This is a genomic window from Levilactobacillus suantsaii (assembly GCF_004115745.1).
Taxonomy (GTDB): Bacteria; Bacillota; Bacilli; order Lactobacillales; family Lactobacillaceae; genus Levilactobacillus; species Levilactobacillus suantsaii.
Window position 1 is genome coordinate 57672 of the sequence record NZ_QXIL01000008.1, and the last position, 41230, is coordinate 98901.

Annotated in this window: 29 protein-coding genes (1 of these 29 running past the window's edge); 20 read left to right on the plus strand and 9 right to left on the minus strand. The window is 50.5% G+C overall.

Going from position 1 to position 41230, the window contains the following annotated elements:
• A protein-coding gene (locus DXH47_RS05875) for a hypothetical protein (protein WP_129032435.1) crosses the window boundary here: on the minus strand, positions 1-314 show its 5' portion. Its footprint begins 115 nt before the window's first position; the window shows 314 of its 429 coding nt (coding positions 1-314); its start codon is at positions 312-314; the stop codon falls past the left edge of the window.
• A 359-nt stretch (positions 315-673) separates the two neighbouring features.
• On the opposite strand from DXH47_RS05875, the gene DXH47_RS05880 reads away from it, so the two are divergent.
• The 8 genes from DXH47_RS05880 (at position 674) to DXH47_RS05915 (ending at position 13453) form a co-directional block, all read left to right on the plus strand.
• Positions 674-1228 carry an SdpI family protein gene (locus tag DXH47_RS05880; RefSeq protein ID WP_170954964.1) on the plus strand — a complete coding sequence of 185 codons (555 nt, stop codon included), beginning with the start codon at positions 674-676 and terminating at the stop codon, positions 1226-1228.
• Between the two features lie 178 nt (positions 1229-1406).
• Complete coding sequence (locus DXH47_RS05885) at positions 1407-1904, plus strand: glutathione peroxidase (RefSeq protein WP_129032437.1); 498 nt, start codon at positions 1407-1409, stop codon at positions 1902-1904.
• 141 nt (positions 1905-2045) lie between these two features.
• Entirely contained in the window at positions 2046-3392 is a 1347-nt protein-coding gene (locus DXH47_RS05890) for an amino acid permease (RefSeq protein WP_129032438.1), read from the plus strand.
• Positions 3393-3856: 464 nt separating this feature from the next.
• A complete protein-coding gene (locus DXH47_RS05895; RefSeq protein ID WP_225423512.1) occupies positions 3857-5227 on the plus strand; it encodes an MFS transporter in 1371 nt (456 codons plus the stop codon).
• Positions 5228-5245: 18 nt separating this feature from the next.
• Positions 5246-7534: an alpha-xylosidase gene (yicI, locus tag DXH47_RS05900; protein ID WP_129032440.1), complete on the plus strand. Its 2289-nt coding sequence runs from the start codon at positions 5246-5248 to the stop codon at positions 7532-7534.
• A 207-nt stretch (positions 7535-7741) separates the two neighbouring features.
• On the plus strand, positions 7742-8692 hold the full coding sequence (locus tag DXH47_RS05905; RefSeq protein WP_129032441.1) for an ABC transporter ATP-binding protein: 951 nt from the start codon (positions 7742-7744) through the stop codon (positions 8690-8692).
• Positions 8685-10205, plus strand: coding sequence for an ABC transporter permease/substrate-binding protein (locus DXH47_RS05910; RefSeq protein ID WP_129032442.1), 1521 nt, complete (start codon positions 8685-8687; stop codon positions 10203-10205). Before DXH47_RS05905 ends, DXH47_RS05910 begins: the two co-directional genes overlap by 8 nt.
• Positions 10206-10624: 419 nt before the next feature.
• Positions 10625-13453 carry a MucBP domain-containing protein gene (locus tag DXH47_RS05915; protein WP_129032443.1) on the plus strand — a complete coding sequence of 943 codons (2829 nt, stop codon included), beginning with the start codon at positions 10625-10627 and terminating at the stop codon, positions 13451-13453.
• Between the two features lie 119 nt (positions 13454-13572).
• Here DXH47_RS05915 and DXH47_RS05920 read toward each other — a convergent pair whose 3' ends face one another.
• Positions 13573-15348, minus strand: coding sequence for an adenine deaminase C-terminal domain-containing protein (locus tag DXH47_RS05920; protein WP_129032444.1), 1776 nt, complete (start codon positions 15346-15348; stop codon positions 13573-13575).
• 17 nt (positions 15349-15365) lie between these two features.
• The gene (locus DXH47_RS05925) at positions 15366-16715 is read right to left on the minus strand and encodes an NCS2 family permease (protein ID WP_129032445.1); all 1350 of its coding nucleotides are present in this window, start codon (positions 16713-16715) and stop codon (positions 15366-15368) included.
• 167 nt (positions 16716-16882) lie between these two features.
• On the opposite strand from DXH47_RS05925, the gene add reads away from it, so the two are divergent.
• The 4 genes from add to uidA all read left to right on the plus strand — a co-directional run bounded on the left by add (position 16883) and on the right by uidA (position 23282).
• Complete coding sequence (add, locus tag DXH47_RS05930) at positions 16883-17899, plus strand: adenosine deaminase (RefSeq protein WP_129032446.1); 1017 nt, start codon at positions 16883-16885, stop codon at positions 17897-17899.
• A gap of 294 nt (positions 17900-18193) precedes the next feature.
• Positions 18194-19489 (plus strand): MFS transporter, encoded by a 1296-nt coding sequence (locus DXH47_RS05935; protein WP_404820010.1) that lies wholly within the window; start codon positions 18194-18196, stop codon positions 19487-19489.
• Positions 19490-19567: 78 nt separating this feature from the next.
• Positions 19568-21457: a DUF2264 domain-containing protein gene (locus tag DXH47_RS05940; RefSeq protein WP_225423509.1), complete on the plus strand. Its 1890-nt coding sequence runs from the start codon at positions 19568-19570 to the stop codon at positions 21455-21457.
• Between the two features lie 13 nt (positions 21458-21470).
• The gene (uidA, locus tag DXH47_RS05945; protein WP_129032448.1) at positions 21471-23282 is read left to right on the plus strand and encodes a beta-glucuronidase; all 1812 of its coding nucleotides are present in this window, start codon (positions 21471-21473) and stop codon (positions 23280-23282) included.
• Between the two features lie 117 nt (positions 23283-23399).
• Here uidA and DXH47_RS05950 read toward each other — a convergent pair whose 3' ends face one another.
• Entirely contained in the window at positions 23400-24395 is a 996-nt protein-coding gene (locus tag DXH47_RS05950) for a LacI family DNA-binding transcriptional regulator (protein WP_129032449.1), read from the minus strand.
• 137 nt (positions 24396-24532) lie between these two features.
• Here DXH47_RS05950 and DXH47_RS05955 point away from each other — a divergent pair, with 137 nt between their 5' ends.
• The gene (locus DXH47_RS05955; RefSeq protein ID WP_129032450.1) at positions 24533-27064 is read left to right on the plus strand and encodes a glycoside hydrolase family 30 protein; all 2532 of its coding nucleotides are present in this window, start codon (positions 24533-24535) and stop codon (positions 27062-27064) included.
• 65 nt (positions 27065-27129) lie between these two features.
• Here DXH47_RS05955 and DXH47_RS05960 read toward each other — a convergent pair whose 3' ends face one another.
• Positions 27130-28515 (minus strand): DHA2 family efflux MFS transporter permease subunit, encoded by a 1386-nt coding sequence (locus tag DXH47_RS05960; RefSeq protein WP_129032451.1) that lies wholly within the window; start codon positions 28513-28515, stop codon positions 27130-27132.
• 214 nt (positions 28516-28729) lie between these two features.
• On the opposite strand from DXH47_RS05960, the gene DXH47_RS05965 reads away from it, so the two are divergent.
• Positions 28730-30073, plus strand: a complete 1344-nt coding sequence (locus tag DXH47_RS05965) for an APC family permease (RefSeq protein WP_129032452.1) — start codon at positions 28730-28732, stop codon at positions 30071-30073.
• A gap of 66 nt (positions 30074-30139) precedes the next feature.
• On the opposite strand, the gene DXH47_RS05970 is transcribed toward DXH47_RS05965, so the two are convergent.
• Together DXH47_RS05970 and DXH47_RS05975 are read right to left on the minus strand one after the other, a co-directional pair.
• Positions 30140-30538, minus strand: coding sequence for an aggregation-promoting factor C-terminal-like domain-containing protein (locus DXH47_RS05970; RefSeq protein ID WP_129032453.1), 399 nt, complete (start codon positions 30536-30538; stop codon positions 30140-30142).
• Positions 30539-31037: 499 nt separating this feature from the next.
• On the minus strand, positions 31038-31775 hold the full coding sequence (locus DXH47_RS05975; protein WP_455429372.1) for a LysM peptidoglycan-binding domain-containing protein: 738 nt from the start codon (positions 31773-31775) through the stop codon (positions 31038-31040).
• A 595-nt stretch (positions 31776-32370) separates the two neighbouring features.
• Between DXH47_RS05975 and DXH47_RS11655 the strand changes: the two genes are divergently transcribed.
• The 5 genes from DXH47_RS11655 (at position 32371) to DXH47_RS05995 (ending at position 37808) form a co-directional block, all read left to right on the plus strand.
• Positions 32371-32517, plus strand: coding sequence for a hypothetical protein (locus DXH47_RS11655; RefSeq protein WP_170954965.1), 147 nt, complete (start codon positions 32371-32373; stop codon positions 32515-32517).
• Between the two features lie 3 nt (positions 32518-32520).
• A complete protein-coding gene (locus DXH47_RS05980; protein ID WP_129032455.1) occupies positions 32521-34416 on the plus strand; it encodes an MSCRAMM family protein in 1896 nt (631 codons plus the stop codon).
• A gap of 439 nt (positions 34417-34855) precedes the next feature.
• Entirely contained in the window at positions 34856-36076 is a 1221-nt protein-coding gene (locus DXH47_RS05985; RefSeq protein WP_129032456.1) for an NAD(P) transhydrogenase subunit alpha, read from the plus strand.
• A 2-nt stretch (positions 36077-36078) separates the two neighbouring features.
• A complete protein-coding gene (locus DXH47_RS05990) occupies positions 36079-36396 on the plus strand; it encodes an NAD(P) transhydrogenase subunit alpha (RefSeq protein ID WP_129032457.1) in 318 nt (105 codons plus the stop codon).
• On the plus strand, positions 36393-37808 hold the full coding sequence (locus DXH47_RS05995) for an NAD(P)(+) transhydrogenase (Re/Si-specific) subunit beta (RefSeq protein WP_129032458.1): 1416 nt from the start codon (positions 36393-36395) through the stop codon (positions 37806-37808). Before DXH47_RS05990 ends, DXH47_RS05995 begins: the two co-directional genes overlap by 4 nt.
• Positions 37809-37886: 78 nt before the next feature.
• Here DXH47_RS05995 and DXH47_RS06000 read toward each other — a convergent pair whose 3' ends face one another.
• The gene (locus tag DXH47_RS06000; RefSeq protein ID WP_129032459.1) at positions 37887-38570 is read right to left on the minus strand and encodes a DUF4811 domain-containing protein; all 684 of its coding nucleotides are present in this window, start codon (positions 38568-38570) and stop codon (positions 37887-37889) included.
• 263 nt (positions 38571-38833) lie between these two features.
• On the minus strand, positions 38834-39781 hold the full coding sequence (locus DXH47_RS06005) for a DegV family protein (protein ID WP_225423510.1): 948 nt from the start codon (positions 39779-39781) through the stop codon (positions 38834-38836).
• 509 nt (positions 39782-40290) lie between these two features.
• On the opposite strand from DXH47_RS06005, the gene DXH47_RS06010 reads away from it, so the two are divergent.
• The coding region (locus DXH47_RS06010) for an Ig-like domain-containing protein (protein WP_404820011.1) at positions 40291-41230 on the plus strand (940 nt) is incomplete at its 3' end.

Sequence of the window (41230 nt, forward strand, 5' to 3'; positions counted from 1 at the left end):
TGTAGCTTTTTAAACATTGGCATCTTAATTTCACGGCGAATCGTGGGATTCTTCTGAATACCAAAGAATTGGTTCCAAACAATGTGATCCGTTTCCTTCTTGGAGATACGTAACTTCCTTTGTTTATACTTCAAATGGTATTTTTTACGCATCTGGCGAATGGAGTACTTCGAATGATATTTGTGGCCATGATACCTGATGGTCGCGGCCTGAGCAGTCGTTGTTGGCAGGAGATTAATGGCATTACTGTCATTCCATAGCGTACCGGTCAATAAAGAGGTAACGATGACGGCTACGGTAACTGACTTTTTCATGGTTTAGCTCGGCTCCTAATAAGAAGTTTTATGAAATACCAGCCTCAAATAAACAACTAAACGATAAGTAGATAGCTCAATATAAAAGAAACTCTGCTTGTCTGGCTACAGTCTAGCACGCCGGAATCGGGAAGCAAGTAAGAGGTGTTCAACGTTAACACCAGCATATGATTTATCTGGCTTGGATAGGTTTTAAGCGAGTAACAAAATAGACTCATGACTTTGACTTACCCACCCATTAATATGTGCTCCACCCATCCCCGCCAAGTCACCTTACCAATCGCATCCCCGTCCAAGCACGATTCCCGCCATCACTCCCCAAAGGCGGTACGATAGTCACCCAAAGCGAGATGAGAAGCATGTTAATTAACGGAGTGAGCCGCGGGGGACGCTTACTGATTTTGGTCCTCGACAGCCTGTTGTTGATGGGAATCTATTGGTCGCAGTTAGCATATCACCGGCTTTCGATCATCTGGGTGATTGCCGCGATGGTCGCGTATCTGGGGCTCTTGGCGTTGACCTTCTTGGGAGAACGGGTCTTGCTCACCCAACACGTCGCTCAATTGACGGTGGACTTGGGCCTCTTCTTTGGCCTGTACGCGTTACTTCTCCTAAGTTTTCCCCAGGCGTTTCGGACGGGGTTGGGTGGGGGACCGGCGCTGCTGTTCTCCGTCGTTGGTCTGCCGCTCCCTTACGTGCCGCGCAACGGTTGGGTCGGCGTCCGAGTTCCCTGGACCATGACGTCGCCGTTGATCTGGCACAAGACGAATTTGTTGGCGGCGCGCTTCATGGTGCCCTTCGGTGGTGTGCTGCTCCTAGCCAATCTGGTGGGAGCGTCCCTCCTGATGTTAGTGGTGGGTACCGGACTACTGGTCGTGACCGTGGGGGGCTACTCGTATTGGTTGACGCATTAACAGCAGGCCCCGGTCCTAGTTACCGGGGCTTTTTGCGACGATTGGGAGGATTATTTTCCCACCCATGACCACACATTGCCCAGCTTGACCCCACAAATCATTACCGGTTAATCAATCGGAAGTGTATTATAGAGTTGTGAACAATTAAATATTTTATACCAGAAAGGGATGCGACGTCATGGCAACTATCTATGATTTTCAAGAAACCGAAATGAGCGGGCAACCAATCAACTTTGCCGATTACAAGGGCAAGGTGCTCCTCATCGTCAACACGGCCAGCAAATGTGGGTTAGCGCCCCAGCTAACCGGGATTGAGGACCTGTACAAGCGGTATCATGACCAGGGGCTAGAGGTCTTGGGGTTACCGTCGAACCAGTTTCACCAAGAGCTCGACTCCGACGCAGCAACGAACGACTTTTGTCAGATGCACTATGGGGTGACCTTTCCCATGACGCGCAAGGTGCGGGTCAACGGTAACGACGAGGACCCACTCTTTACCTATCTGAAGGCCACTGCGGGGCACGGTCGAATTAAGTGGAATTTTACGAAATTTTTGATTGGGCGCGACGGGCAGTTGATTAGCCGTTATGCCCCAACCACCACGCCGGAGAAGTTCGAAGCGGCCATCGTGGCGGCGTTACGTGCTGAACCATCGACAGCAAAATCCGCACAATAACCGTAAAAAATGATATCATTGGGAACGTTACGTTTCTGATGGTATTTTTTTGTTTGGGGCCGTGCTGATTGGTGGGCCACCGCGCGATGCCGCTCGAAACGTGATGGAACACTTATATCGAAAAAAGAAAGTTGAGGATATATGGAAAATCAGCATCTGGAACGTAAACTAAAACGCCGCCATGTTCAGATGATTGCCCTGGGTGGGGCCATCGGAACGGGACTGTTTCTGGGGTCCGGGACGGCGATTCGCCAAGCGGGGCCTTCAATCTTACTAGCTTACGCTATCGGGGGATTCTTCTGTTACCTGATGATGCGGGCGCTTGGGGAACTTCTGTTATCGAACACGAACCTTCATTCATTTTTGGAATTTATTCAACAATACCTGGGTAAAAAATTTGAGTTTGCGATTGGGTGGACCTACTGGCTGTGCTGGATAAGTTTGGCCATGGCCGATTTGACCGCGAGTGGGATTTACATTCGTTATTGGTTACCGTGGTTGCCCCAGTGGGTGACGCCGTTGATCATCATCGTGTTGTTGCTGGCCTTCAACCTATTATCGGTCAGTGTCTTCGGGGAATTGGAATACTGGTTCTCGATGATCAAGGTGGTCGCCATCGTGGCCCTTATCCTAACCGGATTGGTTCTGCTAGGGTCATCGGCCAATGTCGGCGGCCACGCGGTCACCGTGACCAACCTGGTCAACTACGGTGGCTTCTTCCCCAAGGGGATTGGTGGCTTTCTGATGTCGTTTTCGTTGGTCATCTTTGCGTTTACCGGGATCGAAATGGTTGGCATCACGGCGGGTGAGGCGGAGAACCCCACCACGGAATTGCCGCGCGCCATTAACAGTTTACCGATTCGAATCTCGGTCTTCTACGTCGGCGCCTTGTTCGTTATCATGGCGATTTACCCCTGGAACCAACTGTCGGCGAGTCAGTCGCCGTTCGTGCAAGTCTTTAGCGACGTGGGCATCAAGGCGGCGGCCAGCATCATCAACTTCGTGGTCCTGACCGCGGCGTTATCGGCCTGCAACAGTGCCATCTTCAGTACCAGCCGGACGCTATTCACCTTGGCGCACAACCGCAACGCCCCCAAGTGGATGGGGCAGATCAACCGTTACAGCGTGCCGTCGAATTCACTGATTTTTTCGTCATTGATCTTGCTGATCATCGTGGTGTTGAACTACGTGATTCCCAGCACCGTGTTCACGTTGATTTCCAACGTGGCAACCACCAACTTCATCATCGTGTGGTGTTCGCTCTTGGTTTGCCATCTGATTTACCGGCGGACCACCGACAACCGGCTCAATCCGTTTAAGATGCCGTTGTTCCCGTGGTCGAGTTGGGCCACGTTGGCGTTCTTTTTGGCCGTGACTATCATTTTATGCTTCGACCCAGTTAACCGCTGGGCGGTCATTGGCTCCGTGATTTGGCTGGTTGGCCTGTTAATCGTTGAGTCGTTTATTCGCCGCGAACAGGCGGACTGAAAACATGTAAATCGTTAACCCCTGAAAGGGGGCACCAAGCCTTGTAAACTCGTTAGAGCTTACAAGGCTTTTGTGTTGGCTGGGACGGACCGCACGCGGGGGGAAGTGTTGCAAATGCCCAGGGGATAACATTCTCGGCATGCCGCCGTTTATCGGCCCTTTCAGCAATGGTTTAGATCGGTAAGTAAATTTGCGATTTTACCGAAACATTCGCAAAGAAAGGGCTTCCATAAATGAAAGATGATGCTATACTTACATTTGTAAGCGGTTACGTAAACTTGAACGTGGCCGTTACTTACATAAATTGGTTGTTTCTAACAACAAACCAACTAAGGAAGTGATCATCCCGTTCGTTAAATCATTCAGGTGTTTCTATTTTGAGAAAGAAGGCTAGTATTATGCGTGTTGATGCATCAGGTCCAGAAGACAACGCTAACGCGGAATCTTCGGCGCGACGGAAAAACATGGTTCCGTGGACGGAGCGTTTTAGCTATTCATTATCCGACTTTGCCTGCAACTTGTCCTTTTCGTTAATCAGTACGTACCTTATGTTCTTTTACACCGACGTCTTTGGCATTGGCGCCGCAGCTGTCGGAACGTTGTTTCTGGTCGCCCGAATTGTTGATGCGTTCGATGGTCCTTTCTGGGGGATCATGATTGACCATACCCACACGCGGTGGGGCAAGAGCCGGCCGTATTGGCTCTGGTTCTCCATCCCATTTGCCGTGTTCAGTGTCCTGTGCTTCAGTGCACCGGATATGAGCATGGGCATGAAGATTGTCTGGGCTTACGTCACTTATATTGGGGTCGACATCCTGTATTCAGCGGTGAATATCCCGATTACGTCGATTTTGCCAAGCTTGACCAGTAACCCGCAAGAACGGGTCACCTTGTCAACCATCCGGCAATTCATGGGGACCTTAGGGGCCACCATCATTTCCGCGATTGCGTTGCCGATGGTTGCGTTCTTTGGTAAGGGCAGCACCACCTCGGCTCATGGCTGGTTCATGGTCGCTTTGATCATGGCCGTCATCGCCATGATCATCTTCTTCGTTGTGTTTGCGAACACGAAAGAACGGGTCCAAACGGTGCAATCTAAAAAGAGTATTCCAATCTTAACGTCGCTGAAGGCTTTGAAGAAGAACTGGCCATGGGTGATCGTGATCTTCATCAACTTCATCTACTGGTTAGGGATGCAGACCCGGTCACAAGTAACGGTCTACTTCTTCAAGTACAACATGCATGACGCTACGTTAGCCTCATTCATTTTGAGTTTACAGTTGGTTGCCTTGGCTGCGGTTGTCGTTACGCCGTGGACTTCCAAGAAAATTGGGAAGCGGAACACGATGCTCCTCGGCATGATTTTGGCCATTTTAGGTCAATTAATCTTGTGGGGTGGGTCCAAAGCCTTAAACGTGCCAACCATCACGATTGGGACCATCGTCGGTTACTTAGGAACTGGATTTGTTTCCGGGTTAATCGCCGTGATGTTAGCCGATTCTGTGGACTATGGTGAATGGAAGAACGGTGTCCGGGCCGAAGGAATCGTCACCTCCTTCTCAAGCTTCTCCGCGAAGTTTGGGATGGGCATTGGTGGTGCCGTCACCGGGATCATTCTCTCCGCCGGTGGTTACGTGGCTAACCATGTTCAGACCGCTGAAGCCTTACGGGCCATTGAAATGAACTATGTTTGGGTTCCAATCATTGGTTTCGGGTTATCCGCGATTGCCTTGTTGTTCTACAAGGTCGACAAGATCGAACCAAAGATGTTGGCGGACTTGGACGCAAAGCATGCTCGTGAAAACGCAGCGGCTAAAGATGCTGGAAATAACTAATAGAAAGGATGTTACACAGTGAAGTTTACGAATGGCTATTGGTTAAATCGTGAAGAGTACGATATCAATTCTCCTCAGGAAACGTTTGATGCGCACCAAGACGGCAAGGTCCTCAAGGCTTTTGCCCCTTACAAGCGGATCCATTCTCGAGGCGATGAACTCAACATTGGGGCGACGACGTTAACGTTGACGTCTCCAGTTGAAAACGTTATCGGGGTTAAACTAGAACATTTTGACAGCAACGATCACGGACCAAAATTCAAGATCAACAATACTGACCCGGACGTCGACATCAACGTTGACGACAAAGTGGCCAGTCTCCAAAGCGGCGACTTGAAGGTCGAATTGCCATTACGGACGGCCTTTGACATGAAGTTCACCGCGAACGGCAAGGTCGTCACGGAATCCGAAACCAAGGCGCAAGCCACGATTTGGAACCACGACACCAAGGTCAACTACATGCGCGAACAACTCAACATGGACATTGACGAAAAGATCTATGGGTTAGGTGAACGGTTTGCCAACTTCGTCAAGAACGGCCAAACCATCTACACCTGGAACCAAGATGCCGGGACCGGGAGTGAACAGACCTACAAGAACATCCCATTCTACATGAGTAGTAATGGCTACGGGGTCTTCGTTGACGAACCACAACGGGTGTCCTTCGAAGTCGCTTCCGAAAACGTGGACCGGGTCCAATTCAGTACTGAAGGCCAATCCCTACAGTACTACGTCATCTACGGCCCAACGCCTAAGGAAGTCTTACACCGTTACACCGAGTTAACTGGGGCCATCAAGTTGCCACCAGAATGGTCATTCGGTCTCTGGTTGACCACGTCCTTCACCACTGATTACAGTGAAGAAACAGTGCTGAAGTTTATCGACGGTATGCAAGAACGTCATATTCCGCTAGACGTCTTCCACTTCGACTGCTTCTGGCAAAAGGGCTTCGAATGGTGCAACCTGGCTTGGGACAAGGATGAATTCCCAGATCCAGAGGGCTTGATCAAGAAGATCCACGACCGGGGCGTCAAAGTTTGTGTTTGGCTCAACCCTTACGTGGCGCAAAAGTCACCATTGTTCAAGGAAGCCAAGGATCAAGGCTACCTGGTCAAGCGCCAAAACGGCGACGTTTGGCAATGGGACCTCTGGCAGGCTGGCAACGGGTTCGTTGATTTCACGAACCCGGACGCTGTGAAGTGGTATCAATCTAAGCTGAAGGCCTTGTTAGACATGGGTGTCGATTGCTTCAAGACCGACTTCGGTGAACGGATTCCAGTTGACGACGTGAAGTTCTTTGACGGATCCAACCCACAACAAGAACATAACTACTACACGTTGCAATACAACCGGGCTGTCTTCGAAACCATCCAACAAGAAAAAGGCGAAGACGAAGCCGTTGTCTTTGCGCGTTCCGCTACGGCTGGTTCGCAATCCTACCCGGTTCACTGGGGCGGCGACAACTTATCCAACTACCGTTCCATGCGTGATACGTTGCGTGGTGGCTTGTCCTTCCTGCTCTCTGGCTTTGGGTTCTGGAGCCACGATATCGGTGGGTTCGAAGACGGACCAGATACGCCAACTGCTGACTTGTACAAGCGCTGGACCCAATTTGGGTTACTGTCCTCGCACAGTCGGTACCACGGCAGTGATGTCTACCGGGTTCCGTGGAACTTCGATGACGAAGCCGTTGAGAACACCCGTAAGTATGTCAACTTGAAGCTGTCCTTGATGCCATACCTGTACACAGAAGCGGCTCACGGCGCTGCTTACGGGAACCCATTGATGCGGGCCATGTTCCTTGAATTTGGTCAGGATCCTAATGTTTACGACATTGCGACCCAGTACATGTTTGGGCCGAACATCCTGGTTGCCCCAATCTTCAACGACAAGGGCGATGCACACTTCTACTTACCAGGTGGCAAGTGGACCAGCATCTTAGACGGTAAGGTCTACGATGCCCCTGAAACTGGGGAATGGGTCAACGAGAACTTTGACGAATTAGACTTACCAGTCTTAGTCCGTGAAAATTCCATCATTGTGCGGAACGAAAAGGCGGAACACGCCCAATACGACTACACCAAGGATGTTGACATTCACCTGTATCAAATCGACGAGGGTCAAGTTGAGACCAGCGTCGTTGATAACCGTGGGAAAGATGTCGCAAAGGTTCAAGCAAAACGCAAGGGCAATGAAGTGTCCGTGAAGACGACTGGCTTGAGCGGTGACATTACGGTTTACGTTCACGACGGCACCAACGTGGTCAAAGCCACTTTGGATAACGGCCAAGCGAAGGTTTCACTGTAAGACTTTCCGTTTAAAATAACATTATTGAGCTCCGGTAATCCCTTGTGGGGTTGCCGGGGCTTTTTTGTGGTTGGTCGATGAAACCGCTAAGCGTCTGGCCAGTGAAAACCAGTGAACTGCGGTATCATGGGGAGTGTTAATTGTACTGGGGGATAGTACTCCTGGTAGCCATTTTGGCCGTAATGACTTTATTTTGGGAGGTTAGCTATGATTGAATTTAAACACATCACCAAGACCTACGGCGACACGGACGTCATCAAGGACCTGAATCTGACCATTAATTCGGGTGAACTGTTCGTGCTGGTCGGGCCTAGTGGGAGTGGTAAAACGACGTCGGTCAAGATGATCAACCAATTGATCCAACAGACTTCGGGAGACATCGAAATCGACGGTCAAAACGTGCAGACTACCGATCTGCGTCAATTGCGATTGGGGATGGGGTACGTGCTCCAAAACATCGCGCTATTTCCCAACCTCACGATTCAAGAAAACATCGGTATCCAGCTTGAGGAGCTCAAGGTGCCCAAGGAGAAACGGGTGGCCCGGGCGCGTGACTTATTGACCCAGGTGGGCCTCGACCCGGACAGTTACGCCGGGCGGATGCCCGACGAATTGTCGGGTGGGGAGCAACAACGTATCGGCATCATTCGGGCGCTAGCGACTAACCCCAACATCATTTTGATGGATGAGGCCTTTAGTGCGTTGGACCCGCTGTCCCGCAAGCAACTCCAAGACATCGTGTTAGATCTCCACGCCAAGGCGACGAATAACCTGACCATCGTCTTTGTGACTCACGATATGCGTGAGGCCCTCCGGTTAGGGTCACGCATCGCGGTTTTGCAGGACGGGGTCATCCAGCAGGTCGGCACCCAAGAGGAAATCTTGAACAATCCGGCCAATGCGTTTGTGGCCAACTTCTTTAAGAACGAGCAAGAGACCCAGACAGCGACCGTGGGCAAGGTCATCATTCAGGGCTACGGCCACCGAGTGACCACGACTGACACGCCTAAGATGGCCTTTGAGACGGAGCTGAGCGATGCTGTCCGCACGTTGCGGCAACAACCAGCAATTAGCGTGGCCTATCACGACGCGTGGTATCAGCTTAAGTTGGCAGATGTCCTAGACTTTATCGAGAATAAGGAGGAGGCTCTTGACTGATTTACTTCGCGTTTTACGCACCCAACATCAAGATATTTTAAGTGCTTTGGGCCAACACCTGAGTATTTCGCTGATTTCACTGCTGATTGCGGCGGTCATTGCGATTCCGTTGGCCATTTACTTACGGCGCTACCGGCGAGTGGCCGGGGTGGTCTTGCAGATCACCGGCGTCATGCAAACGATTCCGAGTCTGGCGTTATTGGGATTTTTGATTCCCTTCGTCGGTATCGGGACGTTACCAGCCATTATCGCGTTAGTGGTTTACGCGGTGATGCCGATTTTTCAAAATACTTATACCGGTTTTACCACCATTGACCCCAGCCTGGAGGAAGCGGCTAGCGCCTTTGGATTGTCACGCTTCCACCGGTTGACGCGCATTGAATTGCCGCTGGCGATGCCGTTGATTGTATCCGGATTGCGGATTGCCATGGTCATGATCATTGGGACCGCCACCTTGGCCGCCTTGATTGGGGCCGGGGGATTAGGAACCTACATCCTGTTAGGGATTCAAAATAATGACAATTCCCTGCTACTGATCGGGGCGATTCTTTCCGCCGTATTGGCTTTGATTTTCTCCGCGTTGATTCAGTGGTTGGGTAAGTTGTCGTTTCGTAAAATCATCTACATTTTCGCCGCGATTCTGGTGCTATTTGCCGGCTGGGGCGCGTACGCGGTGATTAGCCGTCCGGCGCCTACGATTACCATCGCTGGGAAACTGGGCAGTGAACCGGAAATCCTGATCAACATGTACAAGGACCTGATTCAACAGGATCATCCGCGACAAAAGGTCGTTTTGAAACGAAACTTCGGGACCACTACCTTCCTGTATAAGGCCCTCAAGGCTGGCCAGATCGATATTTATCCGGAATTCACGGGGACCGTGATGGAGTCTTTGGTCAAGGTCAAAAATTACGGCCATGACCCGCAAAAGATTTATCGGCAGGGCAAGACCCTGTTGAAGCAACAAGATAACCTGGATTACCTGTCCCCGATGCACTATCAAAACGGGTACGCGTTAGTGGTTTCTAAGGCCTTCGCTAAGAAGTACCACCTCAAGACCATCGATGATTTGAAGGCCGTCCAAAATAAGGTCAAGGCTGGCTTTGATTTGGACTTCTACCAGCAAAAGGATGGCTATCCGGGTGTTCGCAAGGCGTACAACCTGAAGTTCGGCAAGGTCAGCTCCATGCAGTCGAGCTTGCGCTATAAGGCGATTGCGTCTGGCGAAGTCAACTTGGTCGACGGCTATACTACCGATCCGCAGATTCAGAAGTACCATTTGGTCGCACTAAAGGATAACCGGAAGTTCTTCCCACCATATCAAGGTGCGCCGTTGGTCCGGAATAAAACCCTGAAGCAGCATCCCGGCCTAAAACGGTCGTTGAACAAGCTGAAGGGGAAAATCACGGACAAGGACATGCAGAAGATGAACTACCAGGTCACCTTCCAGCACCAGAAAGCAGCCACCGTTGCCCGGAATTACCTGATTAAGCACGGACTGTTAGTTAAGTAAGACTACAATCAAATCGATTAGTCTAAGTGGGCTTGCGGGTCTAGACAAATTGTCTAGACCCGTTTTTTTGCGGTTTGAGGCCAGTAAAACCCGCTAAATATTAGTTAGACTAAACCTTAAAGGTGTGGGAAAACTGCGGGGTTTAGGCATTTTTCTTAGCTGTTACTTATCGATAAATTAGGATAAAATGATTAATTCTAGTCAGGGCTTATCAACGATTTAATCCCCAGCATATTGGGATTTTGGTTGAGCATAGAACTTGATTTTATGCAGAATGTTTTTAAGCCAGTTTAGTAGACGGTAATAATTAATTTAGTTATAATGAATTTACGGATATTATAAATGATTAGTTCATATAATAGCTTAACTACTGGGGATAACAGTTTACTTAAGGATGATGCTAGGGGGGCATAAGAATTATGATGAAACCAATGACCACAAAAGAACACTACAAGATGTATAAGAAAGGTAAACTATGGGTCTTTGCAGGAATCTTCACGGTCACGTTGGGCTTGAATGTGGGCGAAAGTCAGACTGCTCACGCGGCAACGACCGATGCAACGACAACCGGGGAAGAGAAAACGACGACTAAAGCCGGCACAGCGTCTAAGACCGTCACGTTAAAGTCAGCTCAGGATAAGGTTACGACTGCCACGACGGCCGATGACCAGACAACCGAGGAAGATAAAACAGGAGAGGCAACACCTGATCAACCGGCTACTGACCAGGACACAACTAACCAACAGAATAGTGATCAAACGACACCCAAAACTGACCAGCAAAATGCTGATCAAGCTGATACCGGTCAGGCCAATAACCAATCAACTACGACGAGTCAGGAATCAAGTGGTCAAACCGAAACAACGTTGCAAGATAATGACCAAGCCACCACTGACCAGCAGACCGCTGGTCAAGCCGCTACCGATCAACCAGCAACGACTCAAACGACACCTGATCAAGTGGCAACTGATTCGACTGAATCCAATCAACAGAACAATCAGACAACCACGACCGACCAACCAGCAACTGACCAGACGACGGCTAGCCAACAGGGGACTGATCAGCCAACGCCGCCGCAATCTACAACGTCCCAACCAGAAAATGAAAGCGCTAACCAGGCTGTCATCGACAAAACGGATGAAGATTCGATGGCCACGACCCAGGAATCAACTCTGCGACAACCAGTCGCTGAGGTCATGTCACTCGGTGATGAGCCGGCAACCCCTACGGTAGCCAGCATTAAGGCGGCCGCGGCCACAGTTAATGCACCAGTCGCGGTGCCAACCGCAGACGAAAGTATCGATGAGTGGATGCCGAATAAAACTTTACAACAATGGGTCTTGTATGCACTTAATAACGCAGGTGTCGGTAAGACCTGGACCAGCGTTGACCAGATTACGAAGGAAGATATGCTGTATCTTACCGGTAAGTTGTCCAGCCAAAGTATGCATGGCACAACGTATATTGATGGAAAATCTTCCTTCTCCTTGGAAGGGTTACAGTACGCCACGAATTTAACGGAATTGGATTTGTTAAATAATGTGAATAGCAATCCATATATGATGCGAGGAGATATTACGGATATTTCACCATTGAGTGCCCTGACTAATTTAACCTGGCTACAATTAGGTGGCAACCGAATTTCTGATATTACTCCTATTGCAGGATTGAAGAAAGTCACTTATTTGGTTCTAGGGATGAATAGTATTGCGGATTTTTCATCGTTGAATCCGGCACAGTATACGGATGGGCTTAGCATTGGCCAACAATTTGTGGAATTAGAGACGGTTTACGTCCCTAAGGTCGATGCCAGTCAGGGTTACTATCCAGAGTACACGACGGTTAACCCGGTAAAAGCACCGCAAGGTATGACCATGAGCGCTAAATATCCAATGGCTGTTGCCTTACCTGTTGTTTCGTTAACTCAATCTGAAGTCGCATCCACTGTAAAAATATTTTGGACTGGAGGCGCGATGGCTCTAAGCCCTGATGGGACTGAAATTACTTATAAGGTTGCGTATAATCAGGAACCATGGTACGCAAAGGATACTGCAGAGTATGGCGTGCCTACTAATTTTGGGTATGACCAGCAGGTTCCAGGTGACTATCTGTATTCCATGGTAGCTAATTTCACAATGTCTGGTTACGGTGATAGCCTTGTTGTGTCATTAGTGACACCATACGTAACGGCCGATGCCGCGCAAAGTATCACGGTCAACTATGTCGATGAGGCGGGCAAGGCTCTACGAGACCCTGATGTCTTGAGCGACGGGTTAATCGGGGAACCTTACACCTTAACGGCCCCAGATATCGACGGCTACACCTTAACGGAAATGCCAGCCAACGCCACCGGGACTTACAGCGACCAACCACAAACGGTAACTTTCGTTTATAAAGAAGCTGTGGGAACCATTACGGTGACCTACCAAGATGACCAGGGCAATCAGCTACTTGAACCGGAGACTTTGACCGGGAAAGTCGGAGAGGCTTATACCGTTCCGGCGAAGACCATTGACGGGTACACACTGACCGAGACCCCAGCGAACGCCACGGGGACTTACACGCAGGATGCCCAAACAGTTGCCTTCGTTTACACCAAAGACACGACGCCGGTGACCCCACCAACGCCGCCGACCCAGACCGTAACGGTCACGGTTCATCACCAAACGGCTGATGGCACGACGGTGGCGCCGGACGTCACTTTGACCGGTGAACAGGGGGATGCTTACACCACTGAACCGGTTGAGATTCCTGGTTACACGCTAGTTACGACGCCGGACAATGATAGCGGGACCTTCGGCGCCAGTGACAGTACGGTGACCTACATTTATGCGAAGGATGTCGAGGAAGGCGAAGGTGGCGACCAAGTCACGCCAGAAACGCCAACACCGGATACCAAGCCAGATAAGACCAAGCCGGGCCCAAACCAGACTAAGCCAACCGGCAAACCAGGCATCGAGGCGGACCAAGCCGTTCGTGGCGGCAGTGCCAACCAGATTACGGGGACTACGCGTCGTGGCACCACCACGCCAACTCAGTTGGGGACCACGACCAATTCGGCAGCCGATAAAGTGAACTTGAAATCAATGCCAACGCAACAGCCAGCAACCCAGACACCGCAGGACCAGGCCAAAGCTGCCACGACCTTACCACAAACGAATGACCAGACCATTTCTGGCTGGTGGGGCGCCGCGTTATTAGCTTTACTGGGCAGTGTTGTCGGTTTCAAACGTAAATTCAAAGAATAATGTCATTATGTCATTTAAAAACGGCCGTCCCCAATGAGGAGGACGGCCGTTTTTGTGTGTTGCGAGAATTAGTCGAGACAACCAATGCAAGGAGGATCGGTCGTCTCCACTTGAAAGCCCTAATCAGCCGGAGTCACGGCTAAGATGGGGTCGAAGTAGGTGAGATGCGTGTAGTCCACGTTACCGCCATCGGTAATGGCAAGGTCCGGGATAGCGGTGATCGGTAAGAAAGACAAGTAGAACAACGGGTCTGGCAGGGTACTCCCCAGGCTTTCCGCCGCAGTCTTCAGCTCGATTTCCTTTTGGGCTAACGCGTCTGGTGTGAGGTCGGTGGTGATGCCAGCGATGGGGAGCTCTAGTAAGGCGAGCACCTGACCGTCGGCGACTACGACCTGGCCGCCGCCACACGCAATCAGGGTGTTGGCGGCTAACGCCATATCGGTCGGGTCAACACCCGCGACCACCAGGTTATTGTCATCCGGAGCCGCCGAGGTGGCGATGGCCCCCCGTTTGAGCGACCACCCAGAAATGAAACCCCGGGCGTGATGGTCGGTCTTACCGTACCGGTCGATGACCGAAACGGCCGCCACATCTTGGTCGGAGTCGGGATGCACGTGGCCACCCTGGATTGGCAACTCAACGTCTAACGCTTTACGGACGAAAGGACCGACGCTGTGAATCGTGCGGACCGTGGCCGTACCGGTAGTCACAGTTACCGGGTAGGCGAAGTCCGCCGCATCTAAAGGCGCGTGGTTGAGCTGGCCCTTTAACGTGGTCGACCGTTTTGGCGGCGTAAAGGTCATCACCGGTTGGCCGGCTTTGGTGACCAGGTGACCTTTACTGATGACGGTCTCGACGTGAAAACTACCGGGGTTATCGACCAGTAAGACGTCGGCGTCCTTACCGGGAGCGATGGAGCCGACCGCGTCATCGACATGGTAAGCTTCCGCGCCGTTTAAACTTGCCATCTGAATGGCAGTCATGGGGGCGACACCGGCTTGAATCGCCAAGCGGACCATGTGATCGAGGTGGCCGTACGCCAGCACGTCGCGAGCATTAACGTCATCGGTACAGAAACTGACGTGGCGGGCAACACCGGACGGCCCCTCGGTCACGGCCCGGATGTTTTCCTTTAAGAATTTGGTGACAGAGGACTCACGAATCACCACCCGTAGGCCTTTGCGTGCTTTTTCCAAGAATTCCTCGTGACTGTAGCTTTCGTGGTCGATGTGGACGCCACTCAGCAAGAAGGCGTTCAAGTCGATGCCCCGAGCCATCGGGGAGCAGCCGAAGATGGGTTTGTGGTACCGTTTGGCCAGTTCCAAGGCCTTCAACGTGTCGGGATCTTGCATTGCAACGGCTTCACGGACGGTCTCCCACACGCCGTAACAGTTGGCTTGTGGCAGGTACTTTTCGTGGTCGGCGGCCGTGACATTATAGGCGATGGTCGACTCCGGAATCGTGTAGGGCGTCTTGTACGGCAACCCCCAGAAGACCTTGAGCGGTAACTTTTCAATTTCGGCAAAAATTTCGCTTAATCCGTCGACGCCCACGACGGAGATGTACTCGTCGAGACCGGACACGATACTGGTGGTGCCGTGGGGTACCGCCAGTTCCGCAAATCGGGTCATGGACAGCTTGCTACATTCAACGTGGATGTGGCCGTCGATCAGTCCGGGGACCAAGTATTTACCAGTTGCGTCCAAGTGTTGCGTTTGCGGACCAACATAGGCGCTGACGTCGTGGTCGACCGCCACGATTTTTTGATGATAAATGGCGACGTCGGCCGGATAAAATTCACCAGTATCGACGTTGGTGAGGGTGCCGTGTTCGATGACCAGGTCCGCGGGTAATTTGGCGGCCCCGGCATCGAGGTATTGCGTGAATTCGGTCATAGAGTTTAACTAACCTCCTAAGATTTCGGCAGAATGTTCAAAATGTAAAGCAGGATGATGAAGACGACCATGAGGCTCCACATCACACCGTTGACTTCGCGGCGCCGACCCGCGGCCGTCATCAGAATCGGGTAGGTCAAGAACCCAAAAGCAATCCCGTACGAGATGTTGTAGGTCAACGGCATGCCGACGACCGTCAGAAAGGCGGGCACGGCGATTTCGAATTTGTCCCATTGGATATTTCTTAGTGCCGAAGCCATCAGAACCCCGACGATGATCAAGGCCGGTGCAGTGACTTGCGTGGTCACGACCGTGAGCAATGGCGAGAACAGTAAACTCAGGATGAACAGGACGCCGGTAACCAGTGCGGTCAACCCGGTCCGACCACCGACTGCGATCCCCGCGGAAGATTCCACGTAAGCGGCGGTTGGGGTGGTCCCCATGACGGACCCGGCCAACATGGAAATGGAGTCAGACATCAAGGCGCGACCGATGCGGGGCATTTTGTTGTTTTTCATGATGCCGGCTTGTTGGGCTAAACCAATCAAGGTGCCGGCCGTATCGAAGAAGGCCACCAGCAGGAAGATGATGACTACCGCCCACATCTGCGGATCCAAAACGGATGGTAGGTGCTTCAGGCTCACGCCAAAGGTCGGGCCCATGCTTGGTGCCATAGAAATCAAGCTGCTAGGCGCTTTGATGAGACCAGTTACTAGCCCTAAGACGGTGGAAGCAACCAGGCCGATGAAGATGGCGCCAGGAACGCGCATTGCCATCAAGATGGCAATCACGAACAACCCGAAAATGGTCAACCAAGTCGTGGGTACTGTGAAGGAACCGATTTCCACGAGTGACGTCTTGCTGGCGACGATGAGGCCCCCACCTTGTAAGCCGACGAAGGCGATGAAGATCCCGATGCCGGCGGCCATGGCGAGTTTTAAATCGCTCGGGATGGCGTCGATGACTAGCTCACGAACTTTAAAGAAAGATAATAGCTTGAAGAGAACTGCGGCGACGAAAACGCCGGCCATGGCCTTTTCCCAAGGGATGCCCATTCCCAGGACCACGGAATATGTAAAGAAGGCGTTGTCCCCGAGACCTGGTGCGACGGCGATGGGGTAGTTGGCGAGAAAGGCCATCAAGAAACAGCCCAGGATGGCGGATAATGCGGTGACCGTGAAGACGGCCCCCTTGTCCATACCAGCGGCCCCAAGAATACTGGGGTTAACGAAGAGAATGTAAGCCATCGAAACAAACGTGGTCAGGCCGGCCAAAACTTCTTGGCGAACTGTGGTGTGTTGTTCCGATAGGTGGAAAGTTTGTTCCAAAAAATTGGTAGTAGCAGTGTTACGACTAACTTTTAACACGGTGTGAAACTCCCTTCTCTCTCAAGATAAGTTTTATTGTGGCATATATTATTTAAATGCGCAAGCCTATAGTTCGTGTTTTATCCATTGACAATGAAATATTATCTGCTAAGCTCAAATAAACGGCGAAAAAGCCGGATGATAAAATTTGTAGGGGGTATTAACATATGTCTACAGAAATTACACCAGCGTTTACTCAGGGATTGCCCAAAGCAGAGCTCCATCTGCATATCGAAGGAACGCTAGAGCCGGCATTGAAATTGAAGTTAGCGCAGCGCAACCACGTTGATTTGGGGCAGACCACCATTGAAGAGGTGCAGAAGTCCTACCAATACAATGATTTGGCGTCGTTTTTAGCGGTGTATTACCCAGCGATGGCCGTGTTGCAACACGAACAAGACTTTTATGATTTAGCTTGGGATTATTTGAAACGGGCCGCGGCCAATCACGTGCGCCACGTGGAAATCTTCTTCGATCCCCAGGCCCATACCAGCCGGGGCATCGCCTTTGAAACCGTGATCAACGGGTTATACCGGGCTACGGTCGATGCTCGGGCACTCAACGTAGATGCCCAGTTAATTTTGTGTTTTCTGCGGGATTTTTCCAAGGAATCGGCGCGGCAAACATTAGCGGAAGCCTTGCCATACAAGGATAAATTTATTGGTATCGGCTTGGATTCCGACGAGCACAATAACCCACCAATGAAGTTTGCCCGCCAGTACGAGGACGCGGCCGCCGCGGGGTTGCACCTGACCGCCCATTGTGACATCGATCAGAAGGATTCCATCGAACATATCCGGCAAGCCTTAGAACAACTTGACGTGGAGCGCTTAGACCATGGCACCAACATTGTCGAGGACCCGGATTTGGTGGCGCTGGTGGCCAAGAAGGGCATTGGGCTGACGTCCTGCCCACTTTCTAATGGTTTTGTGTCTCCGGAAATGAAGGGGAAGGAAGTCCTCGAGTTATTGGCCCAGCACGTGAAAGTCTCTATCCACTCGGACGACCCGGCATATTTTGGTGGCTACATCGGCGATAACTACTACGCGCTTGCCGACCAGTTCAACTTGACTAAGGACCAGGTGGTTCAATTGGCCCGTAATTCATTTGAAACCTCCTGGATCAGTGACCAGCAAAAAGCGGTTTACTTACAGGAACTGGCGGACTACGCGGCTCAAAATTAAACTTAGACAGATAGGTAACGACCAGTGGTCTGCATGTATGACTATTGGTCGTTTTTATCTATAATCAATGGCTAACGGATGAGTAATTGTTTTAGTAAATATTTGAGAAACCAATTTTATTTTACTAAAATAGCTCTTTAACTTTTGGCTGGCACGAGCTATAATACAACTGTAAGCGGTTTCATAATAGCCATTATTTAGTTAAAGTTCTCCTCAGCTTGAGGTTGGACGCGGAAATGCATTAGTCATTTACATATGAACCCTCTTACAAATCTATATACTTAGGAGTGAGCCATGATGTCGAAAGAAGATAAAGGCAATCAGGCAGTGAACTCTAGTGTTGGTCTAGTGACGAACGCTAAAGTCAAAGACGAAGAACAGCCCAAGCTTCCTTGGATGGTTTCTTCGGCCATGTTTTTAGCCCCACTATGCTGGTATGGGCCGATTGGGTCCACGCGAAGCGTTTTGATTCCCCAATTGTTCTCACAATTGGATCCCGTTCATAAAGTTTGGGCGGTCGGAATCTTAGCCACGGTTGCGTCAATTACCGGTGCGGTCGCAAACCTGTTGTTTGGGGCGTTCTCTGATGTTACCCGGACACGTTTTGGGAAGCGGAAGCCATACATTGTTCTGGGGACCGTTGCGATCGCCCTTTCATTGATTGTGATCGCCAACGTCAAGTCGATTATGGCTATCATTTTTATTTGGATTATCGCGGCGGCAGCCGAAAACGCCATCGCGGCGGCAATTTATCCGCAAATCTCTGACCGGGTCGCGCCTAAGTGGCGGGGGACTGTTTCAACATTTTATGGAGTCGGGTTCACCATTGCTCAACAAGGATTTGCCTTGTTAGCGGCTCAATTTTTGGGGAACGTTAAAATGGGGATTTACTTCATGGCTGGTTGCACGGTGGTGTTAGCCGTTATCCATGAATTGCTGATCCAAGAAAAAGGTAACCTGGATGACCCGAAGGTTCCATTCAATAAGGATACTTTGAAGAAATACTTCTTCTTCCCAACCCACGATTCCCGCGACTTTTACTTAGCGTTGACCGGGAAATTCTTCATGGTTGTGGGGTCAACCATTGTTACCACGTTCCTGTTGTTCCTATTTACGGATTATATCGGTCAAGGCACCGCTGCCGCCGGGAAATCTATTTCGATTTTCTCAACCATTATGTTAATTATCGGGGTCATTTTCGCCCTGATTGGAGGACCGTTAGCCGATAAGTTAAAGCGGGTTAAGGCACCAGTTGTAATTGCGACGTTTGCTTTAGGCTTTGCTGCGTTGTTCCCATTATTCGTTCAAAAGCCATGGGCGATGTTTGTTTACGCCGTTATCGCTGCATTTGGGAATGGGCTGTATAACTCCGTCGATGGTGCCTTGAACATGGATGTTTTACCTTCTTCAGACACTGCCGGGAAAGACTTAGGACTGATTAATTTAGCCAATACTTTAGGCCAGATGTTAGGGGCCATGGTAGCGTCCGCTATCGTTGCATCCTTTGGTTATGGTGCAATCTTCATCTTTGCGATTGCTATGGAAGTCGTTGGTGGGATTGCCATCGCGATGATTAAGCGTATTCGATAATTTCCAAGTCCCCGTTAGCCAACTCAAAAATGATGATGGCACGCGGGGCTTTTTGGTCACGAGGACTAGGAGGAATCTATGTTGAAACAGAAACTGTTCAATGAACAAATAAAAGCGAACCCACTCCGGAGTAAAACTGATGTGAAATCAGCGTTACTCGATATTTTACGGCCGGCTATGGCAGTCTTAGCCCAACAAAAACAAAAGGGTCATTTCCGGATGAGTGACAGTGGGGCGGTCTACTTACAAGAAAAGACTGAAATCGAAGGCTTCATGCGGTTGTTGTGGGGCCTTGGTCCGTTCTTTAGCAACGCCGAGAACATTCAAGAATACCCCGATTGGTTTGAACTCGTTACTCAGGGTATCTTAGCCGGAGTTGCTCCCGATTCAGATAGCTACTGGGGAGGCGACCTGGGCGATTACGACCAACTCTTCGTTGAAATGGGTGCCCTGACGGCATTCTTGTACGAGACTAAGCCGAACTTCTGGGACAGCCTGTCTGTGACTCAGCAAAAGCAAATCATCGATTGGATGGATCAGGTCAATGGTAGAGTTGTGCCGAAGACTAACTGGCTTTTCTTCCGGGCAATGGTCAATAAGTTCATCACGGACACGGGTTACGCGGATCATTCGCAATTGGTGGCTGACGATTATGCCATTACCAACACTCACTACTTAGACCATGGTTGGTCGTACGATGGTTACAAGAACCAAATTGACAATTACATTCCGTTCGCGTACCAGTTCTTTACCCTGCTGACCGTAGGATTGACCGACTGGCAAGGCGATGAAGCCACGCTTCTGCGGCAACGAGCCAAGGCGTTCGTACCAAGTTATGCTAACTGGTTTGCGGCAGACGGGGCGGCGTTACCGTATGGACGGAGCCTAGATTATCGGTTTGCCCAAGCGGCTTTTTGGGCCGTAGCGGCGTATGCTCACATTGACTTACCTGAAGGTTATACATTGGGTGACGTCAAGCACCTATTACTTAATAATCTGCGTTGGTGGTTCCAACAGAACATCTTTACAACGGATGGCTTACTGCCAATTGGGTATGCTTACCCGAATATGGTCTTTGCCGAAGGCTATAACGGACCAGCTTCTGCTTACTGGGCCTTAAAGACTTTCATCTTCTACGCACTCCCTGATGATGATCCATTCTGGACCGTCAAGGAAAGTGAAGACTTCAAGTTTGTGCCGTTGAAGAAGCAACCCGAACCACGGATGCTAGTTGCCCACAGTAAACACGGCTTAGAAGTTCAGGCCTTTACCGCGGGGCAACACTCTCACGAACACGCTGAAGGCGCCGCAAAATACGAAAAGTACGTTTATTCCTCAACTTTTGGCTTCAGCACCCCTAAGGAATCAGTTTTGCTCAAACAATGTGCCTTTGACAATACATTAGGTATTTCCGAATCGGAGAATTTCTGGCGGACGGCTTTCAAGTATCAGGACTATCAGATTCATGACGACTACGTTTACTCGGATTGGCAACCATGGTCGGACGTGGAGATTAAAAATTACATTATTCCGGATATGCCATGGTACGTTCGGGTTCACCAAATCAAGACGTCGCGGAAATTACACGTTGCTGAAGGGAGCTTCTCGGCACCGGATAGCGGATCACCTGACGAACAAGTTGTACCGGTTCAAGCCAAGAACGCGGTCTTCTACCAGACGCGGGTCGGGATTACCGGTTTGGTCGGCTTATCAGATGATTTGAAGGTCGAATTGTCCGAACCGGAACCTAACACTAGCATCTACTTCCCGAAAACGAAGATTCCGTTACAAACAGGGATCTTGGAACCTGGAGACTACACGCTGGTATCCTTGTACTTAGGTGACCGGGAGCTCGAAAGCTTGGATGCACAGGGTCACATTCAGATTCCAACGGTGGCATTAGTCGGCAATCAAATTAAGATTACGGCCGCAGGAAAGACTAAGACGGTCACGTTAGCAGAATTTTAGGAGGTCGTGACGTATGGAAAAAGAACTTTTATATCCCGTCATGAATCAATACCGGTTTGATCAAAAACTGGATGGTTTATGGGATTTTCAATTTGATGAGGCGGCTCAAGGGGATGCCCAAGGGTGGCCCGAAAACGGGTTATCAGCGGCAATTCAAATGCCGGTGCCCGCTAGCTTCAACGATTTCTTTACAGATAAAGCATCTCGCGAGTATACCGGAGACTTCTGGTATGCCAAGCGCGTCTTTGTCCTGAGTACGTTGAAGGGCCGGACCATTGCATTACGGTTCGGTGCCGCCACGCACCGGGCAGTCGTGTACGTTAATGGTCAGGAAATTCGCCGGCACGAAGGTGGGTTTCTCCCGTTTACGGCGGATATCACAGCGGAAGTTAAGTTTGACCAGGAGAACCTAGTGGTCGTTAAACTGAACAACGAACTGCATCGGGATGCTTTACCGGCCGGGGATACGACGGTATTGAAAAACGGTAAAAAGATGGCGAAACCCTTCTTTGATTTTTACAATTATTCGGGGTTGAACCGTAGTGTGCACCTACTGGCGTTGCCGCAAGACCGGGTCACGGACTACACCGTAACGACCAGTTTAGTTGGACAAACGGCTCACGTGGCTTATCGAGTTACCACCAGCCAAGCCACGGCTCAAGTCACCGTGACATTGCAAGACGTCGACGGGACCGTTGTGGCCACGGGACATGGTCGCCAAGGTGACTTAGTGGTTGACCAGCCCCATCTGTGGAACGTGCGGGCGGCGTATCTTTATACGCTACATATTCAGTTGACGACGGCTGATCAAGTGGTCGATGAGTACCATGATCAAATTGGGTTGCGGACCGTTAAGATTGAGGGCCACCAGATTCTGGTTAATGGCAAGCCGGTCTACCTGAAGGGGTTTGGCCGTCACGAAGACAGCATTTATGCTGGACGGGCCTTTGACCTGAACGTTGAAAAGCGTGACTTCGAACTGATGAAGTGGATGGGGGCTAATTCTTTCCGGACCTCGCATTACCCATACGATGAAGAGGTCTATCGCTTTGCTGACCGAGAAGGGTTCTTGATCATTGATGAAGTGCCAGCGGTTGGCTTCAAGATGGCCGCAGCTAGCTTCCTGGGTGGCTTGGATCAATCCTTCTTCGATGGAGATTGGACGACAGCCCTTTACCAGAAGCACCTCGATCAAATTACCGATATGATTCACCGGGATAAGAACCATCCTAGTGTCTTGGCATGGAGTCTGTTGAATGAACCTGATACGTCGTCAAAGTCGGCAGTGCCGTACTTTGAAAAGTTGTTCCATGATACTAAAGATTTGGATCCCGACCAGCGGCCGCGGACCTTCACGTTGAACGAAGATGATACGTTTGAGACGTCGTATTGCAAGCAGTTCCCTGACTTCTACTTACTGAACCGGTACCCAGGCTGGTACCATAAGTGGGGTTATGAGATTTCGGACGGTGAAGCAGGCCTGCGCGCTGAACTGGACCAGTGGCAAGCTTCCGATATTGATAAACCCGTGGTCTTCTCCGAATTTGGGGCGGATACTGAACCTGGTTTACACAAATTACCATCGGTTATGTGGAGTGAAGAGTACCAGATTGAACTGTTACAAATGTTCGACCGGGTCTTTGATTCCTACGACTTTATCCGGGGGGAACAACCTTGGAACTTGGCCGATTTCCAAACGGTCGAAGGCAACATGCGGGTCAACGGCAACAAGAAGGGCCTGTTCACACGGGATCGGCAACCGAAAGCGGCGGCTTTCTACCTGCGGCAACGGTGGCATCAGATTCATAATGATTTTAAAAATTAGGATTGGGGCTTAGTTGGAGTTTGTGAAGACTGTGATACGTCCTGGTCATAACTGACTAAACAGGCCCCGTCCCATCAAATGCTGATGAGGCGGGGCCTGTTGTTGAAAGTTTCGGTGTTAGAGGCTACTATCTCGATGAATAATCTGGGTGCTAATGACGACAGATTCCGGAACCTTATGGGGATTTTTGAGTTGTTCGCGGAGTAATTCAAATGCGCGCTCACCCATGATTTCGGTGTGCACATGAGCAGTTGTCAACGCAGGATAAGCGTATTTTGCAATCGCGACATCGTTGAAGCTGACGATGCTGACCCGGTCAGGCACCGTAATCTCACATTCCTTTAAAGCGTTGAGCGCACCGATGGCCATAGAGTCACTTCCGATGATAAAAGCGTGGGGAAGCTGGTCTTGTAATTGGTCGATAGCTTGCAACATGAGCGAGTGACCAGAGTCGGGACCATACGTGCCGGCGTAAAGAAAGTCGGGATTGAAGAGCCCTTCGTGAGTCATTCGGGTACGGTAAGTCGTTGCCCGGGGATCGTAAATGGCTTGGTGTTCGGTCTGGGTTTTTTCCTGACCAGCCAGCAATCCAATATCTTGAATTCCTAATTCCAGAAAATGTGTGATCATCCAGTTGATAGGCGTTAAGAAGTCGCTTTGTACGCTATCGAAGCCGTACAGCAGATAATTTTGACCGATGAATACCAATGGTCGTTTTAAGGCGGCTAACTGGTCAATCTCGGAGGCGTCGTATTTACCTACGGCGATGATTCCGGTGTAACCACTTAGGTCAATGTTTTGCAGGTTGTTAAAGGAAATCGTATCGATAGAAACGCCACTAGTTTGGGCTTTTGTTTCGATACCGTACTGAATCTGGTAGTAGTAGAGGTCGTTGAGCTCTTCTTTATCGGAGTGCCATTGAATGATGGCGACCTTGTCCCCGGATTGTTTAACCTTTTTAGTGCGTTTCTTGTATTGAAGCTTCTCAGCGACCTCGAGGACTTTTCGCCGGGTTGGTTCACTGACGGCTAACGTTTGGTCATAGTTCAGAATTCGTGACACGGTAGACGCAGAAACGCCGGCGTGTTGGGCCACGTCTTTAATGGTTGTCATACAACGCCTCCCCCAATCTAAAAATGAATTAGCGTTCATTTACAGGACGCCTTGTCATCATTATAGCGTATATTTGCAAAAGTTTTAGTAAAATTGTCCGTAATAGTCATAAGATTTACTATGGGAGTGAAACTCAAATGGTCAAGACAACAGAAATTACTATCGATGGGCAGCTGTTGGATACGGCGGCTCAGGACGCCAATACGTTTAAAGGATTTGGCTACCTGAGTTGTAACAATTCGTCGCGGTTGTTGCTGGATTACAAGTGGGAGCATCCTGAGAGTTACCAACAAATCCTCCAAATCTTATTTGGGGGTCCGCACCCACTAATTACGATGATCAAGGTTGAATTGGGTGACGATGCCAATACCTCGTCAGGTACAGAACCCGCAACGAAACGTTCGGCCACGGAACCAGCCAACGTGTTGCGTGGTGCCGGTTATCAGTTAATTGCGGATGCCAAGAAGATAAATCCTAAGTTGAAGACCTGTTTGTTACGGTGGGGAGAACCAGGTTACTTGCGTCCCTTGTGGCAAGCAGTTAAGAGCGCCGACCCGGACCAAAAGGTACCCGTAACGGCCTATGAACCGATGTATCAACTTTATAAACAAACTGTCGTAGCAGCCTACCAACAGTTCGGATACCTCTTTGATTATATTGACCCCGACCGTAACGAGACCAAACATCCGATGTACCGGTGGATTAAATGGTTTAGTGACCGCGTGCAAGGCGACCAGGATTTTCCCCAGGATTTTCCGGTAACCCGCTATCAACGTCTCAAAATCATTGCGGCGGACCAAAATTACGAAACGGATTTTGGGGATGCTATGTTGGCGGATGCTGACCTCTTAGAGCGGGTCGCGGCCGTGGGTTATCACTACAATACAGATGATGGCCCCCAGCATCCGTACACCCAATTGGCAGATCATAAGCACCGTGAAGTGTGGTACAGCGAAGGAATTGCGCCGATGACCTTTGGCCAATATCGAGTTCGAGCTACGTCTGGTGACGGTATTGGCGGCAAGCAAAGTGGGTTGGATGTGGCGAACCGGTTAATTAAGAGCTACGTCAACTCACGACGGAGCCTGTATATCTTTCAACCGGCCGTTTCAGCGTATTATCCTGGCGTCAATTACAGCCATAAAGAATTGATTACGGCGAATCATCCGTGGTCCGGGTACTACGAGGTGGATAATGTGGGACTTCAGATTCTGCGTCATTTCACGGACTTTGCTCATGCCGGTTGGGCGAGTGACCAGGCTTGGCGTTATCTGACCAGTGCTTGTGGTAGTGGCGTTGGTGGTACGGAAAACTTGGACACGCACACGGAATCCCCAAGTTATCTAACTCTGATGGCACCGAGTAAAAAAGATTATTCAATTATTATGGTCAATGACAGTTCAGTTTCCCGCCAGTATCAAGTTACCGTTAAACATTTACCGGGTGCGCCGCAAAGCTTGGGGGTGTGGCAATCCAGTGGACCAACTAGTCCTGCCGAAGCTTACGATACCAACTTAAAAGCCTATCTGGGGCGCTTGACTATTCAGGACGGTCAAGTCACCATAACGATAGCGCCTCACGCAATTTTAACGGCGACAACGCTCGATTTAGCAACGGATTCTACCGTACAATACACGCGGCAAATGGCTACCCAACCTAATGAAGTGTTGATGGCTAATCACGAGAACTTTTACCAGGATGATTTTGCCTATGCGCAACGTTACCAGACAGAACGGGGAGGAACGCCACGGTACACCACGGACCAGGGTGGTGCCTTCGAAGTTCAAGTACAAGCTGGACACGGCGTTTTGCGACAAAAGATTAGTGAACAGGAGCGAGCGTTAGACTGGGAACAGTCGTACGCGCCGAATCTAACGCTGGGGGATGACCGGTGGCACGACTACATGGTCGTAGTCACGATGGCTTTTGACACACAGTTACAGCAAAATTCACCGGATGGCAATTACTTTGGTATCGGTCTTTACCAGCTTACCGATGTTAAGGGGCGGTTGGAAAGTGCGCCGTATGTCTTTAAACTGTCAGTTGATGGCAGTTGTCGGCTCATCATAGAAGATCAGGTTATGGAGTTAGGTAACGTACCCGAATTTGACGCGACCACGGCCCATGTGGTCAGTTTTGGGGTGATTGGTAATCAGTTAACAGCTCAGGTTGACCATCAGGTGATCTTAACAACAGTCGTCACGGATAACCCACATTATAGCGGACGGGTCAAACTGGGGAGCGGCTATTATCACACCATCATCAGCCAAATCAGTGTACGGCGAACTAATTTAGTTGGCGGCGTTCAGTATCAACGGCTGGATGATCTAGATACCCAGATCAATTACCGGGGCAATTGGACCCATCGTTGCGGGTTAGGCAATACCATTTGGAACCGGACACTTTCGACTGGCTCGGCTGGCACGACAACGCAGGTCAGCTTTGATTTTACTGGTACGGGATTTGCCTTGTATGGTCGCCAAGAAACGCTTAGTCACCTTAGTCTGGAAGTTGACGGCCAGGTGCTTAGGCCCGATGTTATTCCCCAGACTGCAACGGATAAAAGTGAAAATATCACGTTGTTTGGACTGACACCCACTACTCATCACGTGGTGGTTACGGTGACGGCAGGCCACTATACATTAGACGCCGTTGGCTGCTATCGTTAATTAAATAGTGCAATCAAAAAACGACTCACGGCAAAGAAACTTTTGTCGTGAGTCGTTTCAGGATTTTAAGACGCCTTAACCGTCCGGGCCAAATCGGGTTGCCGGCGGAGTTGCCGCGCGACAACGAGGGAAGCGATCAACAACAGTAGGCAGACCAAGAAACCGGCCTCGATGCCGTAACGGCCGTCACCAGGCGTGCGGTCGTTGACCACGGCGACCACCGCGATGATAATCGCCGTCCCAAAGGAGGCTGCAACCTGGCGAATCGTGTTGAACGTTGCCACACCATCGGGCACCATATCATAGGGCAACAGGCCCAATGCGTGGGTCTGAATGGGGATCAGCATGGTGACTAACCCCAACTGGCGGACCGCCTGGAAGACGGCCAGGACCCAGGCCGAACTTTCGGTACCGACGAAGGCTTGCATCAGCGTGCCGACACAGTCGATACACAGGCCAGTAAAGACCAATTTCCGGACCGAGATGCGGTCATAAAGCCGGCCACTCAGTCGGGACAGGGTTCCAGTCAACAAGGCGCCAGGCAGGATGACCAGCCCGGAGACCAGGGCGCTACGGTGTTGAATCGTTTGGATCAATAACGGTAACAGAATGGTATTACCATACATGGTGGCGACAATCAGCATGTTGACCACTGTGGCCACCACGAACTGCTGGTGGTTAAAGACGTGCAGGTTGATCAGAGGATCAGTACTGTGTCGTTGGGTGAGGTAAAAAATACCCGTAAAGATAGCGCCGACCACGACCAGACCGCCAACCTGCCAGGACAGAAAGTTGGCCGTAGAGATGTTAGACAAGCCCATCAGGACCGCCCAGAGCCCCAGACTGATGATAATCAACCCGCGTAAGTCAAACTGCGGGGCTTCATTATGGGGAATCTTGGGCAGAATGATGATTGAAGCAATCAAGGTCGCCACGATGAACGGTAGAATGATGATGAACAGGTATCGCCAGGACAAGTAGTCCAGAATGACTCCGGACACGGTGGGCCCGATAATGGGGGAGAAATTGAAGGCTAGTCCAATAATCCCCATGATGGCGCCCTTCTTTTCGGGCTTAGCGTAACGAATCGCCAGCACGTTGACTAAGGGCATCATCATCCCGGCGCCCATAGCTTGAATCATCCGGGCGAAGATGACCAGGATGAACTGGTGGCAGAGTGCGCCGAGCAAGGTACCCAGCAAGAAGATGGTGGTCGCCAATATGTAGAGGTTTCGAAACATGAAGCGTTTGATCAGGTAGGCACTCACCGGAATCATCAAAGCGTTGACCAGCATATAACCGTTGGTCACCCATTGCACCCGGGCTTCCCCGACGTGAAACGCGGTCATTAACTGGGGCAGTCCCGTGTTAATCAAAGTGGAACACAGAATCCCAAAGAAGGTTCCAAAGACCATGACAATTAATGATCGGGAGATCCTTTTATTCGTCATTAAAAAATTATCCTTTCAAAATTATTGTTCGGCAAAAATCATTACAAGGTTCCATTATAGAGGTTTTTCCGTCAAGTGGAGCAGTGAATTTCTCGCGGGGGACTTCTAATTGCGTCGGTCGGACAAGTTCAGTATACTGTAACCTAACCCAGTAAATTTTTGGCTGACTAAAAAGCGGTCTTGTGGGTATGAGAGAAGAAAGAGATGGAGAAATTTGAAAGAGACAACGGTTGGGTTGAACCGATCGCTGGGGCTGTGGTCGGCTCTGGCGCTCGTGATTGGGACCGTCATCGGCTCCGGGATATTTTTCAAGCAGGCTTCGGTCCTGCAGATGACGGGGTCCACAAATTTAGCGTTACTGGCGTGGCTCTTAGGCGGGCTGATCACGCTCGCTGACGGGCTGACGCTGTCTGAAATCGGGGCTCAGATTCCCCATACCGGGGGGCTGTACCAATACATGGCCCACATCTACGGTGAGTTTTGGGGCTTCATGTCTGGTTGGATGCAAGTTATTGTCTATGCGCCATCAATTGTCGGCTCGATTGCCGGGTACTTAGGGCTACTCATGGTCAACTTTTTCGGCATCAGTTCGGTCTGGAAAGCGCCGATTGCAATTCTGACCATCGTGTTGATTGCCATCCTCAACATGTTAGAGAATCGTTACGGTGCGGCGTTTGCGATTGTGACCACGATTTGCAAACTCCTGCCGATTGCCGTGATCGTGTTGTTCGGCTTGTTTTTCGGCCACGAGAGCGCCTTTGGCGAAACGATTACCACGGTTCATCAGAGCATGGGTAACTTTGGGGTCGCCGTGCTGGGGACTATTTTCGCTTATGACGGCTGGATCCTCATCACCAATTTGGGTGGTGAGATCAAGCGGCCGGAAAAGTTGTTGCCGTTGGCGATTATTTTAGGCATTGCCATCATTATCGTCCTGTATCTGGGCGTCACCTACGGCATCTTCCGCTCAATGAGTGCCACGCGCATCAACGAGCTGGGTGAAAACGCCACGGCATACTTTGCCACCAGTGCCTTTGGGGTCTGGGGCGGTCGGCTGATTAATATTGGCATTATGATATCCATCATTGGGGCACTTAATGGAAAAATCATGACTTTTCCGCGGATCTACTACGCGATGGCGGCTAAGCACCAATTGCCGTTTGCCAAGCACCTCAGTCGATTGAGTCCGAAAACGCACACGCCAGTCGTAGCTATCGTGACGTTATTGGTCCTGACGGCGGCGATGATTCTGACCATCGATACGGACCGCTTATCGGAGCTGTGTATCTTCGTGATGTACAGCTTCTACATTGCGGCATTTATCGGTGTGTTCATCCTGCGGCGCCGACACGGGGGCAAGCCTAAAGGATTCCGCACGCCGGGTTATCCCGTGGTGCCCATCTTAGCGATTTTAGGTACGGGCTTCGTGGTCGTCAGCGAATTGTTCTCCGACTTTGCCGGGGCAGCGGTCTCGATGTTGGTGATTGCTTTAGGGATTCCGCTGTACTATTACTTACGCCACAAGTATGGCGATAGCGACGATACCGATGTGATTTAGAGACAATCAAAAAGGCGGTGCCCATTGCGGACACCGCCTTTTTTTGCGCTCAATTAGATTAGGTTTTTAGTACCAGTGGTGATGTTGCCAGAACTTCTTCGCCTTGGTCCAGGTGCCATAACGGCCAGACACGTACTTGTTAGCCGTCTTTTCCTGGTTAGCCGGAGAATAATTTCCGTGCAAGTAAGACTTCAAAAGTTGGTACCGACCGTAACATTTTCCGTTCTTAGCGGTGTAACTATAGCCGGATTCACGGTAGGCAATCCACTTCTTAGCGGCCTTTTGTTTCTTAGACAATGACGCGTTGATCTTCTTGATCTTTTTCTTTTGCTTAGCCGATAATTTAGACGCTTGGGCCGTCACCGTAGCGGGGACTCCCAGACTAGTTGAGACGTCTGAGACCATCCCAAAGGAAAAACTAAATAGTAAAAAGAATGTAGCCAGTTTAAGTTTGAATTTCGACATTTTCGATAACTCCTAATCTATGTGCGTTCCGATTTGTTGCTTAATTACTCGTAGCATAACCGATGAATGTTGCAGTTGTGTTAAGGAGTTATTACCAGGGCGTTAAACTGGTATCACAAACGAAAGCGCATCCGAGCCGTGAAACCAGTGTTTAGGAGGCTTTCCAAGAAAATTAAATCGCTTAATGAATTACCCTAACCGCAATGTACCGGGGGTTACCGTCTCCAGGCAATTAATCGTGAGAAATATTACAAAGTCGCGGGGTTTCCAATAAAATCGAAGACTGTGGGCCCCATAAGTGGCACAACCTTAAGTCAGTGGCGTAACCAACCGGAGAAGGCGGATTGGAGAAAACTAGGGGGTTAACTGGTCACAAACCATAGCAGTTTCACTGAATCCAAACAAAAACCGGGTCCGACTTCTCAAAATTGAGAAATCGGACCCGGTTTAATTTAGAAGAGACCATCATGGTCTAATCCGTTAAAGGTTGAGGTTAGGCTTAGAGAGCCCAAGCACTCATCCCTTGTGCGTTGTACAGGCTAACGGCTGCATCAACTTGTTCGCTGACGGAACCACTAGAGATGTGCATGTTTTGGAACAAGCCGTAAGCACCACTAGAACTGTTCCGAACAGATGGTTGCCAGTTGGATTCACGTTGGATGATAGTGTTCCAAGTAGAAGCAGAAACACCGGTCCGTGAAGACATTTGGCTTAAGACGTAGCTCTTCAAGTTGCTACCAGTGTAGCTTGAGTTGCTGCTAGAGCTGTTGGAACTGTTGGAAGAAGAAGCGTTGGACGTGGATTGCGTCGACGTCGTGTTTGCTTGGTTGCTGTAGTTGTTGCTGCTGTAGTTGCTGGACGTGTTTGCTTGGCTACTGTTGTTAGACGAAGCTTGGTTGCTGTAAGTCGAGGATTGCGTTGACTTAGCAGGCGTCGTGTAAGTGGTTTGCGTCTTAGTCGTTGACGTGCCATCCGTAATCGTTAAGTGTTGACCTGGTAAGATCAAGTGGTTTTGGATGTGGTTAGCCGTTTCAATGGCGTTGATAGTCGTGTTGTACTTTTGGGAGATTGCCCAAACAGAGTCGCCAGACTTAACCGTGTAAGTCGTGGAAGCATCAGCGTTGACAGAGCCGGCGAAGAACAAACCAACGGCCGCTGCGGTTGTTGCGAAAAATGTTGTAACAAATTTATTCAAAATATACACTCCTATTTTTTTAATACTACGTGTGCGTGACATGACTTGATTAATTGTGTTGGCTAACTTAATCAATGACTCAAAGTTTACCGGCTCAGTGTTACCTGACAGTATCACTGACATTAAGAACAGACGGCAAGACGTTGCAGAAAAACACAATTTTGTAATATTTGTCATCTTAATGTTCCCGTTTAAAAAACAAATAAAACGGTTAATCAGATGGGCCAGTAGCTAAACAGGCGTTTTTGAAAATTGTAAAGATTATTAAACTTGTTACCGAAATTTGGGTGTTGGCAATAAAAATCGTGCGAATTTTTACGCCTAATCACGCCAAAAAAGAGAAAAAATAACCGCAAAATTCCCTTGACGCCGAAAAAATTCGCAAAATTCAACTGAAAAAAGCAACTTTTAAGACCGGTTGCCATTAGTTGTGGGTCCTCAGTACTCTAACCAGCGGGTAAAGGAAGCCGTTGGTAAGGGGCGGGTAACTGGAAACTACTATAGTGAAGGTGGTCAAGTTGGGGAGATGTCCCAGGTTAGTCCAGGATGTCATGACGAGACCGTGAGGGTTGCCGACGATAGGGGCACGTGATCCTGTCCGAGGGCGGCACGTCGTCATGAGAGGGGGACGACCAAGATGCGCAGATGGATTTATGCGGTGATTTTAGGACTCAGTGGCCTCTTATTAGGGGCTTTTTTAGCGGGGCCGTTATCAGCTCAAGCCGCGGTCGCAGTGGCAGGACTCCAACCCAGTGAAGCCAATATCACGACCTCGACGGGATAACCGGTGACCAATGGCACGGCCTTTAATAAGTGGGAAAATTACGAAGTGAGTTATCATTGGTCGCTTCCAGACGACGTTTCGATTGCTAACCAGACGACCAGCGTGACGCTTCCGACGGGGTTGGTCGCCGCGGATGACACCACGGTGCCCTTAACGAATCAGACGGGGCAAATCATCGGTCAATTTACAATTAAGGTCGGGGCGACCACGGGAACCTTGAACTTTACGGCGGCCGCTGAAGATGCGGTGGACCGCAAGGGGACCTTGACGCTCTTCACCAAGGGGACCACGGACAACGAAACGACGGATAATAATTGGACTGTCAATAAGATCGGTTGGATCGCCAATAAAGATGATGCGGGCAACCCAACGACTCTCTTATGGAACGTGGCATTTAATGCGGGCAGTGAGAATCTGGGGAGAATCACGATTACGGACGCCTTGGGACCAAATCAGACTTACGTGCCGGGAAGTGTGACGGCAGCGACCGGTGCGTATGACGCTGCGGGGAGCTTCGTGGCCGACGGGGGACATTTGACGCCGACGGTCACGCAAAACGGCCAAACGCTGACTTTTGCCTTTAGTGGGGTCACCACGGCGGTCGACATGACCTATCAAAGTGTGCCGCGGGTGAGTCCGGGGAGTCAGACCTGGACCAATACGGCGAGCGCCAATGGTCAGACCGTCACGGCCAGTATCCCGTTTGGAGGTAACGGTAGTGGCACGGGCACCTATGGCGGCGTGGTTTTGAACAAGACCGGGACTGACGGCGTAGCTTTGCCCGGAGCGGAGTTTGAAGTTTTGCAAAGTGATGGGGCCGTGGTGGAAGCCGGATTGACCACGGATGCTAACGGCCAGATCAGTCTCAAAAAGTTGCACGCTGGTGATTACGTTCTGGTCGAAACCAAGGCGCCCACTGGCTATAGCTTGAAGCCAATTGCCATTCCGTTTACGATCACGGCAGGGGCTACGGCCATCGAGCAGCTCTATGAAAATGATCAGGCCGCAGCCACCCCGCCGGCTGAAACACCCGTCGCGGCGGGGACCGTGGCCTTGACTAAGACAACGAGTACTGGACAAGTCCTGAGCGGAGCCGTTTATGAGTTGCAGAATGCCCTCACGGGGGCGGTCCTGCAAACGGGACTGACCACAGATGCCGCTGGGAAGCTAACGGTCACTGATTTAGCAGCGGGGGATTATACGTTAACGGAAGTCCAAGCACCGGTGGGTTACCACCGCAACCCCACGCCGGTGAGCTTCACCGTACCGGCCACGGCGTCCGGTAGTATTCAAGTCGCGCAACAAGACGTGGCTAACCCACCGGTAAACGGGGGTGCTGGCGTGACGCCGGCGCCAGCGACCCCACCAGAAAACGGTCTAGTAACCAATCCGCCCCTTCCTGGCACTAGTCCAGAAAGCACGCCGCCACAAGTTGAAACGTTGCCGCAACCCCCGGCAACGGGGATGCCGAGTTATCCCGGCATTAGTGATGGGACTGACCAGACCCCGGTGGTCACGGGACCACAAGCCAATCATCCCGGGGAGGCTGGACTTAGTTGGCATCCGGGCATGGGCGGTCTGCCAGGTCAACCTACGCCATCAGGTCATGGTGCCCCCGCTGGGCATTTAGATAATCCTCCGGTAACAGCGCCAGGGGCGACGAATGGGATCGGCGCCAGCCTGCCGGCAAACGGTGTCTCCGCCACGGGGCCCATTGGAAATGATATGGGCAATGGAATAGTCAATGGGTCGTCAACGCCGCCGACCACTAGTTCCACGCCCGTGGCGCTTAAGTTGCCCCAAACAGCTGACCAACCAGAGCGAGACTTAAGCCGCGTAGGCTTGAGCTTACTCTTGGGGAGCTTACTTAGTTGGTGGTGGCGTCGGCGATTTGTTTAAGTGGAAGCTGAGAGTTTGTTTGACGTCCGGGCACAACTACCGAACGCCTTTTTGGTCTGAAATAAAATGACACTATTATATAGAAGAAACGGGTTCAAAATGAAGGGAAAGTTCAGGGATTTTACCCGGGGATGAATGATGTTAGCCATTCACCAGGTGAATAAAAATCAGCTGAGTAAAAAATCGTGCATAGGCGGTTTGATTTGTCGTCCAGAGAGGTGGTTTTGCTTGTTCAGCATGTGAAAATAAGTTGGGGCAACGCGTTTTTCTCGGGAGCTACCGGGAACTTTTTCAGAAAACTTCGGGGTCACCCAAAGGCCGGCGAATGGGGCAAGTCAACCAACAAGACGGCGGGATTTTCGCCGTTAGCCATTGTTTTGCATGAAAAATTGCTTTATAGTGGAATTGTGAAGAATTTACTAAAAGGGAGATGTGTGGTATGGCAATTACCATTTCGGCTTTGAAAGAAGCGCCAGGTGAAAACCGAGTCGCTTTGTCACCGGACGTTGTCGGTAAGCTCGTCAAACAAGACTACCAAGTCTTCATTGAAAAGGGCGCTGGCGACCGTGCGTTCTATCAGGATACCGTGTATACGGATGCTGGGGCCCAGGTGGTTGACCGGAACACTGCAATTGAAAAGGCGTCGCTGATTGCGACGGTTGGTCAGCCCGGGGCAGACGTCGTGGATCACATGCAGGCAGGACAAACGTTATTGGGACTTTTGGCACCGCTTACAGATTTGGAGTTCGTCAAGAAGCTGGCAGCTAAGAAGATCAACGCACTGGCGTTCGAACTCCTCCCGCGGACGGTTTCTCGAGCCCAAACGATGGATGTGTTGAGTTCGCAATCTAGTGTCGCTGGCTATAAGGCGGCGTTGCTGGCCGCGGATCGCTTCAGTCGGTACTTACCGATGATGATTACGGCTGCGGGGACTGCCAAGCCGGCTAAAGTCTTGGTCTTAGGGACCGGGGTTGCCGGACTCCAAGCCATCGGGACCGCCAATCGGTTAGGCGCGATGGTCTCTGGTTATGATATTCGGCCTGCGTCTCGGGGTGAAGTGGAATCCCTGGGGGCTAAGTTCTTGACCACGTCCGTTTCAGCCACCGGTGAAGGCGGTTACGCGCGGGCATTGACTAAGGAAGAAACGGCCAAGCAACAGGCGGAACTGGCTGGATTCATCGCGGAAAATGATGTCATCATCACTACCGCTCAAGTTCCGGGTCGCCGACCACCATTGTTGGTCACCCAAGAGTCCGTAGACCAGGCCAAGGCCGGGACTATCTTTATCGACCTGGCGGCTAGTGCCTTAGGGGGCAACGTCGCCGGGTCTAAGGAAGGCGAGACGGTGACCACCAAGAACGGCGCACAGATCATTGCGGCCGGTGACATGGCCAGTCAGTTACCCGCTTCGGCGTCGGACATGTTCGCCAAGAACGTGCAGGCCGTCATCACCGATATCACCAAAGATGGCGAGTTGACTTTCGACGTGGACGATGAAGTGGTGGGCGAATTATTAGCCACCTACCAAGGTGAATTCATCAGTAGTCGGGTTCGTTCCGCCATGAAGTTACCGGACCGCCACCCCGCTGAACCAGCAGCGGATGAGACGGCGGCGACCACGGATGCCACGGAAGCAACCAAGACTAAAGGAGCTGATTAGTCATGAGTGAAGAGTTATTTACGAATTTAGCTATCTTTGTATTGAGTCTCTTAGTGGGCTTTGAGGTCATGAGTAAGATTCCAGCTACCCTGCAAACGCCAATGATGTCCGGGGCCAACGCGATTCACGGGGTCGTTGTCGTTGGGGCCTTCGTGATTGCGGCGGAAGCTAACAGCGCCGTCTTTTACGTGTTAGCCTTCTTGGGCGCCTTCTTTGCGGCGGTCAACGTTGCCGGCGGTTACACCGTCACCGACCGGATGTTGGGCATGTTTGACCGTAAGCCGGCTGCCAAACCAAAAGGGGAGGCTGATCAGAAATGAGTGCGTTACAAACGGTATCATCATTAATTTACTTAGTTTCCGCGATTTGCTATGTTTTGGGTGTCCACATGATGCGGTCACCGAAGACGGCACGGCGCGGGAACGGGCTTTCCGCAATCGGGATGTTTTTAGCGGTTATTACGATTATTGTCACGATCATTGTGGAAGGCACCATCGATAGTGTTGGCTGGATCGTCTTGATCTTAGGCCTGGCACTAGGAATTCTTTACGGGGTCGTCAAGGCGCGTAAGGTGCCCATGACCGACGTCCCGCAATTAGTCAGTCTCTTTAACGCCGTTGGGGGCGGGGCTGCCGCGGTAATCGGGATTTTCGATTACCTCTTGAAGGGCGACGGGGCGAGCCTGAGTATCGCCTTCTCGTTACCAGTTCTGCTGGACGTGGTCATCGGGGGGATTACCTTCTCCGGATCACTGATTGCGACCGGGAAGTTGTCCGGTCACGTGCCGGGCAAGCCGATTACCTTCCCGGGGGCGCGACTTTTAAACGTTATCGTCGTTTTGGCCATCTTAGTCTCCGCTTGGCTGATGCTGGGCTACGCCACCAACGTTTGGTACGTGGTCTTAGCCTTAGTCATGAGTTTGTGCTTCGGGTTGTTGATGACCTTACCAATTGGTGGGGCCGATATGCCGGTCGTGGTTTCACTGTTGAATGCCTTCACTGGTTTGGCGGTCGCCTTTGCCGGGTTCGTTATCAACAACCAAGTCTTGATCATCGCCGGGGCCTTAGTTGGGGCCGCCGGGACCATCTTGACGCTGCAAATGGCCGATGCCATGAACCGGTCCGTGGCCAATATCTTGGCCGGGGGCTTCGGGACTGGTGATAGCGATTCTGGGAGCGCCGCCGATGCCGTACCGGTTGACGTCAAGGAAACGTCAGCCGATGACATTGGGTTACAATTGGCCTACGCCCAAAACGTCATGATTGTGCCTGGTTACGGGCTCGCTGCGGCGCAAGCCCAACACGAGGTGGCCGAATTGGCCAAGGTCTTGACCGATAAAGGCATCGGCGTGAACTACGCCATTCACCCGGTTGCCGGGCGGATGCCAGGGCACATGAACGTGTTGCTGGCCGACGTGAACGTGCCGTACGATCAAATGAAGCAACTGGATGACGCCAACCCGATGTTTGAAAACACCGACGTGGCGCTGGTCATTGGGGCCAACGATGTCACGAACCCGTTAGCGCGGGAGAGCGGCAACGCCATTTCCGGGATGCCGATTCTAGACGTCGACAAGTCGAAGTCTGTCGTTGTCATCAAGCGGTCGATGAGTACCGGGTATGCCGGGGTTCAAAACCCATTGTTCTCGATGGATAACACGCAGATGTTCTTCTCCGATGCGAAGAAGGGGCTGCAAGAGATTGTAGCGTCGACTAAGCAGTACCTGGAGTAAAACAGTAACTAGTGGATTTTAAAAAGGCGTCACGACTGAGCTTTCGGTCGTGACGCCTTTTAGTTTACCTGATCATCTTTAGTTAGCTTGTTGCTTGGCTAATTTAACCAGGCGTTTGAGTTGTTTTGGTTCCTGTTTGTTGAATTCACGGGTTACCGCTTGTTGCTTCACGATTTTAGTAACGGCCTTCTTTTTATTTTTCTGGTTAGATTTGGCCTGTTCTTTAGTCGCTGCATTGAGCCATTGGGCCTGCTGACTCGTCAACGTCACCCAGTTGTGGGGAAGAATGAAGGTGTTGGTCTGTTTGACCAGATTGGTGTGCTTACCGGTGTGGCTGAACAAGACCCGCCAGCGGTGATTACGGTAGTGCCAAGTGGTGGTCTTCGTCTCCAATTGGGCCGTAGTGGTCGCTTGGTGGGTGACTTTATTGTGGGTCGTCGAGCTGGCCGAAGTGCGCTGTTCCTGGTCGCTGTCCATGGTGCGGTAAACGTAGACCCGCTTCGTTTTAGAGTTTTGCAGGGGTTGATAGACTAAGACGCTGAGTTGCTTGGTGGGTGAAGTAGAGGTGATCGTCGTGCGATTGGTCGTGGTGACCTGTTTCATCCCCCAGTGTCGCTTACTATTGCCGACCAGGATGATGGTGGCGCCCAGGGCGATGAGGATTCCCACTAGCGTCACGCTGATTCGACTGATGCGATTAGGGAGTACCAAGGCTCCCACGAAAAGTAAAATAATGCCAATAGATAAGATAAGTATAATCATGCTGAAACCTCCCGGACGTAATCATGGCTGAAACAGGTAAAGCCAAGGTCTAAGATTGCCACCACTGTGACCACCAGAAAATGGCGTGCTGGATAAGGCACTTTTTCGACCACTAATCAGCTAGCGCTTAAACGCCAATCGTTGATAACCAATGGCTGTTTTAGTCAAAAGGAACTATTTTAAGAGTACCACTGGTTGACCAAAAATGAACGGTAAAACGATTACAACGGTGCCAGGAAGCAATAACGCCCGAAGGATTTTCGTTAAGTAACGCCAAACAGCCTGGGGACCACGGTGTCCTCAGGCTGTTTGGGGTCATGACTTAGATTTTTAAAATTAATTGTTACTATCCTGGCGTTCACTGGCGGGACCAGTGACGAAAACCGCGACACAGCCAAAACCGGTGTGACAGGCAATCGTGGGCCAATGTGGCAGTTGACCTGCGGAAAGTCAGCGTGAATCAAATCCTGGACGGTCTGAGCGGCTTCCCAATCACCACTGGTCGAAATCAGGACCGGTTGCGTTGCGTCGAGTTTCAACGCGGCTTTAGCGTGATCCGCTAATGCGGTCAAGGCGTGCTTCCGGGTCCGAATCTTGCTGACCATTTGCAATTTTCCCGTAGCGTTGACGTTTAACAAGGGCTTGATATGTAGCAAAGTGCCCAGGGTCGCCGTGGCTTTCGAGATCCGACCACCGTGGTAGAGAAAATCAAGACTGTCGACGGTAAACCAGTGTTGAACACGTAGTCGGTTGTCCATTATCCAGTCGATAACGTCTGCGAGGGGCGTCTGGTCGGCTTGAAGATGGATGGCCTCAAGGACTAGGCGACCTTCACCGGCGCAGGCCGCTAAGGTGTCGACGATGTGAATTTCGGCCTGGGGGTGGGATTCCAGAAGAATCTGGCGAGCCTGCACCGCGTTGGCGTAGGAACTGCTAAGAGCACTGGAGGTCCCTAAGAATAAGATTGGCGTTTGAGCCAGTACGTAAGGTTTAAAGAATTCGATGTATTCACCAACGTTGATGGCAGACGTCGTTGGTTGAATGCCCGCCTTGACTTTAGCGTAGAGATCTTCGAGTAGTTGATCATTCGCTAAGTCGCTAGCAACGGTTTGACCGTTGACTTCAAAATGAAACGGGATAACTTCCACGTGGTGCTCCTGGAGCGTTGCTGCCGGGAGACCGCACTCGGAGTCGGTCAAAATTTGATACATTCGGAGTCACTTCCAATTTTCAGAATAAATCCAAGTATATAGTTTTCGAGACGAGCTGTAAATATGGCACTGAAATAGGGATAATGTTGGCTTAAGCATGTTGATTTAATCTTTGACTCCACAAGTAGTTCACTAAAGATTTGGGTTAATTTGTATACTATTAGGAAACACTTTATTTACGAGCGGATAGGCGATTGGAGAGCGTCAAAATCCTGTGAAATGCTGGGCATAAAAACTAACTTAGTTGTGTATGTGAAAGTCTTTTTCAAAGAGTGGTCAATTAAAATTGCGTTTAGGCCCACGTAGGGCTCAGCCTACGCTATACTCAACGAGTAAATTTGTTTAGCGCTTCGAAATTAACCGAATCATGTGCACTAACGGGTAAAGGATTACTTCACTAGTGGACAGTAAAAGTTATTAGAAATAGGAATTACCGGTTTCAAAGTTACTGAAACGAGATGACGTATAAAACAGCTAAGAAAGCAATTAAAAGAATAGGTGGAAAAAAGATGAAGAAAATTTGGCAGACGACGATTGGTTTAGGTTTAGGATTAGCGGCTTTTGGGGCGGGAGACTCCGATTTGAAGGGATATGCGCGTGAATGGCAAGGCACCGGATTGGACGCAGCGAGTGCGGTGATTAAAGACACGGATGGAATGGTTCAATCCCATACCGCTGATCTATACACGAATCAAGAATTTACGGTTGAATACACTTGGACATTGCCGGAGTATGTCCCGATTTTAAATAGAGATACCATGAAATTTCAAATTCCCTCGAACGTTAAAGTTGCTAGAGATGAAAAGTTCGAAATGGTAGGAACTAAGGGTCCTAAAAAAACGATTGGAACGGGAGAAATTACAGTGGGTTCACAAACGGGGATTGTAACCTTTAATAATAGATTCTTAACCCAATATTTAAATCGAGAAGGCTACATCAAGTTATGGGTCACGGGAGTAACGCCGGCACCAGATCCAGAACCTGATAATGAAGAAACGCCAACGAAGCCAGATACTGACGAAAGTACGGAAACGCCAACGAAGCCGGATACGGATAACAACGACGATGAGGATGAACCATCAACCGGTACCACGCCAAATCCAACTCCAGATGAAGAAGTTCCGGCTGATGATGAAGATGAGACGCAACCAGAAACGCCAACTACACCAGACAACCCGGATACTGATGGGAGTACGGAAGTCCCAACAGAACCAGATACTGATGACAACGACGATGAGGATGAACCATCAACTGGTACCACGCCAAATCCAACTCCAGATGAAGAAGTTCCGGCCGATGATGAAGATGAGACGCAACCAGAAACGCCAATTACACCAGACAACCCGGATACTGATGGGAGTACGGAAGTCCCAACGGAACCAGATACTGATGACAACGATGATGAGGATGAACCATCAACTGATGCCACACCAGATGAAGAAGTTCCGA

Bases quoted from the DNA above. Each gene is read 5' to 3' on its own strand.
- DXH47_RS05940 (WP_225423509.1), top strand. From the start codon at position 19,568: ATGTTGAAACAGAAACTGTTCAATGAACAAATAAAAGCGAACCCACTC.
- DXH47_RS05885 (WP_129032437.1), top strand. From the start codon at position 1,407: ATGGCAACTATCTATGATTTTCAAGAAACCGAAATGAGCGGGCAACCA.
- DXH47_RS05950 (WP_129032449.1), bottom strand. From the start codon at position 24,395: ATGACAACCATTAAAGACGTGGCCCAACACGCCGGCGTTTCTGCGTCT.
- add (WP_129032446.1), top strand. From the start codon at position 16,883: ATGTCTACAGAAATTACACCAGCGTTTACTCAGGGATTGCCCAAAGCA.
- DXH47_RS05915 (WP_129032443.1), top strand. From the start codon at position 10,625: ATGATGAAACCAATGACCACAAAAGAACACTACAAGATGTATAAGAAA.
- DXH47_RS05995 (WP_129032458.1), top strand. From the start codon at position 36,393: ATGAGTGCGTTACAAACGGTATCATCATTAATTTACTTAGTTTCCGCG.
- DXH47_RS05990 (WP_129032457.1), top strand. From the start codon at position 36,079: ATGAGTGAAGAGTTATTTACGAATTTAGCTATCTTTGTATTGAGTCTC.
- DXH47_RS06005 (WP_225423510.1), bottom strand. From the start codon at position 39,781: ATGTATCAAATTTTGACCGACTCCGAGTGCGGTCTCCCGGCAGCAACG.
- DXH47_RS05880 (WP_170954964.1), top strand. From the start codon at position 674: ATGTTAATTAACGGAGTGAGCCGCGGGGGACGCTTACTGATTTTGGTC.
- DXH47_RS05955 (WP_129032450.1), top strand. From the start codon at position 24,533: ATGGTCAAGACAACAGAAATTACTATCGATGGGCAGCTGTTGGATACG.
- DXH47_RS05935 (WP_404820010.1), top strand. From the start codon at position 18,194: ATGATGTCGAAAGAAGATAAAGGCAATCAGGCAGTGAACTCTAGTGTT.
- DXH47_RS05890 (WP_129032438.1), top strand. From the start codon at position 2,046: ATGGAAAATCAGCATCTGGAACGTAAACTAAAACGCCGCCATGTTCAG.
- DXH47_RS11655 (WP_170954965.1), top strand. From the start codon at position 32,371: ATGCGCAGATGGATTTATGCGGTGATTTTAGGACTCAGTGGCCTCTTA.
- uidA (WP_129032448.1), top strand. From the start codon at position 21,471: ATGGAAAAAGAACTTTTATATCCCGTCATGAATCAATACCGGTTTGAT.
- DXH47_RS05895 (WP_225423512.1), top strand. From the start codon at position 3,857: ATGGTTCCGTGGACGGAGCGTTTTAGCTATTCATTATCCGACTTTGCC.
- DXH47_RS05985 (WP_129032456.1), top strand. From the start codon at position 34,856: ATGGCAATTACCATTTCGGCTTTGAAAGAAGCGCCAGGTGAAAACCGA.
- DXH47_RS06000 (WP_129032459.1), bottom strand. From the start codon at position 38,570: ATGATTATACTTATCTTATCTATTGGCATTATTTTACTTTTCGTGGGA.
- DXH47_RS05970 (WP_129032453.1), bottom strand. From the start codon at position 30,538: ATGTCGAAATTCAAACTTAAACTGGCTACATTCTTTTTACTATTTAGT.
- DXH47_RS05905 (WP_129032441.1), top strand. From the start codon at position 7,742: ATGATTGAATTTAAACACATCACCAAGACCTACGGCGACACGGACGTC.
- DXH47_RS05960 (WP_129032451.1), bottom strand. From the start codon at position 28,515: ATGACGAATAAAAGGATCTCCCGATCATTAATTGTCATGGTCTTTGGA.
- DXH47_RS05920 (WP_129032444.1), bottom strand. From the start codon at position 15,348: ATGACCGAATTCACGCAATACCTCGATGCCGGGGCCGCCAAATTACCC.
- DXH47_RS05975 (WP_455429372.1), bottom strand. From the start codon at position 31,775: ATGTCACGCACACGTAGTATTAAAAAAATAGGAGTGTATATTTTGAAT.